Raw genomic sequence first — 57,671 nt, forward strand, 5'->3', positions numbered from 1 at the left:
CCCATCCAGTTCGATGGCATTAATGACCTTTTGTCGCAAATCGAGGCTGTAGGGTTTGGCCATGGCACGCAGGTGGAGATGTCTCTACCTCTAGATTATGTCCTAATCAGACTGGCTATAGCTATACTCGACCATAATCACCCTGGTCGAGGTGAATTTGTTTGTGCGTCACCGCTTGGCCTAACAATAACCCCCCACGATCAGCCGATGCTCTGCCAATCATGGGGGGTATGGAGTTTAAATTAAAGTAGAAGCGCGTTTAGGTCAGGCTCTACAGAAAGTGGTCGATCGCCACCGCCGACACGGCGGCAAACGCGGTGATTGCCAGGCCCACCAGCGGGTTTTGCCCCTGGGCAACCGCAAAGGTCGTAATTACGCCAGCCCCTAGAGCCGCGATCGCAACGGAGCCAATCCAGTCTTTTTGTAGGTTATGCATGGGTTCTTAAAAGTGGGTTATGACGCAGGAGAAGGCGGCAGTAGCTCCTATCGAAACTAACTACCCAACCCTAGGGCTGCTTTTAGAACCTCAACGCTATCACCCTGTCTAAGGTCCCATGAGCGCGCACCGGGGAACTGATACCAAGCTTAAGGCTTGGTTAGATTAGTTAACATTGCCCCCAGCAAAGGTGACAACCCTAGGGCAAAAACAGCTTTGGTTGAGGGCTTAAGGCTATTCGGTGCGGCGGGTGTTGCCCGCTTTGACCCAGCCTTCCTGGCCGTTAGACACCACCCGCACCTTAACCCAAGACTGGTCGGCGGGTTCTTCGAGCACAACTACCGCTTCGTTCACATCCACGCCCCCCACCTGGGGAAATTCTACACCGGGGCCTTCGCGCATCACCAGGCCGATGGGCTGCACCACGGTGGCGTTGTAGGCACCGGGTTCGAGGGCGGGATCGAGGGGCGCTTCCGCCACTGGGGCGGGCTCAGGCGGGGGCTCAACGGCGGGTTCAGCAGCCGTTTCTGGGGCCGCTTCGGGCTCTGGTGCGGGCATTTCGTCGCCGTAGAGCGGTTTGGGCGGCAGCACCGACAGGCGACCCATAAAGTAGCGGGCAGTAGCCACCCCCGCCATCGATAGGAGGATGAGGGCGATCGCAACCCCCAAAATCAACTTTGACAGGCCAAGGAAAAATCCTTTCATGGACGGTAGCGGGCCGTTGTAGGTCTACAGTTTGCCAATGGTACAGCACCTCTCGCCAATCGGCATCGGGGAGCTAATCGGCATCGGGTAAGGTCGGGCGAAACCGCGAGTCGAGGCCGCTGCGGGAGGCCATTCGCGCTTTGCCCGCCGCCGCCCAGGCTTGCAGCGCCTCGATCTGCTCCTGGGCGGTGCGGGCCAGGGGCACCATCTCGCTGGCGGCGGTGAGAATATCGTCGGTGGTAAAGTCGCGGTTTTGGCTAAAACCCAGGTGCATGGCCTCAACGATCGCCTGCTCGATCTCAGCCCCCGAGAAGTCTGGGGTCTCGTAGGCCAGCCGGGCGGTGTCGAAGGTTTTGAGGGTGTGGGGCCGCAGTCGCGAGAGGTGTACTTCAAAAATCGCCTGGCGATCGCCCTGGCTGGGCAATCCCACAAAGAAAATTTCGTCGAAGCGTCCCCGGCGCAGCATCTCCGGCGGCAGGGCCTGAATGTTGTTGGCGGTGGCCACCACAAACACGGGGGATGTTTTCTCCGCCATCCAGGTGATGAACGTGCCGAAGACCCGGCTGGCGGTGCCCGAGTCGCCCCGGCCATCCATACCCGCAAAGGCTTTGTCGATCTCGTCAATCCACAGCACGCAGGGAGAAATCGCCTCCGCCAGCTGGATCATCTGACGGGTGCGGGCCTCCGACTCGCCCACTAGCCCGCCAAACAGCCGCCCGACATCCAGCCGCAGCAGGGGCAGGTGCCAGTGGTGGGCGATCGCCTTGGCGGTCAGCGACTTGCCCGTCCCCTGAATGCCCAGCAGCAGCAGCCCGCGCGGATGGGGTAAACCGTACTGGCGCGCTTTTTCTGAGAAGGCGGCCCCCCGCTTGAGCAGCCAGTCTTTGAGGTTGTCGAGGCCGCCAATGTCAGAAATTTGCTCCTTGGCGGGGTAGTAGTCGAGAATTTGGGTCTGGCGAATGCTCTGGCGCTTTTCGTCGAGAATCAGGTCGAGGTCGTTGGGGTCAAAGGCCCCGTGGGCGGCGATCGCCCGAGCCAGCACCCGCCGAATTCGCTCCAGCGACAGCCCCTGGCAGGTGCGCACCACCTCCTCCAGCATGGCAGTTGGCAGGTCGGTGCCGGTCGATCCTAAAAGCTGCCGCACCTCCTGACGAATAGCGGCGGCATCGGGCAGGGTAAACTCCAGCACTGTCACGGTCTCGCTCAGCTCGTCGGGCAGGGTGAGCTGGGCCGAGAGAATCACCAGGGTCTTGGGCTGGGCCTTGAGCCGACGGGCCAGGTTGCGCAGCTTGCGGGAGATGGCCACGTCATCCAAGAACCGGTGAAAGTCGCGCAGCACAAAGATGGCTGGAGCGGTAGCGGGCAGCTTTTCCACCAGTTCAAGGGCTTGCAGCGGGTTGCGCTTGCCAAACCCGGCGTCGTTAAGGTTGCCCTGGTAGCCATCGACAAAATCCCAGGTGTAGAGGGCCCGGTTGCCCTGGGCGGCGGCGCAGGCAGCAATGTCGGCCTCGGCCCGCTCTTCCTCGGCGGTGGCGATGTAGATAATTGGGTAGCGGGCGCGAATTAGCAGGCCCAGTTCGTCGGTAAAACCCATGTCAAAACGCCTAAGACGGCAACAGCAACTTCACCAAAAATGCCGCTGCATTGATAATCAGGGCCACCGTCGCCGAAATTAGCAGGGCAAAGGCCAATTGCACTACCCAGCGCATACCCTGCTCGTAGGTGTCCAAACGCCCGTTAAAACGCCCGATGTCGTCCGTCAGTTTATCTATAGCCTTGGCGTTTTGGTGAATGGCACTGGCGTTTTGTTGCACTGTTTGGGTAGTTTTATCGACCAGCGCCTCAATGCGGTCTAGTCGGTCATTGCTGGTAGTCATAGGGGTGACAGCTCTAGAGATCTATCATGGCCGATAACGCCAGGGCCACAGGGCTAAGCATCTGGTGGTTCCAACTGCTGTTGCAGCTGGGTCAGGGCTGCCCAGCGGTGGTCTGTTGGTTGAGCGGCGATCGCCCCCTGTCCTCGCAGCTCGATGCCGGAGCAGTCTTCATCACAGATCTGCGGCATAGGCAACGCCAGGCAGATCTGCTCGTAAAGCCAGGTTTCGGGGTAAAAGTAGCCGTTGGGAGGCAGGGTCTCGAACAGATCTTCCACCGACACCTCCCGTTCTAGGGGTAGGGTGGCGGGGTCGGGCTCATGCTCCAGCCAGATTAGCTCCTGGGCCGACAGCGATACGCGGTGATTGTAGGCCTGTAGGCAGCGATCGCAGGTCAGCGTCACAATCGTATCGGCCCTGGCCTTGACCTCCAGGTAGGTGCCCTGGTGGGTGACAGTCAACTCGCCCCGCACCGGCGTTAGGGTATCTAGATCCGCCAGGTGCGAGTTTAGATCAACGGTGAGCGTCTGCTCGGGCCGCTGTAGCAGTTGAGGTATATACACTTTTTCCACTGGTCATACCTCCCACGGCTAGGGTTGAGCTGGTCATTTGCAGTGCTTTGGCCTGGTTTAGCCCTCGCGCTCTGGAGCCTGGCCGGTCAAACACACCACCAGGCGGCGATCGGGCTCGCGGCCCCGGCTAAAGGTGGCCAGCCCTTCATAGGCCGACATAAAATGGTGCATTTGCCGCCGCTCAGCAGACGACAACCCCTGCATCTCAAACTCTTCGCCGTTGGCCAACACCCGCTCAGCAGCATCTGCCGCCATCGCCTTTAGCTCTTCCAGACGCTTCGCCCGATAGCCCGCCAGCTCGATGGTAAAGGCCTGCTGCTGCTCCTGGATTTTGCCCAAATTTAGGGTGGTATTGGCCAGGTACTGAATCGAGTCGAGTACCGCACCGCCGTCGCCAATCAGCGCCTGCACCTGCTCGGGCGACAGGGGTGCCTCGGCAATAGTCAGCCAGCAGCTTTCCCCCGACTCGTCTTCGACCGCGTGGGCGGTGACGGTGGCAGTGAGTCCCTGCATGGTGAGCAGGGTGGTTAACCAGTTGACGCCAGCGGTGGCAGCATCGGTGGCCATGGACTACGCCTTTTTCTTCTTGCTACGTCCGGGTTCAAAGGGCAGGGTTTGACGATCTTCCTCGACCTTAGTTTCGGCATCGACGATTTTTTGCAGATTCTCGGGCAGGGGCTCCCGCGAGAGAATAAACGTTTGCAGGGTTTGGAAGATGTTGGCAATCAGCATGTACATCAGCACCCCGGCGGGCAGGGGAAAGAACAGGAACATGCCGGAGAAGATGATCGGCGTGAACTTGTTAACGGCGGCCTGCTGAGAGTTGTCGCTACTGGTAGAGCCCTGGCCCGAGAGCACCTGGTTGAGGTACAGGCTGGCCCCAAAACCCAGAATCATAATCAAAATATCCCAGTGGATGGCACCGTCTTCGCCGGTTACACCAATGCGGCCCAGGGCTTTAATGAACAAAAACCCTTTGTTGGCGGCCAGGCCCGGAGCCTGCACCCGCACCGTAGCCTCACCGGGGGCCAAGGCGGTGATGTGGCCTGCGGCATCGACGGAAACAACATCCTCGCCCTTAGTGATCTCCCACTTGGGCTGGAAGCTATCGATATCTTCGTTGTACTCAGAGACCAGAGCTTCAATGGATTCACCCTCGGCGGTTTGCAGGCGCACATCGGTTTTTTCGCCCACCACAAGCTTGTTGCCGCCGGGCATCACCGCCGAGATGGGGAAGTGAGACCCGTCAGATACGTAGATGGCCTTGGGGGGCGTGGTAAACACCTGGGGCTGAATCTGCTCAATCTTTTCCTGGGGAAAGACCTGAACATTGACGTCGTAGTTGATGTCAGAGAACGGCGACCCCCGCAGGGTGGCAAACAGAGCAAAGAGAATGGGCATTTGCAACAGCACCGGGAAGCAGCCCGCCAAGGGGTTGCCAAACTCTTTGTACACCCCGCTCATCTCTTCTTGGAGTTTGGTGGGGTTGTCTTTGTAGCGCTCTTGGATCTCTTTGACGCGCTTTTGCATGAGCGGCTGGGCCACTTTCATGCGCCGCATGTTGCGAATGGAGCCCGCATTGAGGGGGTAGAGGGCAAAGCGAATTACCAGGGTGAGGGCCACAATGGCCAACCCGTAGCTGGGCACGATTCCGTAGAAAAAATCTAGGATCGGCAACATGATGTTGTTGGTCAGAAATCCAATTCCAAAATCCATGGGCACCTGAACCCTGCTACAGGGGATACGACGTTAACTGCTCAGTTACCTAATCTACCCCATCGTTGGGGAGGCAAGCCGCCCCAACGGGTTGGGATTGCCGTAGTTAGCTCTTGCCGATGGTGCCGCTGACGGCCTGAGCCGCCGGAGTGATGCGCTCGTTGATGTAGTCGTACAACTCTCGAAACCGGGGCATGGAGCGCAATTCTAGACGGCTACCGTCTTTGAGGGTGACGACCATATCGCCCCAAAGGCCAAGCCCGCGAGGCACCGTGACAATTTTACTAATTTCGTTGTAAATCAGGTCGGTGCGATCGCGCCCCATCCAGCCGCCGGTTACCGAAATGCGCCGACTGGTGATGCGGTAGCGCAGCCACAGGGCACGGGTAATGGCTCCAACCGTGAGGGGAAGGCAGATGATCGTGAAGCCCAGCAGAATATTGATGATTAAATCGCCAATGTGGGGGCCGCCCTCATAAAACACATCCTCACGAATGCCCATGGAGTACCTCTAATTTGGTAAACAACTGCTCTAATTCTCGCAAAAATTCGCCATATTCGCACTCAGCTGCCTCGGGCTTCAGGCTGATGACGATCCACTGAGCTGGACGAAGGCGGGGCAGCAGGGTACGGAGGGCAGCGCGCACGCGGCGCTTGAGGCGATTGCGCACCACGGCTCGCTTGTGCACCTTGAGGCTCACGACAATACCGATGCGCGGGCCAATGGACGAGGCAGAGTCGCTGGCGACTACGGGTTTGGCGCTGGTCGCCGGGGGTAGCGACCACACCCGCACCAGCAGGTGGGCAGAGGCCGCTTTTCTGCCCTGCCGATAGACCTTGGAAAACTCTCGCGATCGCCGCAGCCGATGGTGTTTGGGTAGCACGCCCCGATCCTCACACACGCAGCAATAGCCCTGGAGCTTGAGGTAGCCCCAGGGCTATGCAATGATCTATTGGACAGTGATAAACAGTGAATGGGTTACCCCAGCCAGCGCTAGACTGCGAGCTTAGCCCGGCCCTTGCGGCGGCGAGCTTTAATCACCTCTTGGCCGGTGTGGGAGCGCATACGAGCGCGAAACCCGGAGGTTCGCTTCTGTTTTCGGTTGGTGCCCTCTAGGGTACGCTTGCTCATGGCTTAGCCTCTTTGCCTGTTTCTGCTAAAAATTCACGGTCTCATATAATAGCACCCGTTGGCCCCTAGCGGCTTTGGTTGCTGTCAGAGGCAACTTCTAAGGGCCAGGTGCCGGTGTACTGGTTGACCACATCGCCCTGGTACATCATTCTCAGGTTGAAGTAGTGGTAGCCGTAGCGACGGGGGTTGCGCACGTTGGAGAGCACCACCACCAGGTCGGTGTTGGCCTCAATTGGTTGCTCAGGGATGATTTCAATGCGGTTTTCGTCCTGAATCCAGTCGATGGCTTTGACCGGAATCACTTCGCCACCGCGCCAGTCGCCCTTGCGCAATTCGATGGCGTTGGGGTCAAACCGACCGCCAACTTCGGTAAAGGTATCGGGATAGTCAATTTCTAGGGAAATTACATCGCGCGGCAGCTTGGTGCGCATGATGTTGAGGTAGTAGCGGGAGTTGGTGCTGAAGGGATAGTTGAAGTCGATCATGTATCTGAGGCGATACTCAGCCTCAACGCCGCCAAAGATAGTCAGACCGGACTGGGCCTGGCTGGGCTGGGGCAGCGCGGTGCTGAGACCTACCGCTGCGGCCACGGCGGCTAGCCCCAGGGCGGCCAGCTTGAGGGATTGCTTAAGGGATGTCATGGTGTACCTCCAATGAAAACTGTCTGGCCGGGTAGCTTGGGGCAACCAATCTGGGCCATCCATCACAATAACCCCAGCGACCTCAATCTGCACTCCGATCTGTGCCAGTGGTGTAACCGGGCTGCCGGATGCTAGGCGCGCCCTTCTAAGCCAGCGCTTCAGCCTGATCCCAATCCTACCATTTAGCCTTTGACCCTTGGGATTGCCGCTGCGGCTACTCGTCATCGTCGATGATGGCGTTGCGATCGAGCAGCAGCAGGTTGCGCAGCTGGTCGGTGTCGAACTCGGTGAGCCAGCCCTCGCCCGCGCTGACCACCTGCTCGGACAGGGCTTTTTTACTCTCGATCATCTCGTGGATGCGCTCTTCGAGGGTGCCGGTGGTGACAAATTTGTGCACCTGCACGTTGCGGGTCTGGCCAATGCGAAAGGCGCGGTCGGTGGCCTGGTTTTCGATCGCCGGGTTCCACCAGCGATCGTAGTGGAAGACGTGGTTGGCGCGGGTGAGGTTGAGGCCCACTCCGCCCGCCTTCAGCGAGAGAATGAACAGGCGCGGCGCAGCAGGGTCGTTCTGGAAGCGATCGACCATGGCCTCCCGCTGCTTTTGGCTGGTGCTGCCGTAGAGAAACAGCGCCTCTTGGCCCAGGTGCGATTGCAGGTGCTTTTGCAGCAGCTTGCCCCACTCGGCAAACTGGGTAAAGATCAGGGCGCGATCGCCCTCGGCGATCACCTCTTCGAGCATTTCGTCGAGCCGTTGGAGCTTGCCCGATCGCCCCTTCAGCCCCAGGCTGGGCTCCTGCAAAAACTGGGCCGGATGGTTGCAAATCTGCTTCAGCCGGGTCAGCAGAGCCAGAATCTGACCCTTGCGCTGCACCCCGGTGGCGTCGTCGAGGGTTTCTAGAGCCGCATCCACGGTCTGCTGATAGAGGTTGGCCTGCTCCGCCGACAGGCCGCAAAATACGGTCATCTCCTGCTTCTCGGGCAGGTCTTGAATGATGGTGCGATCGGTCTTGAGGCGACGCAAAATAAACGGCTGCACCAATCCCTTCAGCGCCCTGAGGGAGGCCACATCGCCGTAGCGCTCGATCGGGGTGGCAAAGCGCCGCTGAAAGAAATTCTTTGGCCCCAGGTAGCCGGGGTTGAGAAAGTCCATGATCGACCACAGTTCGCCCAGGCGGTTTTCCACCGGAGTGCCGGTGAGAGCGACGCGAAACTGAGCTTCGATCTGGCGGGCGGCCTTCGACTGCTTGGCGTCGGAGTTTTTAATATTCTGGGCTTCGTCGAGCACTAGACATTGCCAGTTGACCGATTGCAGGGGCTTGAGATCTCGGTAAATCAGCGCATAGCTGGTGATCACCAGGTGCTTGTCCTGCACGGCTTTGGCAAAGCTGGCCCCCTTGGGACGGCGATCGCCGTGGTGCACTAGCGTCTTCAGCCGGGGGGCAAATCGCTTGACCTCCTTTTCCCAGTTGCCCAACACCGAGGTGGGGCACACCAGCAGCACCGGGGTCTCCAGCCAGTCGTTGTCTTGCAAATAGAGCAAAAAGGCAATTAGCTGAATGGTTTTGCCCAGGCCCATGTCGTCGGCCAGGCAGGCTCCCAAGCCCCACTGTTCCAGAAAAGCTAGCCATGATACGCCCCGCGCCTGGTAGGGCCGCAGCGTCCCTTTAAAACCGCTGGAGGCATCCATTTCTGCGAGGGTTTGGTTGCCGGTGGTGAGGGTTTCGATCAGGGTTTGCAGCGCCCCGGTGGCCTCAAAGCTGACCACGGGCAGCCGGTCGATCAGCTGGGTGTCGCCGGTGCTAATTCGCAGGGCGTCTTCCACCGACAGAGGCGTGGCGGTTTTCTGCCCCGCCAAGAACTGCCGCGCTGCCTTCACATCCTGGGGCTTTAGCTCGACCCAGCGGCCGTTGATTTCGACCAGCGGAGAACCCTGGTTGATTAACTGCTCAAACTCAGCGGCGGAGAGGGTTTCGCCTGCGATCGACAGCTCCCAGCGAAAGTTGAGCAGGCTCTTGAGGCCCAACCGCTGCCGCTGCTTCTGGGGTGGTACCTCCGCCTGCACCTTGAGGCCCAGTCGCCCAGCCCCGTCTTCTGCCGTCTGGGCCAGACCAGAAGGAAGTTGTACCTCAACACCGTTATCTTGCAGCTGCCATGCCGAGGCCTTAATGAACTGGTACGCCTGGATTGGGTCTAGGTCACAGTGGGTAGGGTGCTGCTGACGCAGACTCTCGCGAATGGGATCGTAAAGCCGGGCGGCGCGGCCCAAGGCACCCAAGAGGGTTTCTTGGGGCGATTTAAGGGTAGCCCCCTGGTGGTGCAGCTCGTCTACAGGATGCTGCCAGATCAGGTCTGCCCCCAGTTGCCAGTCGGGGTTGGCGGCTGACTGAAGCTGGTACAGAAGTTGCCAGGGCTGGTCGAGTTGGGGGGGTGGCTGTAGCACCAGCCGCAGGCGAAACTGGGTGGCGGGGTCAGCCGCCAGGGTTTGCAGGGGCGTAGTCCAGGTAGTAAGAGCCTCTTGCAGACGGGCGGCGGCGGCGGCGCTAGCCTCCAGAGTGCCTACCGGCTGGCTCAGAGCCTGAAGCCAGGGCTGAAGCGGTAGCTCTTTGCCGAGACTGGCCAGAGCATTGGCAGGTTGTGCCTGGGCGGCCTGGCGCACCTGGTAATCGACTAGGGCGGCCAAAAAGGTGAACAGCTGAGGCTGGGGATCGAGGAGAGGAACCCCGCAGCCCAGCGGGGGCTCGCCCTTAGCAATCGGCGGCAGATGGGTGCGGCAGATCAGGGGCATGGCCCGCGAAAAATTGCGCAGACGCTCTTGGTCGGGGGCACTGTCGAGTAGGGGATGCCAATCCGCCGCGAGGGTTTGGCTGGTGAGCTCTAGGCCCGGCAAAAACTTGCCCCGAGCCAGCAGGTTGAGCCCCCAGCGAGCGATGTGGCCCCAGTAGCGCAAGTCGGCCCCGATCTCGCCAGGGCCCGTGAGGGTTTGCTGCCCCAGGGGCAACGCCAGCAGCATCTGCAAAAAGTCGGCTATGCCCAGGTGCCAACCCTGCACACGCCAGGGATGGAGCACTGTATTGGCTTGATTAGAGTCGTCAGACTGGGCATTGATGCGGGCCGAATGCATGGGTACGAGAGCCGATGGCGTCATCTGCGCAGGCAGCAGCAGGGCCAACTCTCCCCAGACGGGACCGATGGGGCTCGCCGCTGCTTTGGTACCCCGCGAACTGCCTCGTCGACCGCTGCCCTCCGGTGCTTTTTTGGCTCCTTTGCCAGGGCCAGCCGCTTCGATCAACGCCGCGGGGAATAGCTGACCACCCGTGGCGGCACGGCCAACCAGCTGCTTTTGCATCGCAGTGAACACCTGGGCTAAACCTGTCTGGCCCAGGGCATAGGGGTGGGAGTGCAGGCCGTCCCAGGGGGTGAACCCTTCCGGTGACAAGGGCTGCCAGGCTTCGGCCCAGAGAAAAAACTGCTGTGACTGGGGAACCCAACTGACGTGTAGTATTGCCATTAGCCCTGTATCTACGACTCGCTCAAAAGATCAAAGGGGGTTGGGAGTAGAGTAGACAGAGCCCGATCGCCCTCGGGTTACGGGTAAAACGCCAGTGAGTGCCCGGCGGGTGCGCCTATCCCCGAAGCCCCATTTTCGGCTACTCCTGGTGTGCAGAAAACCTGCTGAATGTGCCTATCTTACCCCCTTGGGATGGCGCTGACCGGGCAGCAGCTTGAACCTTTAGGCATATTCCATGATGACTGGGGTGTGGTCGCTGGGTTTTTCCCAGCGGCGGGGCTCGATGTCAATGGTGCAGCTGAGGGCGCGATCGCCCAACCCCGCCGACAGATAGTGATGGTCGATGCGCCAACCCATATTGCGCTGAAAGGCAGCGGTGCGATAGTCCCACCAGCTGAAATGCCCCCCCTCGTCGTTGAATAGACGAAAGCCATCCTTTAACCCTACGGACAGGACTGTGCGCAAAGCCTCCCGTTCCACAGGCGAGGACATGATGTGCTTCTCCTTGCCCTCGGCGTTGTAAATGTCTTTGTCCTCTAGGGCAATGTTGAAGTCGCCGCAAACGTTGAGGTTGGGGTACTCCGCCAGCAGTGCCGTTAGGTATTCTTTGAGGCATGCCAGCCAGCGCAGCTTGTACTCGTATTTATCGCTACCGACAGAGCTGCCGTTGGGTACATAGAGATTCACTATATAGATGTCGCCCCACAGCCCAGCGATCACTCGCTTTTGATCATCTAGATCGCCAACACGGTCTTCTCCCAGTACTGGAGCAAAGCCATACTGCACGTTGTCTAGGGGCTGCCGACTCAGCAAAGCCACCCCGTTGTAGGATTTTTGCCCGTGGATGTAGGCAGTGTAGCCCAGCTCTGAAAAGGCTGCGGTCGGAAATGTCTCGTTGACCACCTTGGTCTCTTGTAGGCAGAGCACATCCATAGGGTTGGCTTGCAGCCACTGGGTCGCGTGGTCAAGGCGCGATCGCACGGAGTTGACGTTCCAGGTGGCAACTTTCATAGCAGGCGGTAAGGTGAAAAGAGATAGTCACAGTGTTCTAGCTTAAGGGCTTGACCGCCCAAAAGGATCGCGCCCGTGCCTCCAGAATCTCCCCTTCAGGGAAAAGCCTTAGTTAAAGAAGTGTGCCGCCGCATTCGCCTGGCCCGCAGCTACTGGGATGCCCACAACAACGCTGCCTGCCGGGGCGAGCGGGAAAAAGCGCTGGCGCTCTACAACACGCTAACAAAGGAGCAAAAAGATCAGATTCCCCAGACTTTGCGTGTGTGGCTGCGCTACCGCAGCGAAAAGTATTTTGGTGCCCACCAGACCCAGCCGGGGAACAAGCGGCGATCGGCCAAGGGGCGAAAGCGTTAAGAGATGATTTGTTTTTGGTAATATACTGGCAGTCTCAGGGGAACTAGCTCAGTTGGTAGAGCGCTGCGTTCCCAAAGGGTAGCCGGAGGCCAATCGCACAATACGGGGAATTAGCTCAGTTGGTAGAGCGCTGCGATCGCACCGCAGAGGTCAGGAGTTCGAATCTCCTATTCTCCATTCTCTCAAACCCATACAGCTCAAGGGTTGTATCGCCCATCAACAAAGTGATTCAGGGCCTTGCTGAGCTCCTGGGGCTAAACGCTGTTATGCCACTTTTGGCCATTTTGGTTAGAATTTGGATCGAAATTGGATCGAAAGATTCTTCGATCCATTCTCCAGAGGGCTTTCACCATGGCCAATGCTGCTAGAGCGAAGAAGGGCACCGTCTCGGTGACCAGTGACCGAGATCGGTTGCGTCTGGGCTGGCGTTACAAAGGGGAACGCTATTTTCTGTTTATCGGACTCCCTGACACCATCACGAACCGGAGAGTGGCCGAGGCCAAAGCGTCTCAGATCGAACTCGACATGATGTCGGGGCATTTCGATCCAACGCTTCGAGCCTATAAATTGCAGCTTCCTAACCGCAGCCAGCTGACTGTCACCGGCCTATTCAACAAATTCATCCAGTACAAATCCAAGACAGTCGTTTCGGACACGCTGGATAAATATCGTGGACTGTTGAATTATTTGGAGGAATTCTTTAAGACTCGTTCGGTTGCTGAAGTCAGCGTAGCCGAGGCCGAAAAATTCACCAGCTGGTATGACTCTCAAGATTTATCCAAGGTTGTCATTCGAGAGCGCCTGGGCCTTTTGAAGGCTTGCTGGGAGTGGGGGATCGAGCAGGCTTTAGTTGAGTCTAATCCCTGGATAGATATGCCTTTGAGAATTAAGGTTCCGCCAAAACAAATGCCTAAGCCTTTCACTGAGGCAGAAATCAAATCAATCGTTGAGGCGTTTAAAGCTAATCGTTATTATCGCCACTACGTCAATTTTGTGGAGTTTCGCTTTGGCAGTGGTTGCCGTACCGGAGAGATTGTGGGCCTACGCTGGAAACATATCTCTGAGGATTGCTCAACCATTTGGATTGGTGAGGCTTTAGTCAAAGGCAAGCAAAAAGCTACAAAAACGAACCGGTCTCGGTATATTACTCTGACATCTAAGTTGCAGACAATGCTTCAAGGCATGAGGCAAGCTGATAGTGATCCCAATGATTTGGTTTTTAAGGGGCCGAAAGGCGCTCCTATTGATGCAAAAAACTTTGCCCAACGAGGCTGGCAGAAAATTTTAACCAAGTTAGGTATTGATTATCAAAGACCTTACAATACCCGACATGCCCTAACTTTTCAAACACCCTCTCAGAGAGAGCAGGCACTGTAGAGCATAGTTGCACTGCTCCCAAGGAGCTAACCCCATGTCTTCTTCTCACCCTCGGCAAGCCTCTGACCTTTCCGCCCAGGTGCTCGAAACGGCGCTGGGCAACTACATTCTGCTAGAGGTCTATCGCGATGCTGAGCTGCGATCGCCAAACACCGACCCTCAGGGGCGATCGCCAAACACCGACCCTGAGGAGCGATCGCCCCACCCCAGCCCAGATCACTCTGCCCCTCGCCCCGGCCTGTGGTCTACCGCTGCGGTGATCGTACTCGGCGGGCTGCTGACGCTGCTGGCAATCAAGACTACTCCAAGGGCGATCGCATCCCTCTCCACCCATGCCCAAACCACCGTGGCCGAAATGGGCATTCCCACTAGCTGGCGGTTTTAACTACCTGCGCTCAAAGTGGGCGATCAGCGGCTGGGGCGCGCCCAGGCGTTTAACCAGCGCCTCGCGGGCCTCAGGATGAGAACCGCCCCCGTGGGCCTCCACAAACAGGCCAATCGCCTCAGCCATCAGCTCGCGCAGGGCGGCATCGGGTTGGGTGGCCGGGAAATCGACAAACGCCCGGCCTGTGGTGGCATCGAACGGGTCTACAAAGGAAAAGTGGTTGGCCCCCTCTAATAGGAGCAAATAGCTGTCGTCTCTGCCGCCCTGGATCGCTTCGCGGAAGGTGCGCTCAACCGGGGTAGTGGCCCGCTCCCAGGTGACACCATAGCGATCGCAGCTGTTGGCAATCACCCCGTCCTGGGTGCCGCCCATCAGCAGCAGGGGCAGCTGGTCGGGCAGCGGTAAAATTTTGCCCGCCGGGTAGCCCAGCTGCATCACCGCAGCGGTGTGGGCACCGTAGGCAAAGGCGGCGCAGACTGAGGGAAAGAAGGCAGGGCTGACGCTTTCAATCGCCACCCGCCCCCCGGCGGAGTGTCCACCCAAAATGACCCGGTTTAAATCCAGCAAGCCCGCTAGAACACCAGCGTTGTTTAACTGTTCTAGCTCATTGAGCAACGCTGGCAGCGCCGATGCGGTTGGGCCTTGGCCATAGCGCTCGGGCATCAGCATGGCGAGATCGACCCCTGGGGTGAGGGCCACCATGCCGGGCAGGTTTTCGGCTACCCACGAAAACGTCACCGCTACCAGACCCCGCTCCGCCAGGGCGATCGCCAGCCACTGGTAGAGTTCTGGGCCACAATTGATGCCGTTAAACAGAATCACCACTGGGAAAGGGGCTTGCTCTGCATTGGCGGACACAATGCCCAGGTTCTGCTCGCGATCGCCCCCAATCAGCTGGGCCGGGTAGAACACCTTCAGGTGCAGGGTATTGTGGGGGGGAGGTGTGCCATCGACAACGGCAGCGCGAAATAGTGCTCGTACAGTCATGGGATGAAACCTCTCACGTCGGTCATGGGGCTGGAGTTTCTGGGGCAGCCTTCAAGATCGCCAAAAGTCATCGACCCGCAAATGCTTTAGCTGCGCTTTGATTTCCTGGAAGTAGTCGCTTTCGGTAATTTGGGCCACCTGCTTTTGCAGCTTTGCCTGGTCGATCTCGATGGTCAGTTCCCTCAACTGCTGCTTTAACTGGGTTTCGCGCTGTTGCACATGGGTGGCCATGAGTTGAAACATGCGGGCCAGCTGGCCCAGTTCGTCGTCGCGCTGGGCCACGTCATCTAGGCGCTTGGGGTCAAAGGTGCCTGCATCGACGGCGGTGGCAGCGGCGGTGACCTTGTCTACCTGCTCGATGTAGGCCTGCATTTCTAGGTTTTGGTGGCGCAGGGTGGCTTCGGCTCGTTTGCGATCGCCAATCTCCGCCCAAATCTGCCCGTACATCTGCTCAAAGGCGGCGATCACCTCCCCCAGCTCGTCCTGTCGCTGGTAGCGCAGCGAAGCAAATTTTGGTGCGTTGTCATCGCGAGCCACCGCATCCCCCGCTAGGGCCAGGTCGCGGCGCAGGGTCAAAATTGGGGTAATCAACTGCCGACTGAGCAACACCATCATCGCCAGGGTAATGAAGGCGGCGATCAGCAGCACCAGCCCGCTAATTCTGAGCATATAGAACACTAGCGCCCGCTGGGTCCCGTCGGCATCGTGGCGCAGCACGATCCAGTGGTTCTCAGTCAAATCGGGCAACATGCCTTCGCCGATGCCGGTCGTCGTCCAGGCAATGTCGTAGCGGCGGCCCGCTGCCGTGGCGAACAGCTGGCTTCGGTCTTGGCGGGCGTTGGCCGTGGTCAACTCGGGCGATTCCCCAAAGGTTTCGACCAGATTGCCCTCACGGTCGTATACCGCGCCGCCCAAAATGCCCTGGAGCATGGGGTCGCTCTGCAACTGCTGGAGGTGCTCGGCCAGTTCTTCGCCATCGGCGGCGGGGTAGGTGGTGACAATCCAGCGCACCTTGCCAGTGGAGACCTCTTCGATTTGGTCGAGCAGTTCGACCCGGCGGCGCTGCACCGAGGGCACCAGCAAAATCGCCTCGATCGCCACCAGGCTGACGAACATGCCCGCAATAATACGCTGCGACAGGGGCGATCGAAATAGGCGGAGGGTGTCTTTGAGGGGCTGCATGGGTGGGAGTAGGGGTGGATGGGTGGATGGGTGGATGAGGTGATGAGGGGATGGGGGGATTCAAAACTATTGGTCTTATACCAAATCCGAGTCACATAACCCCGATTCCCAAAAGGCCAAACCGTAGGGGCAAACGGTTGTTTGCCCTGCTGAATCGGGGGTAGCCAAGCCGGATTTGGTATTACCAGCTATCGGTGCCTTCACTGCCGTTGATCCAAGCCGCGAGATCGCGGGGCGGGGCGGCCACATTAAAAGGGTGAAGGCCAAATTCTTGGGAGAGGGTCTGGCATACTCGAATGCCGCGCAGGCTGTTGCCCTTGGCGTCGAGGGGGGGCGAAAAGGTGCCGATGCCCAGCTTGCCGGGGGAAACGGCGGTAATGCCGCCGCCGACCCCGCTTTTGGCAGGCATGCCCACCCGGTAGGCCCAGTCGCCCGACGAGTCGTACATGCCGCAGGTGAGCATGACGCTGACCACATCCTGCACGTAGCGCTGGTCGAGGGCGCGATCGCCCGTCACCGGGTTGACGCCGCCGTTGGCCAGCGTCGCCGCCATCAGGCTCAGATCGCGGGCGGTGACCAAAATTGAGCACTGCTGAAAGTAGAGGTCGAGGGTTTCGTCGATGCGATTGCTCACCATGCCAAAGTTGAGCATCAGGTAGGCGATCGCCCGGTTGCGGTTGCCGGTGGCTTTCTCTGAGAGAAACACCGGCACGTCGATGTCGTGGCTGCGGCCCGTGTAGCGGTGAAACATGGCGAGCAGGCGCTTGAGGCGCTCGGTGCCATCTTTGCCTTTGATCAGGTCGGCGGTGGCGATCGCCCCGGCATTCACCATCGGGTTGTAGGGGCGATTGGTGGCCTCATCCAGCACGATGGCGTTAAAGGCTTCCCCCGTCGGCTCGACCCCCACTTTGCTGTTCACATAGTCGCGGCCGTGGTCTTCCAGGGCCAGCCCGTAGACAAACGCCTTAGAGATCGACTGAATGGTGAAGGGCTGGTCGCAGTCGCCCACCTCAAACACCTGCCCGTCAACGGTGGCGACGGCAATGCCAAACCAGCTAGGGTCAGCCAGGGCCAGCTCTGGAATATAGTCGGCCACGGCTCCATCGGTCAAAGACAAATACTGGCGGTGCAGATCGCTCAGGTAGTTGCGAAAGGGCGAGGTCGCCGCCGTAATCGAATCTGCAAAGGCCTTGAGTTCACCGGTATTGGTCATGATGATTTACTCCATAATCTGGCGGGCCACTGCCTGAAATTCCTGCGTCACCGGATGCTCTGGGTAGCGCAGGCAAAACACTCCTTCGCTGGCCAGTTTGACAATGTCCTCCGAGAGGGGAAACAGCCCCGCCACGGGCACGCTGTAGGTCTCTTCGACCTTGTGCCGCAACACCCCAGGTTCCAGGCAGGAAAGGGCTTTATTAATCACAATTTGCACATGGCGCACGTTGAGCTGGCGGGCCACGTCAAGGGTGACGGCGGTGCCCTGGTAGTCTTGCTTGTCGGGCCGCACAATTAGCAGCAAACAGTGGGAAATAGCGATGGTCAAAAAGGTTTCTTTCGACAACCCCGGATGAGTATCGATGAATAAATAATCTAGCTCCAGGGTTTTCACCAGCTGCCGAAAGCCGTCGTTGAGCAGCCGCACATCGTAGCCATCTTTGAGAATGCGGGCGATGTCGTCGGCCTTGCAGCTAGAGGGCACCAAAAACAGCTGTCCATCGCCGCCAAGGCTTAGAGTTTTGCCAATGTCGTAGGCGCTGTCGGCCAGATCGGCCTCGCCCCACAGGTAGCTGTTTAAGGTTTTAGTCATTATCTCTGGCTCTAGGCCAAAGATATTGTGGATGCCCGGAGACGGCATATCGGTGTCGACGACCCCCACCCGGTAGCCCTGCTGGGCCACGGTGGTGGCCAGATTTGCGGTCAAATTAGACTTGCCGGTGCCGCCCCGATAGGAGTGGATTGCAATCACTTTTGGCATGGCTGATCGTCCACAGACGCAGTTACAGAGATATGGCCAAACAAAATGGCCAAACTGGCGGCAGCAAAACATCCGAATAGGTGCCTTCGCTGCATGTCTACGGTGCAACCTGCTCCACAGCCCCGTCAAGATCAGTTCTGGATCAGTTTTAGATCAGTTTTAGATCAGCAATTTCCAGCCATGTACTGATCTAAAACTGATCTTTCGCCGCTGGAGCAATTGGGCCACACTTCAAAAGTACGCAACGTACACCTGTTTCTTCAACGCCTATTCTTCAACACATAAGGAGATCACCATGAACCAGCAAACCCAGACCCAACCAGCGACAAACCAACAGCCCCAGCCCCCGGTAAAGTATCCCGAACTCAGCGATGCTGAGCTAGAGGTAATCTGCGGCGGCGGCAACCTCATCGGAAGAAAGCGGTAGTCAAGGGGGCCTGAGCTCCACCCTGACAGTGGTAGGAAAAGTCAGGCCCGCTGGGGCGTTTAGCAACGGCCCAGCGGACCTGACGCTTAATAGTGTCAGACCGATGAGAACGATGAACTATTCCCCGCTAAGGTCTTCTGCAACAGCGGCTCAGTCGGCCCAGATCATCGACCTGTCTGCAAACCAGGCTTCAGTCTACGAAGCCCTGACCTACCCTCACTTTGCGCCTTTGCTGCACAGCCTGGCGGAGAATGCCAATGTGGTTGCGGTTGGGGCAGAGGTGGAGGGGGTGCCGGTGGGGCTGGCGATCGCCTGCCTGAATCGCCCTGACGACGCTATGCCTAGGCAGGGGCAGGTGCTATCGCTGTTTGTGACCCCTGACCATCGCAATCGGGGGCTGGGCCGTTTGTTGCTCACCCATCTAGAGACCGAACTGGGCGATCGCGGCTGCCAGCAGCTAGAGATTCGTTACCTGAGTAGCCCTCAGTCGCCAGCGTTAGAGCGAATTTTGGTGCAGCAGCAGTGGTTTGCCCCCCAGGCTACGGCTCTGGTGTGCTACGCCTCCACCGATCGCGTCAGGCAGGCCCCACCGCCGCATTTGGTCGATTATTTGGGGCGCTGGCTTGATCGCCTCCCCGCCCATTACCAGTTCTTTCTGTGGACTGAGCTAACGCCAGCGGAACGCACCGACCTAGAGCAGCGGATGCAGGGCGATGGGCTGATGCAACGCTTCAATCCCTTTCTGGACGCTGACCGGCTAGAGCCGTTGAACAGCCTGGGATTGCACTGCGACAATCGCATCATCGGGTGGGTGATCACCTACCGCATCGCCGCTGACACCATTCGCTACACCCAGATGTATGTAGACCCGGCTTCTCAGCCCCTCAGCCGCAGCACCCTACTGCTGGCCAAGGCCATTCAGCTCCAGGTCGAGCAGTTGCCCCACACTAAGGGCACCTTTCGCGTCGATATCGACAACACCCCGATGGTGAGGTTTGTTCACCGCCGCCTCAAGCCCTACTTGGATGAAGTTCGCACAGCCTACTGTGCCATCAAGATCTTGCAATAAATAGTTCTGCCCTAGAGTTTTTTCCCATGACCTACGCCTGGTTATTGCAGCACAGCGGCGAAGACTGCGCCGCCGCCAGTTTGGCCATTGTCGCCCAGCACTACGGGCGATCGCTGCCGATCAATAACCTGCGCGGTTTGGTGGGCACCGGGGCCGGGGGCACCACCCTGCTGGGGCTAAAGCAGGGGGCCGAGACTCTGGGGTTTGCAACCCAGGCGATTCAGGCTGACCCCGAGATTTTGCAGAGCCTCGACGCCCTGCCTGCCATTCTCTACTGGAAGGGCTACCACTTTGTGGTGTTTTACGGTCAGCGGGGCGATCGCTATGTGCTCTCTGACCCCGCCGTGGGGGTGCGCTACATCAGCCGGGAAGAGCTACTGGCGGGCTGGCAGGGCTGTTTCATGCTGCTGCTGACGCCCGACCCAGCCCGGTTTGCTGCCCAGAGTTCAGACCCAGAGCCGATCAACCCCTTTGAGCGGCTGCTTCATCGGCTTTGGCAGCAGCGCAGTATTCTCAAGGGGCTGCTGCCGCTGAATCTGCTGGTGGGGGTGCTGGCGTTGGCAACGCCGCTGCTGCTGCAATTTTTGATCGATCGCGTGCTTACCCCCGGCCATGTTCACTGGCTGCCCCCCGTGGCCCTGGGGGTGATGGCGATCGCCCTGCTCAATAGCGGCCTAACCTGGGCGCAGTCAAATCTGGTGGCGGCCTTTGCCGAGCGGCTTCAACAGAGCCTAAAGCTTGACTTTGGCCAGCAGGTCTTGCATCTGCCGTTGACTTACCACGAGGCCCGCCGCAGCGGCACGGCGATTCACCGCCTGGCAGATATTCAGCAGATTAACCAGGTGATTTCGCAGCTGGTGATTGAGCTGCCGATCAAAGGGTTTATTGGTCTGGTAGCCCTGGGGCTGATAGTTATCTACAGCTGGCCCTTGGGTCTGCTGACCCTGGCTCTGGCCCTCGCCATGATGGCGGTGACCCTGGCGTTTCAGCCCACTCTGCGTCAGGCGACCCACCGCGCCTGTGTGACCGCTGGCGACAATGCGGGCCTGCTGTCGGAGGCATTTAACGGAGCGCTGACCCTCAAGATGATGGCGGCGGCTCCCCAGGTTTACCCTGAGCTACAGCAGCGATCGCATCAGGAGTCGCAGCACAACCTGCGGGCGGCCCGCATTCGCATTGCCAACACCACAATTACGGAGGCGATCGCGGGCCTTGGCACCGTGGTGCTGCTGTGGCTGGGCAGCAGTCTGGTGTTTCGGGGGCAAATCACCATCGGCACCCTGGTGGCCATCTATGGCTTGAAAGAGGGGGTGTTGCAGTGGGCCACCGCCACCGTCAAACTGATCGGCGACTGGAGCCAAATTAAAGCGATTACCCGCCTGCTGGCTGAGCTGTTTGAATATACCCCCGAGAGCCAGGGGGATGCTGCTAAACCCTGGATTCCGCTGGCCCCCGCCGCCGATATTCACCTTAAAAATGTCTCGTTTCACTATCCGGGGCGGCGCACCCTGATTGCTCACCTCTCGGCGCACATTCCTGGCGGGCAGGTGGTGGCGCTGATTGGCCCATCGGGCTGCGGCAAAAGCACCCTGGCCAAGCTGCTCACCGGGCTATATCCCCTGCAAGCTGGCGAGATCTGGCTGGGCGAGCATCCCCTGGCTGACTTGCCGCTGCACTGTCTGCGCCAGCAGGTGGCCCTAGTGCCCCAGGAGGCGTTCTTTCTGCACCGCTCTATTGTGGAAAACTTTCGCCTCGCCGCCCCCAACGCCACAGTGCCAGACATCGTGGCCGTCTGTGAGATCGCCGGAGCCGATGAGTTCATTCGGCAGATGCCCCAGGGCTACGACACGGTGCTAGGGGCCGTGGGGGCAAATATCTCGGGAGGGCAAAAGCAGCGGCTGGCGATCGCCCGCGCCCTGCTCAACCACCCGCCCGTGCTGATTTTAGATGAGTCGACCGCCAACCTCGACCCGCTGACCGAAACTGATGTGCTAGAGCGGGTGCTGGCCCACCGCCGAGGGCAGACCACGATTTTAATCAGCCATCGCCCCCAGGTGATTCGCTACGCCGACTATATTGTCATGCTCGACCAGGGCCAACTGCAATTTAGCGGCCCGCCCCAGGCGTTTTACCCCGCCCATGATGCGCCCCTGGCCCAGGCGTTTTTGCATCAAACGGTGCTCAGTTAACCCTTCTGTTTCCGGCCAAGCCCATCTTAAGGAGGCTGCCATGTTATCGACTTCCTCAGTGAATACCCCAGCCAGACTGTCGCTGCCGCCAGGACAAGATTTGGTGGTGATCAGCACTGAGCTAGCAGGCTATCGGTTTTTGGCGCAGAATGTGCCCCCTCAGGCGGAGGTATTGCTGCTGAGCCGAGGGCGAGATGGCGTGACGGCGATCGCCCAACAACTGGCCACCCTGCCTCCGACTTGCCGCCTGCATCTGGTGACACCGGGCGGAGCGGAGGGCCTACACCTAGGCAGTGTTGCCCTCCACTACGACAACTTGCCCAGCTATGCCAGGGCGCTGTGTCTGTGGCGATCGCACTTGACCCCCCGCGCAGAAATCTTGATCTACAACGGTGAAATGGCTCGCACTGAGGCGGGCAAGTTGCTGATCGATGTGCTGCACCACCTGACCGGGGCGGCGATCGCCGCCTGCACCACCCCACCCAATGCCGCCTTTCCCGAGGGCCGCTGGGAGCTAGATTGTGCGACCTCATCACTATCGCCTTCGCTGGCGCTGCCCCTAGAGCTAGTCAACCTTAGCTTTGGGCACCGTCACCCCCCTGATCTACGGCGGGTAGCTCCCCCCTGATCGATATTGCAGACTATCTGATCTACCCGCCACCTGCATTAGCACCTCACATAAATCACTTAGAAATATGGCAGATAAAACTTTTTTGATCTGCCATTTTCGCTTGCAAATTCAAATTTAAACAGCTTTGGTTGCCGCATCCTAAATTCAGGAAAATAGCTGTATATCCTCAAATGCTTGACAACTAAGGATTGCAGATATATTGGCATATAAAAAATATTTTTACTTTGTTTTATTTCAGGTATTTCTCAGTGACTTCTCAGGTTTTCAGAGCATTCTTTTCCGTAATTGACTTTGCGATTTCTGTAGCCTAACTTGAAGGATTCGTTAAAGAGAAAATTTAATATAAGTGCTTATATTGCCGCTATTAAATTTTTCGAATCTGCAAGATCGACTCTTTAGAAAATTTTGTATATCCAGGAAGATTGCTCCTATGTCCGACCCTTTTATCGGCGAAATCCGCATGTTTGCTGGCAACTTTGCCCCCCGTGGCTGGGCGTTCTGCAATGGCCAACTGATGCCCATCAGTCAAAACACGGCGCTGTTTTCGCTGCTGGGTACCACCTACGGCGGCGATGGCCGAGTCACCTTTGCCCTGCCCGATCTGCGGGGGCGTGTGCCCCTCCACGCCGGGCAGGGAGCTGGTCTGAGCGACTATCCCCTGGGCAGCCGGGGAGGTGTGGAGCAGGTGGCCCTCACCACCGAGCAACTGCCCGCCCACAGCCACGCCCTGCTGGCCAGCGACGCCGACAGCGACCAGCGCACCCCCGCCAATCACATTTTGGCTATGCCCGAAGAAACCCCGATCTACAGCGCCAGCAACCCCACCGCAGCGATGGCCAACGGTGCGATCGCCCCCACCGGCAGCAGCCAACCTCACGAAAACCGCCCACCCTACCTCGCCATGAACTACATCATCGCCCTGTTCGGCATCTTTCCATCGAGGCAGTAACCCACCCCTACCCGTCCCGCCCTTGGGCAGACACGTTGGTCTGCCCCTACCCGTCCACTCATCCAATCCTCTACTCCCCATGAACCCCCAACTCTTCTGGACTCTCCCCGGCCTGATCGACATCCTGGCCCGCGCCAATGCCGACGGGACCGAGTTAGAAACCCTGCTCAACAACACTCAGCTCAACAACCCCAACGGCATTGCCCTAGATTTGCAAAATGGCCATGTCTACATCGTGGATTCCGGGGCGGGCGATCGCATTCTACGCACCAACCTCGACGGCTCTGATCTGCAAGTGATTGTGGCCAACGCGGGCGACAACCCCGCCGACATTGCACTGGATCTAGTCAACGGCCAGATCTACTGGACAATCCCCGGCACCACTGACCAAGTGCGACGGGCCAATCTGGATGGCTCGAATGTCGAAACCGTGCTGGATTCGGTATCGCTGAACAATCCCAACGGTATCGCGCTGGATGTAGTCAGTGGTCATATCTACATTGCCGATGGTGGGGCAGGCGATCGCATCCTTCGCGCCAACCTCGATGGCTCAAATGTGCAGGCGATCGTGGCCGATGCGGGCGACAACCCCGCTGACCTGGTGCTGGATTTGGTCAACAGTCAGATCTACTGGACCATCCCCGGCGCAACAGACGAGGTGCGGCGCGCGAACCTGGATGGCTCCAACATTGAAACCATTCTCGACGCCAGCATTCTCGAAAACCCCAACGGCCTTGCTTTAGATGTGGACGCTGGACAACTCTACATCGCTGACGGCGGCGCGGGGGATGTGATTCTGCGGGCCAATCTGGACGGCAGCAATCCAGAAGCGCTGCCCATCGACGCTGGGGATAACCCGACCGGGCTAGCGATCGCGATCGCAGACCCAGTCCAGCCCCCCGCCCCCATCCAGGTCAGCGTCTTTGCCGAACCCGACACGCCTCTGTCTGAGGCTGAGCAAACCCCTGGTGCATTTATCTTTCGCCTCAGCGCTCCGGCCCCGGCGGGCGGCCTGGTGATTGGCTTTCAGGCCGCCGACACCGACCCTGACCCCGACTCGCGGGATGTCACCATCGGCGGCCCCGGCACCACCAACATTGACGGCTTCACCATTCGGCCCGTCCCTGGCTTGACCTCCACCGTCACCGTCAGCGAGGGAGCCACCGAGGCTCGACTGGTCGTTACTCCATTTCTCGATGGCCTGATCGAAGGCTCCGAAACCATTTCGCTCATCCTACTACCCGGAACCGGCTACACCGTGGACAGCGAAAGGGTGACAACAGAGTTAACCATTCTGGATGGCGATCGCCCCGCCCCGCTAGACGGCAGCGGCGGACAAAATCTGTTCACCGCTGAGCTGAATACTACCCTCACCGTGAAGATTTTTGGCGGTGTGGGTCTGGGCGCAGTGCCAGCGGCGGGTCTGGTGGATGAAATCGACACCCTGCGCTTTGTGGGCGAGGGGCTGACGGCAGAAAACCTGCTGTTGACCCAGGCGGGCAGCGACCTGCGGATCAGCTTTGAGGGCGTTCCCGGCACGGGGGCGATTCTGCGCGATTTTGCCCTAGAGGATTTGGACAACCTGCCCGGCGGCGAGGGCAATATCCTGTTCGACGGCGACACCAAGATTGTGGACAGTTTTGACGTGTTCGACGCCGATTCTACCCGCAGCCGCATCTTTAACCGCGACACCGTCACCTTCCTCAACGACCTCGACAACGTAGTCCGGGGCTTTGACGGCTCCGATGACGTAATTAACGGCCAGGGCGGCGACGACATCATTCTCGGTCTCAGCGGCGATGATGTGCTGCGCGGCGGCGAGGGCGACGACATTCTTGACGGCGGCCTGGGTAGCGATGGGAAGACGGGCGGCCCTGGTGCCGATACCTTCCGCTTTGGGGCTGACCTGATCGCCAGTAGCGGCGGCGATGGGGATGTGATTACCGACTTTGAGGTGAGCGATCGCATCGACTTCAGCGGCTTTTTGGGCGCGGGCGGCGGGTTCTCGCTGGCGGTGCTGAGCGATCGCCTGATCGCTAACCTCAGCACCGGCGACACCGTGACCGTGCTGGGCGATCTAACGGCAGCCTCGGCGCAGTTGGTGCCGCTGGCGACGGCGGTGGCGATCGCCTAACTCCCGTAGGGTGGGCACTGCCCACCTTCAACCTATTTCTCTTCCACCTAACTCAGGCAACCTTGCCCGCATGGAATCGGGCAAGGAGATCGGATTACAGCCAAGGCCAATGGTGGGCATTGCCCACCCTACCCATTGTTTTGGAGGTTTTTGATGAAACGCCAGCCATTTTTTCTAGCAAAACAATCCCAGGTCAACATTTTGCGCGGTGAGCCTCCCCTGAGGCATACCGCCCCATTGGTGCCGCTGCTGCCGCGCCAACCCAACAATCCATTGGCCGAGTTGAGCGGCGAAATCTGAGCTTTACTCATCCACCCATCCACCCCCTTACCCATTCACCCATCCACATCTAAACAAAGGAGACATTCCCATGCAAATTGACCGCAACAACCTTCAACACCTGACTTCTGTGCAGCACCAGGGACTCGTGTTCTTGTTCGGCATTGATACCAATCGCGACATCTACTACGCCGTGCGGCGCACCCCGGCGGCACCGACTGAGCCGGTGGAAACCCCTGAAACAACTGACACCGAAGTAACCGACACCGAAACGGCGGAGCCTACGGCCCCCGTTGCCACTTCCCAGTGGGGTGAGTGGGTGCGGCTGCCCCTGCCGGTGGATCAACCCGATGAGTCGGTGATTCAGCGGGAGCGGGAAGAAGGTGTGGATCAGTGGGTGCGATCGCAGTACAGCACCGCCACCCGCACCGCCCTGGCTCCCATTCAGGTGCTCTCCGATGGCGAGCATTTGTTTGTCTTCCGTCAGTCCACCGATAACACGTTATTGGTAGACCGCTTTTTGCTCGACGGCGGCACCGAGCGGCTGGTGCCCAAGCTAGAGGTGCGTTTTAAGCGCAGCCGCCAGCGCTTTACCCCAGCCCAGCCCCAGGGCTTAGGCGGCAGCCAGTCCTTCGACACGCCCGACTTCCGCGACTTTGCGGGCAACTTTTTCTTTGAGCCCACCCAAGAACTTCGCCTGGCGCAGAACCTCACCCAGGGCTGGTTTTCGGTGGTGCTGACCAACACCAGCGAGCATGAGGTCAGCCGCTGGCACCTCTTTGTCCACAACGGTGAGACCGGGCGGATTGAGCTGTTTTCTGTGAGGCGATCGCGCGATCGCCTGTTTGACCTGGCCGACGCCACCGTCGAAGAAGGCAGCCTGGAAGACCCCCAGCCCCGCCAGATTCCCGGACTGATCAAGCGCACGCTGATCCTGCGGGATGACGCCGGGGAGGAGTTGACCGCCACCGAGGCCCCTACCGCCACACGCTTTTGCCTGCAAAGCGAGATGACCACCCAGGATGGCGACACCTCGTTTATTAAAGCGGGGGTGCGGGTGATGCTGGCGGTGCCGGTGCGGATGCTGGGGGCTACCGATCCCCAAACCACCCTGGCATCGCTGATTTTTGGCGTCCGCACCGATGGCACCCTGGCCCAGATCGACGACCTGCCCCAGGAGACCCTGCTGCTGGAGAACAACCGCGATATTCTGCTGCCTGCCGACGTGCTGCAACAGGTGCGCGGTGTGAGCGGCGACCAAACCTCTGACCCCGACGACAGCCGCCCCAGCTTCACCTTTGACGGGGTGGATGACTACATTGATGTGGGTTCAGACCGTTCCCTTGAGCTGGCCCGTAACTTTGCGATCGAAGCCTGGGTGCATCCCGTCGCCGAAAAAGAACAGTGGATCGTTGCCAAGCAGGGCAGCTACGCCCTGGGCCTGGTGGAGGGCACCCCGGTGTTTGTCACCAACGACGGTGAGCGGCACCAGATGGAGAACGTCTCTATTCCGCTCAACACCTGGACTCACCTGGCGGCGGTGCTCGATCGCCGCAACACTCTATATATTTATGTCAACGGCGAACTGGCCGACACCTACGAGGGCGCAACCCCGGCCCGCCCCAGCGGCTTCAGCGCCAAGATCGGCGTGCAAGATCCCAGTTCTGAGTCGGGCTTCTGGGAGGGCTGGTTAGCCGAAGTGCGAGTTTGGAATGTGGCGCTGAGCGAGCTGGAGATTCAGCAGCGGATGGGCGATCGCCTGCTCGGTCGCGAACTGGGCCTGGTGGGCTACTGGCCGCTGATGGCCCTGGCCAATGGCGAAACCGTGGACTTTTCTCCGGAGTCGAATACCGGGCGGGTGTTTGGGGCCTTCCCCACCGGACGGCGGATTGGGCGGCGGGTGGGTCGCCGCAACGCCGAGGCCTACCGCTACGGCGAGGTGTTTAGCGTGGTGCAGGGGGCGACCTATCTGAAGACCTTTGAGTACCGCACCGACGCACCGATTTTGCCCTTTGATGAATCTGAAGAAGCCTTTGAGGTTGTGTTTGAGGGGCTGACGGGTGGACGGAATGGTGAAGCCACCGACCCCATCATTGTTCCGGCCCAAATTCGGCCATTGGATGCTGCTAACGACGACGGCTGGCGGGTAGCCCAGGCTCGGTTCACCATTCCCGAGGGCATGACCCATCTGCGCCTGTTTCACATCACCGCTCCCGGTGGGGTGTGGGGCACTCTGGAACTGCGCCGCCACCGAGTAGAACAACTGGCCAGCACTGTCACCCAGGCCGAGTTTGTCGATGAGGTGATGCTGCCTGCCCTGGTCGGTGGGTTTGACCAGGCCGAGCAGGCCCTCGACGAGCTGCGCCCTTTGGAGCAGGAAGAGGCAGGGCTGATCCGCGAAATCTCGGAGCTAGAATCGCTGATTGCTGAAGAAGACCCCGCTGGCATGTTGACCCAGCAGGTGGCAGCCCAGCGCCAGACCGTAGCCCGGCTGACCACCGAGCAGCGGGCGGCCTCCCGTCGCCTGGGGGAGGAGGAACTCAACCCGTTCAACTTCTATGCCGAGATTAATCCCGGCGATCGCGCCGGGGTGCGGTTGCAGTACGACGCCATTCGCCGCGCCAATAGCCCCGACCTCTCTCTGCGGCCCAGCGACTTCAGCACCGCCCAGCGTTGGCAAATCCGGCCCTTGAATGTCACGGCTACGGGGCGTACGCTGGTCAGAATTCATCCCCAAAACAGCTTGTCGTTGGTGCTGACCGCCGACAACAGCGGCAGCGGCACCTACACCGGCCTCTCAGTGCAGCCGCTGCGACAGCCCCCCGCTCTGATCTATCAAAACTGGTCGCTGGAATTTTTGCAGCAGGGCAACCCGGCTCGGGTGCAGTTTCGCCAGCGCCAGCCCGATACCGCGAATCCGGTCTTAGACACCTATTTGCTGGTGGTGCGTGCCAACGGTAGCCTGACCGCCGAACCCGTCGATAGCTTTGCCCGCAACGGCAGCGTGGGCGACTGGCTGCTGATCAACACCGGCATTTTGCACGATGAGGGACGAGCTGCGATCGCCGCCGCCCGCGACACCTTCAACGCCCTGGATGCCCAGCTCATCGCTGCCCAGGCCGACCTCGCCCGTCTGGAAGCCCGCCTAGCCAACGTGGATAGCCTCGAACCCCAGCTCGCCGCCGCCCGTCTGCGCCTCAATGAGGTGCAAGACCGCATTCGTACCCTGCGCCAGACCTACCTGGATCAGGTAGCCGCCCTCAGCAACCAAGCTCAGGTGCTACCGATTATCCCCACCACCAGCGGCGGCACCGTCCAGGCAGGACTGCTTGACTTTGCTGCCCCAGCCGGAGCCGTCACTAGCTACGAAAGCGTCGAAGGGGCGGTGCATCTAAATTTCTTCGATAGCCGGAACCGCCTTCGCACCACGGTTTACGATGCGGTGGCCGAAGTCTGGCGGCCCAACATTCCCGGCACCTGTCTCGCCTTTGAGGCCGACGCCGACGCTTCCGGTCGCCTCGAAATCAGCAACTTTGGGGAAGATGCTCTGAGCCGCTTTACCCTCTCCGGCTGGGTACGCACCCAAACTACCGCCGCCGCCGCCTGGCTTGACTACCGCCATGAGGACAGTCGTTTACGGGTGTTCAATCCCCAAAATCTCCAGGTCACCATCAACGACCAGACCACTCCTCCCACGGCGATCAATCTGGCCGATGGCGCGTGGCACTGGCTAAGCGTCACCTGGCGCGGGCAAGACGGCCAATTGCAGATTTATGTGGATGGGGCGATCGCCTACGCGGGCGAACTTGCCCCCAACGCTCGGATTCTCGCGGGCGGCACCCTCACCGTTGGGGCCGATGGGGATGGCACTACGCCCTGGATCGGCTTCTTAGAGAGCTTGCAGATCTGGGACGAGGCTCTGGGCGCGGACGAACTTCAGGCTAACCAGCACCTGCCCCTGACCGGCAACGAGCCAGGGCTGCTGGGCTACTGGCCCCTGGAGGATCTGGGGCAGGAGCAAATCCGCGATCGCTCGCCGAATAACCACCACGGCACCCTGGTTGGCGCGGTGCAGCTGGCCCCCTCCACCGCCCCCATCGGGATGATTGCCGCCGAGGCGGCTACGGTGGTCGCCAATGAATACCCCACCCAGGAGGTGAATGAACTCGGCGAAGCCGTGGGGCTGATGCGGCGCTTCTACGCCTTGATTCAGCCGGAGGCGATCGCCCTGCTGCAAGACCAGCGCATCGAAAGCCTGGAGGTTCGCTGGGTCGGCAATGCCCAGTTTGACCCCACCCTGCTGGGCTACATCGAAGGGGCACCCCCCGTGCCCAGCGAAAACCTCACCGAGGCAGAGAGCTACGACGGCACCGCTGCCGTACAGCTCAACGCCACCGAAAACGTCAGCTACAGCTGGACCCGCAGCCAGGAAGCCGGGCTGGGCATCGATGTCAACGCCATCCTCGGTACCGCCGCCGAGGCATCGTTTGGGGTGGCGGTAACCACCTCTCTCTCTGGGGGCTTTGGCTTTACCGGTAACCTCTCTAGCACCTACAGCCTGCTCGACGAAGGCACCGTCACCCTCGATATTGCCACGGCCTTACAGGATCGGCTCTCCCTGCGGGGCAGCCCCGAAACCACCGCGCGCTTCGCCCGCCTGGGTCGGCGCTATGTGCCCAAAAACGTGGGCTATGCCCTGGTCGTGTCGTCCCTGGCGGATGTGTTTGTGCTGCGGTTGCGCCGCAGTCGGCGCATGGTGTCGTACCAGGTGGCCCCGGTGCCCGATCTACCGCCCCAGGTCAACACCGTCACCTTTTTGATCAACCCCGCCTACCAGCAAAACGGCACCCTCGATGGCCAGGTAGGCACCGAGGCGGCGGATGACCGCTTCTACGCCGCAGTCCCCAGCCTGCGCGCCCAGTACGGCTCCCAGTTCCCGGCCAGCTACTTCCGCATTCGCGAAGCGGCTGAGCTAGAGGCCCAAATTCGCCGTCAAGACCGGGAGCGGGAGGCCATCTTTGTCAACTACAACAGCCGCGCCATTGAAGGCGGGGCCGCCAACCGCTCCACCGAAAACGCCACCGAAAACAACATCGAGCAGGTGGCGGCCAATGTGGGGTCGGCGATCGCCTCGACGGTAGAGTCGGTGCGTTCTGGCGGCAGTGCCGACGGCTGGCAGCAGCGGCTAGAGCAGCTCTTGATTGACGCCCGCAAGCGCAACATCGTCAACACCTATGTGTGGGATGGCGACGGTGGCCTGCGCTCTGAAACCCAGGAGTTTGCCGACACCATCGAGCAAACCATTGGCGGCAGTTTCTCGCTCGATGGGGGGCTGGGCATTACCGGGTTTGTGCAGGGGCTCGGCGTTTGGGTAAATTTGACAGCCCTGGCCACGGCTCACATTACCCAGCTGTCTACCAAAACCGAGAGCCGCAGCCGGGGCTTTAGCCTGGAGGTGGAGCTAGGGGGCGAAAGCCGGGGCATCACCACCCTCAACGATACCCCGGTGCTGCCGGGCGAAAAGGTCGATCGCTATCGGTTCTCCAGCTTTTATCTGGAGCCGGATACGGGGCACTTTGGCGACTTCTTTCACCAGGTGGTAGACCCCGAGTGGCTGATGAGCAACGACGAAGAGGCCCGCGCTCTGCGCCAGATCAACATGGTGCGGCCCAACCCGGTGTGGCGGGTGCGGCACCTGGTGACGTTTGTGGAGCGCCCGGCTCTGCAAGGGTTTGGGGCAGCTCAGGCAGCGACGGTGGCAAGCCCTCCGGCGGCGGTGGCCCCCGCCGCCACCAACGGCAACGGTCGCCGAGCGGTCGCGGCCAGCGCTGAACGGTAGGTCATACCAACGGCAAATCGGGCTGCGCTCTTTCCCCCAGGGTTGGGGAGAGCGCAGCCCGATCTGTCTCTGCTGTGGCGTTACGCTTTTGGGCTAGGCGGCGCGGCGGCGGGGGCGCTTGTGCTCAGACTTTTTCTTGTAGCCGACGGCCTGGGCTTCGTCGCTGTCAGAGCCGAAGTGACCCCGCACGGCCTCTTTCATGGCCATGACGGCGTTGTGAAACTCCCACTCGGCCTGGCGGGCTTTGTCGGCGGCGGCTTTGGCCTTGGTCAACAGTTCGGTTTCTTTCTGCTGCATATCCTGCATGGTTTGCCGGGCGGCTTGCAGAAATTCGAGGGTGGCCTCGGGGCGGGCGGTGGGGTAGCTCGGGACGGTTCCTGCGCCCTCAAACGACTCGATATCTTGCAAAATGTAGCGGACTTGCAGGCGGCGGCTGGTATCGACAATGGCCATAGAGGCACCTCTATAAAAGAACAAAATTAACGATTTTGGCGAGTCTGCAACGATGGGGGATTGGTTTTGGTGATTATCAGCATCAGAGGCGAATGGGCGACTCTGGGCTAAGCAGGGCATTGCGTTGCTGTGGTTAGAGTTGCCCACCGAGGTTGCGATCGCGACTACCGGTTTGGTGTGTTGGCAAATATGCGTCAAATGGCTTAGGGCTGTGATGATGTAGGCACGCAAGCAACCAACGGAGTTGATGCAAAGGACTGTTACAGCGGGACAGGGCTACACTGCGGGGTCAGTAAGCTTCACTGCAAGGTCAGTAAACTTCACTGCGAGGTCAGTAAGCTTCACTGCGAGGTCAGTAAGCTTCACTGCGAGGTCAGTAAGCTTCACTGCGAGGTCAGTAAGCTTCATTGCGAGGTCAGTAAGCTTCACTGTGCCCTTGAGTTGTTATGCGCAACCCGCAGTGAGAAACCCTGATTCAAAAACAGGGTTCTGGTAGGGGCATTGCATGCAATGCCCCTACAAACCGGGTGCAATCAAAGAAAATGGCGATCGCCGCCCCCGACGGCAATGGGTAGGCCATCGGGGGCGGGCGGGGGCGTTACTCAATCAGCACGGTTTTGGTGGCGATCGCCATCCAGACGGTTCCCGCTGAGGGGCTTGCCCCCAGCATGTCGCTGGTGGGCGGTACGGGGATGGGGTCGCTCCAGTCGTTGGGGTCGGTGTAGCCGAGGGCGTGGAGAATTTTGATGGTGCGATATATGCCTGCAAGGCTGCCGTAGAGCATGTGACGCACCCGCTCTGGTCGAATTTGGGGGGTGCTGGGTGAAGACGGCGGAAGAGTGGATGCGCCGCTGGCATCTGGTTCGAGATATTCAAACATGGGTTCTGTCTCCGTATGTGGTTGAGGAAGACAGAACGCGAAAACCCTAGCCACCCACGCTTGAATTGCAAACTGAGGGGGCTAGGGTACCATATGCCTAGCCTCGCAATCTGCGGGTCAGACTTGCGGGGTTAGCTGTCTGTTGGTGTTACCAGCACCTTCAGACAGCGCCAAGATTTTCGAGTTCTGCGTAACCACCGCTCTGCCGAACGGCTTAATGTAAGAGAATAATGGTACAAAAGCTCCCCGTCAAGCATGGAGGATGGCAGGATGCTCTGGCGAATATTTAGACAGTCTAGCTCTGCCTATCTACCCTTGAGAAGGCTATCATGCAGATTATCCGCTGCCTATCTACCTTCTAGGGGAGGGTAGGCTGCAAATAATCTGACTGTCTACCCTGTAGAGGAAATTAGGCAGATAAGAGCGATCTACTAAATTGTCATAAGCAACGGGAACTACGATGAATCGGTACGGTCGTAATAGCTTCATGGCTTTTTCTGAGCTAGACGGATCCGCTGTCCTCGAAAGCCAAAAGAACCAAGCGCTGCAAGCTATTAAAGGCCAGACTGACGATTACATTCTCAATGTTAATAAGTCTGATTACATTGAGCACTTGGTATCTGAATATTCGATTCCGCCATTAGAAATTCATTCGGATAAGCTCTCTGTTTTAGTCGAAGAACGAATGATTCCGGCAGAATTACATCCCAGTTCATTCTGGGTAGATAGCGGCCAGTCTTACCCTAAAGATGTGTACATCTTCCATCTCCCATTTTCAGGAGATGTCCAACTTTTAAAGGTTCGCGCGAGCACATATAGTATGTCTGCTCCGCGTATAAGCGTTACCGGCCAAGAGATCCAATTTGAGATTATCAACTTCAATAAAGATGCAGAATCAATCAAGCGCGAGGCTGAGCATGTAGTTAGCCAACTGACCTCTCAAAATCAGCGCCTCACAAATGATTTGGTGAAATTTAATGGCTCGATTGCGCCTCAACTGAACCAAGCGTTCGACGCTCGAAAAGAGCAGTTGCTTAACAAGCACGGAATGATCGCTGCACTAGGTATTCCTGTTCGAAAGGCTACAGGAATACCTTCAACCTTTTCTGTACCCGCAAAACGGACTCCCGCTATACCAAGAAAACCAAAGCCAGAGGTTACTGCCCAAGGCTTCAAACCAGAGCCAACGCTCGACGAGGCTATCTATCACCACATCCTCAAGATCATTCACGATGTTGGAAAGCAATTTGAACGCCTTCCCAGCACATATGCGGGGAAGGAAGAGGAACATCTTCGCGATCATATAATTCTAATCTTAGAACCAAATTTTGAGGGCAGCGCAACTGGTGAAACTTTCAACAAGCGGGGGAAAACAGACATTCTGCTCCGCCACGAAGGTTCAAATGTTTTTGTAGCCGAATTAAAATATTGGCATGGAAAGAAGGCGTATCTAGAGACCATCACACAATTACTTTCTTACTTAACATGGAGAGATTCAAAGGCCGCAGTGGTTATGTTCGTGTCGAATAAGGACTTTACTTCCGTTTTAAGAACCATTCGTGAAGCAACCTCGGAGCACTCCAACCATCTTGGCTTTGTTCACGAAGTAGAGGAAGGTTGGTATCAATATCGATTCCACATAAACGAAGATAAGAATCGTGAAGTACAACTTGCCATTCAAGCATTTCATCTACCTTCGTGAGGTTGCTTATGTGCGATCACTCGCAGATCTTTTGTAGTGCGATCGCAGATTTGCTGTAGGTTGGCTTGAGGCAAGAAACCCAACATCCGCATGGGTTTACGCTATCGCTAACCCGTCCTGCATTTGAATTAGCCCAAGTCAGTATAGTCCAAGCACCCAAGTCACCGTTCTACACTTGTACGAAAGCTAAACGGACAGGGCAAACGCATACTGATTTGGAGCCAACGAAGGAATAAGGGTTTCAACGATCAGCAGCCTGTAAGATACCGATATTTTCGCAATAAGGCACCTAAAAGCTGGCCTTGCTGCAAAAATATTCGAGTATGCGTTCGCCCTAGCTAAACGGAGCGATCGCTTGACAATAGTTTTCTTGCCAAAATATCTAACCCTAAGCGCACAAATTCCTTCACCTATTCATGCGCGATCGCCGCGCCCAAACTCCAGCGGCCACCTGCTTCTTTACCGTTGTCACCTGCGATCGGCAATCTCATCGTAGAGCGATAGCTACCATAACCGTTGAATTCCATAAACGTCAAATTTGTCATCAATACTGATAACGGGCATCTCTTCGCCAATAGATTGAGCTATCAACAACCGATCAAATGGGTCACGATGGTGGGGCGGCAAATCGCTCAGAGCGTAAATATGGGTTAGCTCAATTGGCAATAGGCTCAAACCATTACGGCTAACTTCATCCTCTACTAGCTCAGGTAATGATGTTTTTAGCTTCAGCTTACCAAGAGACAGCTTAATTTGCATTTCCCAAATGCTAGCAAAACTGAGCACAGGTTTATTTTCAGGATTAACCAAAAAATCGTGAGCTAGTGCAGAAAGCCGCTTCGGTTCCCCAGTCCACCAAATGAAAACGTGAGTATCTATCAAAGCCCTACTCATCGTCGCCTAGCCAGAAGCTATCAGGTAAAGAATCGTTAAAATCTTCACTCATCCATACCTGCCCCTTATGCAAACCCGGCATGCGAGGTGCGCGGGAAGAGTCAGTAGCTAAAGTAGCGCTACCTTTTACTAATCGAATAAAACTTAGCACTCGCAAAAGCAATGGCTCTGGTACAGACGCCAGCTCGCGCACAATAGTCTCGAAGGTGGTCATCTGCATACCCTGCCAATGCTATAAGGCTATTTTGGCACAACTAACAAAAGTGCGATCGCAGATCTCCTGTAGTTGAGGCACGTAGCTTGCTTCCCGCAGGGTAACCCAACGTTCGCATGGGTTACGCTATCGCTAACCCATCCTACATTTGAATTAGCTCAAGCCAGCATGGCCCAAGCACCCAAGTCACCGTTCTACACTTGTATGAAAGCTAAACAGAGCGATCGCTCGACAATAGTTTCCTTACCAAAATATCTACCCTAAACGCACAAATTCCTTCACTTATTCATGCGCGATCGCCGCGCCCAAATCCCAGAGGGCACCTATTTCTTCACCGTTGTCATCTGCGATCGGCAACACCTACTCTATCGCAATGAATTAAGTGCGATCGCAGATCTCTTGTAGGCTGGGTTGACGAAGGAAACCCAACTCCCTTGCCGTAAAGACTATACTGTAAGGCAACCTCAGCCATAGCAGTTCTAGCAAAAGCCCTATGTTAAGCCTGAGCTACCCCCACATCGAAAAAATCGAGCACCAGCCCGCAAGATTGCAGCGCATCCCCCGCATTCGCGTCGCCCAAATTGTGATGGATTACCTCGCCTACGGTTGGTCAGCCGAAGAACTCTGCCACCAGCACCCATACCTAACCCCAGCCGAAGCCCACGCCACCATGGGCTACTACTTCGACCACCAAGACGAAATCGACCAAGAAATTTCTCAGGAATGGCAAGACACCCAAGCCAGCATGGCCCAAGCACCAAAATCACCGTTCTACATCCGCATGAAAGCTAGAGGGCTACTGTAAGTGACACCATTGGCCAATTTGTTAAAGACTTAGAGATAATTGCCAAAGCTTCAGAACCCGATGATTGGAAAAATTTAGTGGAATATATTCCTTACAAGTAGCCAAACTGTAGGTTAAGTGAAGCGCCAGCGTAACCCGACTTCTCTGATAGTTTTCTTGCCCAACAACCTACCCTAAGCACACAAATTCCTTCAGCGATTCATGCGCGATCGCATTAACCCAAACCCCAAAGAAATTCCTATGCCGTACGTAAACATTCAAATTACACAAGGTGCTACTAGAGACCAAAAAGCTCAGCTAGTCAAAGAAGTGACCGCCTCACTTGTGCGTATTTTGGGAAAAAAGCCAGAGCATACCCATATCGTTATTCAAGAAATTGCCGATGAAAACTGGGGTTTCTCGGGCCTGCTAACCGATGACTGGAAGCAACAGCAAGCACCCCAATCACCCACTGAAACCTACTAATTGCCAAGCCCCATAGATTGAGTGAAGCGCCAGCGTAGGGAATACAGCCGTGGTGCTACTGGGTAGAAATCAAAAACCCGATGAACGCTCAAGGGTTTGAGCGTTCATCGGGGAAATGTCTCTCTTAACCAGACTGGAGGAGCAGCGATCGCTGCTCCTCCAACCGCTAAAACCGCACCATGCTGCCGGTAATGCTCTGGAACTCAAACTCACCCACAGCTTCACGATAGGTGCGACGGGTGTCGCGCAGCATGCTGATCGCCAGCCGCTCACCCAGCAGGTTGCCGCCAGTTTCAATGCCCGTGCCGGGGCGATCGCAGCCCGCATTTGGCCCCGAGGTAGTGCCATCGGTGCGCCAGTGCATCCCCGCCCCATCGCGAAACAGCGTCACGTTGGCAATCAGCTTATTCAGCTCACCGTGGATGGTGAGCTTTTCGTCCTTGCGGTGGTAGTCGGCCAGCTTAGAGCCACCATCCACCGGCACCTTGGGGTTGGGGAACGGGCCATCGGCAAAGTAGGCCTTAGCCACCGTCGCCGCCGCCGCCACAAAGGCCGAGTGGCCACCGGGGTAAGCCGGGTGAGTGGGCGACCCTTCGGGGAAGCCCATGGGCAGCAGCCAGTTGCCCTCGCCATTGCCCCGGCTTTGGGCGACATTTTGCTGGCGGTTGTGCTCAAAGATGCGATCGAGCACCTGGGTGTGCCGCCACACATCGGCTCCCTCACCAAAGAAGTCGTTAAACTTCTCATTGTCGCAGGGGTTCTCACCATGGCCACCCAGAACGCCACGGCGGAAGAGTTCTAGCCGCTGGGCATAGACCTCGGGCCGCAGGCGACGGTGCACACACCACTTCTGGAACCAGGCGTGCTTCAGGGCATAGACCCCCGCCAGCCCGGCCTGAATGCTAATGTCTGGCCCGCCCAGGCTGCCAAAGCCGTCGGCAGTAGTGATCGCTTTGTATCGACCTTCTGTATCTTTGCCGTAGGGAACCGCATCCGACAGAGTCGCCTTTTGGCCCAGCAGCATGAGAGTGGCCCACAGCCCCGCCTGGTGTGGCAAGTCAATATGTACCCACTGCCCAGCATCTCGCAGGGTGGTGATATAGCGGGTACCATCCACAATATCGGTGCCGCTGGGGTCGATATCGCCATTGTTCACCCGCTGCCAGGTGTCGAAGTCGGTCATGTAGTCGAGGCCGGGGCGCGGGTAGCGCTGCTGCTGACGAATTGGCTGGTTGCCAAAGTTAAAGTCTTGCAGCAAAAACTGCGACACATGCGGGCCGACATTGCAGCCAGTATAGGGGCCGCGAAACAGCGTTTGCGGGGTGCAAACAAAGCCAAACTGATCGTCAAAGCCCAGGGCATTGAGATCGTCGCAAGCCGCTTGAATCAAGCCACTGTTGGCATACTGGTCAAAGGGCACATCGCGGCAGAGGGCCATCCAGTACCGCTCGACCATATCGATGGCGGTGCTGCGGCTGGCAAAGGTGGGGGCCGCCGCCATGCGCGCCCCGTTAGAGTCGTTGCCAATCAGCTCAGACGAAAACGCATTCAGCGGGTTGACCAGCCTGCGCACGCTACCGCCCAGCTGCACTCGCTCAAGGGCTTCTTGGGTACCGGCTTGCAGGGCATCGAGCAGCGATTGAAACGAACTGGGGTCAACCAGGCCGTTAACATTGTGGGCCAAACCCTTAGAGAACGAGGCAAAGCCCGGAAACCCAATGTGCTTAAAGCGATCTTCGTCACCGTTAATGGCGGGTGGCGTGACGCTAAAGTCATTAGTGGCATCGTCACGGATTTGGTCGCGCCGAGCTGCCGCCTCGGTGCGGCGAGCTTCGTAGTCGCGCTGTTGAGCATTGTTGAACTGGCAATCAACCATGGGGATGTTCCTTAGTGAATGGGCTAGTGAATCGCCAACCTCAGACTGGAGGGCGGTAACCTCTGCATCGGCCCCAGCCAGCGCCAGGATCGTTGGCCCTTCGGGGGCAAATAGCCGCTGCAAAAATTTGACCATTGTCCTGGAATCCATAGGGCAGGATGGGGGTTGAGTTAGAACCGGTGAGCGACCCGCTAAAGCATCGCTGGAGCAGCTAAGCGCCCCCTCCATTGCTAAGAACGTTGGTGGCGTTGGGTTTCAGCCGTTGCGATAGACCTAAGATAAGCGTGGCTAAGCAGCAAACCACAGTACCCCCACGGGTACTCTTTGCCGCTGTGAACCACGACCCATCAAATTGAAATCTAATTTGGAGCGCTGGGTGGCTGCGGCTGGGTCAGGGCTTGGCGGGCCATACTTTCCCAGTAGTCGTGTTCGGGCTGGCTGGCCGTTTGTAGGCAGCGATTCCAGGCCGATTGTGCAGTGGAAACTGTGGAGTCGCCGCTGTAAGCCGGGGAATTGGGCAGAGCAGCTTGCTGGTCGAGCACCTGGCCCAGCAGGCAGTAGGCATCGGGGCGAGGGGTCTCTAGCGACTGGCCCAATTCAATCGCCTCGCGCAGCGCCGCCTCGGCCTCGGGCAGTCGATCTTGGGCGAGCCGCACCTGTCCTAGATTTTTGTGGAGGGCGTACTCTAGCTCTGGCCCTTTTTGCTTTAAGTCGGGGGCGCTCAGGGCCTGCCGCAGCAGGGGTGCAGCGCTGTCGGTATCGCCCTGCTGTAGGTAGAGCTGGGCCAGGTTGTTGTAGGCGGGCAGATAGCCGCCCTGCATGGCTTTGAGGTATTCGGTGCGGGCTTGGTCGTACTGCTGATATTCTTCGTACATCACTCCCAGGTTGAACTGGGCCTCGGGATAGTCGGGCTTGAGACTGAGAGCCTGCTGAAAGTCGTTTTGGGCACCGGCCCAGTCACCTGCGTCAAACTGCTCTTCGCCCTGCTGGTTATAGGCAGCGGCAATGCGGGGCAGCCCCAGGGAGTGAAACAGAAACAACCCCAGAGCCAGGGTAAAAGCCAAGACAAATTTGATTCTGGCCCAGTTGGTGTGGGCTGGGGTGCGGCTGGCTAAAATGCGTTCTAGGGCCTGCTGGCCTACGTTAGTGAGGGCACCCCCGCTAGCAAACAGGGTGAGAATGACCGGCGCGATCGCCCCCAATGAACTCCATACCCCTGGCGCATCCGTGGTGAAGCGGCTGGCAATATCCTGAGCCAGGGCCAGACTAATGGTCAACATGGCGATGGTGAGGCCGCCCCACAGCCAGGCCAGAGCATCTTTGGGAACTTCGGGCGCTGGCGGATACCACCACCAGTGGTGCTCGGGGGGGTGAACGCTTTTGCGCCAGCTAGCTAGATCGGGTAGGGCGTAGAGGCGATCGCTCTGGCGGCCCAGCTCAGCATCGGCGTTAGCGAGATCAATCCAGAACTGGGGCGGTAGGGTTTGAGTCTCGGGCATTTCGCCCAGCTGATCGATCAGGTACTGGGTGCGATCGCGGCTGTGCAACGTAGCCAACACCGCTTCCTCCGGCCAAACATCGGCCTCCTTCACCAGGGTGCTAACCCACTGGCGATAGTCGTTGACGGCGCTTTCTAGGGGCTGAACCGGTTCCATAGGGCAACAGGGCCGGGAAAGTTGCGGTCAATAAGCGGAATTTTGAACTTGTGGCGATTGGTTAGGGAGCGTAGCCAAAACAGGGTATCACCCTGAAATCTTAGCGGAAGGCTGACACTCTAGCGCATTGGCGACGGCTGCCGTCATCCATAGAGCCCGACTCTGTCCCATCGAGTCCATCGAGACAGATCAAAAAGACGGCGATCGCGCTTCTAATGGCTAGCCAGAAACTCCACCAGCGCCTGAGAAAACTGCTCCGGGGCATCCTGCTGTATCCAGTGAGAAGCTCCCTCAATCGGCTGAAATCGCGCGCCCGGTATTTCGCTGGCCAGTTGTCTGCCGTCTTCCGCCTTTTGCCAGGGGTCATCCATCCCCCAGAGCACCAGCGTGGGGGCAGCAATATCGCCGTGGCGATCGACTAGGGCCATGGTCTGATTGGCATTCAGGGCCGAGGCATTGCGCAGCAGGCTCAGCTTCCCCTCTTCGCTAGCCCAGGGTGCAATCATACCCGCCCGAAATTCAGAGGTCAGGCGGTCAGGGTTCGACAGCCCCGCCGCCAAACTTTCCTCTAGCGCCGCCACCAGATCGCTAACCGGGCGCGGTTTCCACCGCAGGGGATGGCCAAAGTCGAGCATGTCATCATCAAAGCGGTCGTAGCAGACGGAGTTGGTGATCACCAGACGATTCACCACGGCGGGGTGCTCAATGGCCAAAATCAACGCTACCGCACCGCCAGTATCGTGGCCCACCACATCTACCTGCTGGAGGTTTAAGGCCGCCAGCAAAGCCGTAATCATCCGCGCCTGGTCTTGAAAGGAGCGGTCAAAGCGATCGCGCCGGTCTGACCAGCCGTGGCCCAAAAAATCGGGAGCCAACACCCGATAGCCCACCTGCACCAGGGGCGGAATCACTGCATGATATAGATATCCCCAGGTGGGAATGCCGTGCATGAGCAGCACGGTACCCAACCGAGCTTCACCTCGGTCGATATAGCGAATCGTCACTGGAATATGGGCGGCGGTGCCAGCGGGTAACACTAGCTCTTGCTGGTCAGCCTTAAAGTCTTGCCAAGTCCTCCAACCGGCTCCATTAAGCTGCATGTTTTGCACCACTAATAGGCGATATCCACCGCTGAGCCATCTGGTCTGCGGTTACAAAAAGCTTACTCTCCTATTTCTACCTGTAGCGATCGCCCATGGCTAAAACCTGGCTTGGTCTGAGCCTGTTGTTGGCTGGCGATTGTTACGATGCTTCGAGTTTGACGGCCAGGGCTACTAAATCATCCTGATCATGGGGGCCTTCACGGGGAACGACATGCCAAGAGGCGATCGCCGCTCGCTCCCCTGGCAACGACGTCTCCAACCCTGCCGTTTTCAACTCTTGAAGGATGGCTTCGACAGGGCCAATGTAGCGAGTGGCAATACCCTGCTCATTCACCAGGCAATGGGAGGCGGGGTCAAACGCTTGCCTCATGGGTGAGGCCTCCATCACCTCGCCACACATACTCTGGAGGAGAAAGCCCCCACCCGGTTGAAGAACCCGGTAAATGCTAGCCAGCGTGCGGGATCGGTCTGGCCCAATGATGCAGTGCAGGCAACGGCCATCGATGACCAGATGAAAGAAGCCGTTAGGATAGGGGCTCAGCTCCACAACGCTACCCACAGTGAATTCAACCTGAACCGCTTGAGAGCGGGCCTTTTCCTCAGCCCAGGCGATCGCGCTGGGGGCAATATCAATCCCATAGGCCGCATACCCCAGGCTTGCAAGCCAGATAGCAATATCGCCCGTGCCACAGCCCAGATCCAGAATGCGGCTACCGGGGGCGAGGGCAAGGCGAGCGATCGCCTGCAAAATTCGAGGTTGTACCACCTGGGTCTGATCGCTCTCTGAGGTCCAGCCAAAGGCTCCTTCTGCCCTGAGCCGTTGGTAGACGCTATCGTGGGCCATGTAGTTGGTTTTTAGCGGGCTCATAACGCAATTCAGTAGAGGGGCGATCGCCTCCTTATCCCCAACAATATCCCCTCAATCTGGAATTCTAGAGGTCGCTGTTGAGGATTTAAACATCCCCTAACGGCCCCCGCCATGCATACCCACACCGCATCTACCCTTCGTCTAGCCTATCCTGTGGTTCAGCCCAAACGAGACTTGGGCATTCAACGACCTGGTTATACTGGCCAAGTCCCTAACCACCCCAAAATTGGCCCCAATAGCAGCTCCTGGCTACCTTGGGAAATCACGGGCGTTGCTGAATTAAGGGTATGAATCTGCAAAAAATTAAACGAGGTTCCAGTACCCACAGAGATCGGTTCATACCTGGAATCAGCAACGCCATAACAGGACTACTGCGGTAGTTGTACCTGATAACATGGTGCTTTTGTCCAACCGCTACACGGTTATGCCAAGAGAGCCCTAAGTCAGCTGCGAGATCGGCTCGCTAAGTCCCCACAGCGTGAAGTGAAAGGTTGTGCCGATTCCCAACTGAGAGGTAGCCCATAGCTGGCCGCCGTGATTTCTTACAATTTTTTTGCAGGTAGCTAAGCCAATACCTGTCCCTGAGTAGCTCTCAGCAGACTGGGTACGTTGAAACATGTTAAAAACTTTCTCAAGATGCTGGGCATCAATGCCAATGCCGTTATCGTGAATTTCAAGCAACCAAAAGTCTCCTTGTTGTAGGGAGGAAATCTTAAGCTGTGGAATTACTCCAGGTTTAACAAACTTTATGGCATTGTCAATCAAGTTTTGAAACAGCTGAACTAGCTGAGTCTCATAGCCCATAACGGTAGGCAAAGGGTCAAAGTCAAAGATAGTCTGGTTATGTTTAATACTGTCATCCAGGTTCTCTAGAACCTGTTTAAGCAAAATATTTAGATCAACGGCCTGCATCTCTTGAGCATGCAGGCCAATTTTAGAATAAGATAATAGGTCTTGAATCAGTCGCTGCATGCGATCGCCTGATCCATGAATTCGATTTAGGTAATCAACGCCTACTTGATCTAATTGGTCTTGATATTTGAAGAGCATCACCTTGGCAAATCCGGTAATGCTCTGAAGAGGTTGTTGTAAATCATGGGATACTACATAGGCAAATTGCTCCAGTTCCTGATTGGAACGAGCTAATTCTTGATTATGTTCCAGCAACTGCTGTTTTAACCGCTGGATGCATAGCTGATGCTCAATACGAGCAAGCACTTCCATTTCTTGAAAGGGCTTGGTCACATAGTCAACGCCCCCTACGGCAAAGGCCTTAACTTTATCTAGGGCATCGTCTAATGCACTGATAAAAATAACCGGAACGTCGCAGGTTTTAGGATCAGATTTTAGCTGTTGGCATACGGCATAGCCATCCATGCCCGGCATTCTAATATCAAGCAAAATTAGATCAGGGGGGTCTGACTGCACCGATGCGATCGCCCGCTGCCCGTTTAGAGCTTTGCGCACTTCATAGCCCTGATTAGTCAGCATGGCAGACAAAACCCTCAGATTGTCTGGGGTATCATCCACCAGCAAAATATCCTCTCTCAGATTAACCCTTGAATATTTGCCCATACCAATGTGACGAGATTTCTATAGAAAAAAAGAATGGAAAATCAGGAGTTTCTTCATTAGGCCGGATACTCCAAGGTAAAGTCAAACCACTATCGCTAAAGGCAAATTAAGGTTTCGGTCGGGTGATCTGAATGATCTTATCAAAGTTGAAATCCTCCAGCCAGTGGGTAACTGTTTTAACCAGAGGAGTATGGGTTGTAGGCAGCTGGGCCAGAAGCTCTAGGATAGGGCGATCGGCCCCTTTCACGGCCAGCCCGTGCAGATGCTGAACCCACTCCGGGGGCATGGCTGTTAGTATTTCCCCCAAGGCCTGGGGTGACAGCAGCTCTGTGTCTAGTAGCTCTGCGTCCCCAAGCCGATCGACTGATTTAGCCGACTGGTCAGACGATTGATAGAGATAGGTGATAGACAAATGCTCAGCCAGTTTTTCCAGCAGCAGGCTGGCTTGAATGGGCTTGCGCAAAAAGTCGTCACAGCCGATGGCGATCGCGTTGGCCTTGGTTTCTTCAAAGGGGCTCGCCGTGAGGGCGAGAATTTTAGTGCGGTTTGAGGTCTGCCGATCCAAGGCGGCGGGAGCCTGGGCGGTCAGATGAGCAAGGCTGGGGCGGGATCTTCCCTGGGCTTTGGCCTGGTCGTATTCAAGCGCGCGGATGGTTTGAGTGGCTTTCACGCCATCCACAACAGGCATTCGCAGATCCATCAAAATTAGATGGGGCTGCCACTGTTGCCACAGAGCAATGCCCGCCTTGCCATCCTTGGCGCAGCAGAGGTCAAACCCCAAAGGCGTCAGCAACTCCAGCAGCAGCTGGCTATTTTCCGGCTGGTCTTCAACGATCAAGATGCGGTAGGTGGGCTGATTGGGAACTAGGCCGACAACCCGCCCTCGCACGGCATCCGAGGCGGGAGGCGGAGTCTCGGCGAGGGCGACCTGAATGTTAAATTTAAATCGGCTGCCCTGCCCTGGGGTGCTCTGCACGGTGATATCTCCCCCCATCAGGCGAACAAATCGGCGGCTGATCGCCAGCCCAAGGCCGGTGCCAGCTTCACTGTGGTCTCTGGCATTGACTTGGGTAAAGGGTTGAAACAGTTGCTCCAGGGCCTCAGCGGCAATGCCGATGCCGGTGTCTTCGACCTCAAACGACAGGGTGACGGGGCGGGAGTGAAGCGGGTGAACCCGCACAGTGACGCTGCCGGTCTCGGTAAATTTGATCGCATTGCCGACTAAATTCAGCAAAATCTGCCGCAGTTTGCCCTCATCGGCGGCGATGTGCTGGGGTAAGTCATCGGCGGTTTGAATGATCAGTTGCAGCCCCTTGGCCTGAGCCTTCGCCCGCACCATAGCGTCCAGGTCTTGCAACAAGTAATGCAGGTCAAATCGCGTTTCGTGCAGCTGAATTCTGCCCGCCTCAATTTTCGACATTTCTAAAACATCGTTGATTAGCCCCAACAGGTGCTGCCCGCTGCGGTTGATAATTTTGAGATGGTTACGGTGCTCAAGGTGGAGCGACTGATCGTGGCCCATGACCTGGGCAAACCCAAGAATGACGTTCAGCGGCGTGCGCAATTCGTGGCTCATGTGGGCCAGAAAGTCGCCCTTGGCCCGACTGGCTGCGGCGCTGCGTTGGGCTTCGCGCAGGGCAGCGGTTTTGGCCCGCTGTAGGGCAGCTTCAGCCTGTTTGTGCTCGGTGATCTCCTCTAGCAATAGCAAAATGCCAGGGGCGGGCGGGGGAGCGGTGGGAAGGTTGAGTGGCACAGAGATAGGTAGGGGCTGTAGGCTGAGGTCAAACCAGCGGTTGTGCCAATGCAGACCACTGTATCGGCTAGTGTTCCCGGTTTTGAGCTGATCTAGACTGGTTTGCCACTGGTCGGTGCTCAGCCAGTGGGGCACCACCGCCGCATGAATGGGACTGCCTACCTCGATAGCAAAGCGCTGCTTGGCTACGGGGTTGCAAAACCAGACCAGGCCGTCGGCATCGGCGGCGAGCAGACCGACGGGCAAGGTGCGGGCGATCGCAATTTGCATGGCCTGGGAACGCCCCAGCTGCTGAGCTAGATCCGCCAGTTGGGCCACCTGTAGGATCGCCCCCCGAGGCCGAGGCAGCGGTGGAGCCGGGTTCCAGGCCACCCCGGTGGTGTGCGTGTGGCTGAGCAAGTCTTGGTGGTACTCCTGCCATAGCTCGGTCACCTGACGCCGCAGCAGATGGTCTTCCCGTAGGCGATCGCTGAGGGCGGCCAGGGCGGCGGTGGCGATCAAGAGGCCGATGGGAGCCACCGTAGGTAGCCAATACTGGGCATGGAATAGCAGCAGGCTGAGCAATCCCCAGCTGCTGCACAGTCCAGCGATGGCGGCGACCTGTTGTGGCGTGTTCCACCGGGCCATCAGCCAGCTGAGGGCCGGGGCACCCAGCAGCAGCAGCAGCCAGAGGTAGGGGCTACCCAGGGGCCGCAGGGCGTTGTTGTGCAGCAGGTTGTGCATGGCCGTGGCCTGCAGGTAGACGCCGCTGGCGGGCGGGTTGCGATCAAAGGGGGTGACGAGGGGATCGAGCCCCGCCGCCGTAGCCCCAACGATCACAATCTTATTTTGTAGGGCCGTAGCGGGAATGCGGCCCCGTAGCACATCCACAAAGGAGTAGGTTTTGAACTCAGCGGCCGGCCCTGGCCAGTTCAGCCACAGGGGTTGCTCAAAATTGGGGTGAGGCACCGGCCCCGCCACTAGGCTGTAAGCCTGGAGAGCTGCTACGGCCAGAGCGGGTTGGCCCCGCAGCAGGAGGGTAATGTGGCGCACTAGCCCATCGGTCTCTTCGCGCCGCATGATATGACCTGTGCCGATCGCCGCCTGCTCAAGCTCTGGCACCGGCAGCAGAGGAAGATTGTCGGCATCCCAGGCCTGGGCCAGCACCGTCACCCCCTGACGCTGTAGTGCCAGAGCCAACTCAGCATCGTCGTCGCTGGGCTCTGACCAGAGTACTGCTATAGCCACAACGCTGGCCCCCTGGCGGGTCACCTGGTCGAGGAGCTGGCTGTAGTAACGGCGCGGCCAGGGAAACAGCCCCAGCTCTCGGAGGCTGGCATCGTCGATGGCCACGACGACCAAGCGCTCGTCTGGCGGTTGTGGCCCCCGGAGATCAAAGAGACTGCGGTAGGCCATCTGTTCTAGGGGCTGAAAGGCTTGCCCCTGCAACAGCAGGGCGATGATCACCGCTGCGATCGCCCCTGGAAGCAGCCGCCATAGAGATTGAGCTAGGCGCTTATCCATGGTCTGCGGTCCTAGTCAACGCCTGGAGCGGTGGCTGTTCAAAGCGAGCGGCAAGAGCATCATCCATGAGCTGACCTCACCAGCTCCGGTCTAAAATACGCTGGGTAATCGCCACAATCGGATCAAACTGAAAGTTTTTGTTCCAGTCAGATAGCACCTGTGCTAGGGGCTGATACCCCTCAGGAATCTGTTGAATCAGTGCTGCAATTTGCTGATCAAACCCCTGCATAGCCGCCCGGTGAAGACGGATCGCCCAGTCCAGAGGCAGTCCCTGATCTAAGGCTTCGGCCATTAAGGCTTCAGCTTTCTCCGGGGACATGGTCGAGACCCGAGGCGGCCCCCCCTCTAGGAGCTCCAGCTCGGGTGAGTCAGCCGATAGCGACCCATTCAAGGCCACCGCTGCCCCCTGAACCGGCAGGGAAAATCTGACCTTGGTACCCTGCCCCGGAGTGCTTGAAAGGTTGATTTGCCCCCCCAGGGCCTGGATGTATTGGTGGCTGATATAAAGGCCTAGCCCCAGACCCTGCTTGGGTTGGAGCCCTGTCTCAGATTGGGTAAAGGCCTGAAAAAGCTGGTTGACTTCGGAGTGGGGAATGCCGCAGCCAGTGTCGCCCACCTCAAAGAAGAGCACATGGGCAGTTTGCTGATCGCGGCGTTCGGGTCGGGCAGCGGGGGAGGCGTTCTGCCAATGACTAGCTTCTAGGCTGACTCGCAGGTTAACCTGGCCTGCGCTAGTAAATTGAATTGCGTTTTTGAGGAGCTGAATGAGAACTTGACGCAGCTTGCCATCGTCGGAGTAAATGTATTTGGGCACCTGAGGAGCGACCATTAAATTAAACTGTAGACCCTGTTTCTCAGCTTGGGGTCGCCAGTCAGATACCATTTCTGCCAGCAGGGCGTGCAGATTAAAATTCTGCTGGTTGAGGGCAATGTGGGCCGCCTCGTCCCGAGTCACCGCTAGCACTTGATTGATCATTTTGAGGAGATGTCGAGCACTGGTATGAATACCCGTCACGTAGTCCTGGTGATCCTTCGTCAGGGATAAATTGTTGATCATTAAGCTTGAAAAACCCAGGATGCTGTTTAGGGGAGTTCTGAGCTCGTGACTCATACGGGCAATGAAATTACTCTTAGCTCGGTTAGCAATTTCTGCAATTTCTTTGGCATCTTGGAGGGCGGCGGTTGTGCGTCTGTGGGCTTCAATTTCTTGCTGAAGCTGCTGATTTTGCTGGGTTAGCTGATCTTGTAGGCGCTGAATGGTCAGCTGATGGGCAATGCGGGCTAAGATTTCTCCAGTTTGAAATGGTTTGGTAACATAGTCAGCACCGCCCATTTCAAAGGCCCTGACTTTGTCTAGCACATCATCGAGAGCGCTCAGAAAAATGATGGGAATATCCGCTGTTTCGAGATTAGACTTTAGCCGCTGGCAGACTTCATAGCCGTCTAACGCGGGCATACGAATATCGAGCAAAATCAGATCGGGAGGACAGGATTTGACGCTGACCAAAGCCATTTCACCATTGGTGACGCAGCGCACTTTGTATCCCAGCGTAGATAGGCTGGCCGACAAAACCCGTAGGTTGTCCGGTGAATCGTCTACGACTAAAATGTTACCTTTGTAAGTATCCGCTGAGGGTGAGTTCATCTAAGTCGGGGTTAAGTTGAAGCCGTGGGCATTGAAGTATAGGCTGGCTACCGGGCTACAGATTTTGATACGGCAATCCTAAGCTGGTGAGTGAAGGGGTAGGCTGTTGACCTATACAGGTGAACCATTTGGCCCTCATGGCAACAGCAGGCGATAACTACCACAATCTACCACCCACTTCGCAGTGTAGGTAAAGAATGTGACATCGCTGTGGAAGCATCGCGATTGATCGGCCTGGACATCTTTGTCCTCAGACCGACTGAGTGCTATTCGTGGTCCCAGTGGAGGACCAGGGCAATTTGGTCGCCCAGCAGGCCAGGGTCGAAGGGTTTGTTGATAATCGCCTGGGCTCCTAGCTCAGCGTATCGCTGCTCTGAGACAATGCCCCCAGTCGCCGTCAGCATAATGACCGGGATGAACTGCGTTGCGGGGGTGCTTTTTAGGTGCTCAAGCGTCATCAGCCCATCTACGCCCGGCATAAGGACATCCAGCAAAATGGCGTCGGGCTGGGCTTCAGCCGCGATCGCCACCCCTTCGTCTCCAGAACCGGCGGTCAGCACCTGCCACTGCTTCAAAGTTTGCAGACTTACCTTAGCAATTTCACGAATATCATCTTCATCGTCGATAACGAGGATTTGTTTCATACTCACACCATAGCGGCTATGGTGCCAACAACTATCTTTAAGTAGCAATTATGGGTAACCTTGCCCATCTAATCATCGTGAGCTTGCAATTGTACACATGAAGATACATAGGCAAGGCATATCCAACCTCAGAGTCACCCCTTTGAACGGGCTCAGACTGGGTGGCTAGTGCTGTGTCCACGGGAATGTCACATTGACTTTCTATAGTGCTAATCAAGTTGGTTCACAGAACTATCGTTACCAGCCTGCGGCCCACGGGCTATGTTCTTCACCGATTGTTTGCCCCCGTGATTCACCCTCTCGTTATTCAAGAAGACTTGGTCTCCCGCTTTCGCTACTGGAATGAGCGTGTCCAAGAAGGTATGCATTTCAATCATGAGCTTTACACCTACTTTCGGTCTTTTTCAGTGGCTCACCGATTAAATGCCTATGCTACGGCCTATGAGCAGATTGAGCAGGGAAATGCTGTTTGCATTACGGTTTCTGAAACCTGTTATATAGTCTGGCTTTGCCTGCGCGCCCGTGCATTCGTCAAAAGCGTTAGTGAAAACCTGAACTTTTCTTCGACCGATCGGGCGAGCAGGGAAAAAGGAAGTCTACCTGGCCAGTCAGAGGCTCTCGATAACCGAGATATCGATACCGTACAACCCCCGTTCCCAAAAGACCAACCTGTAGAGGCAAATAGCATTTGACCTGCCAAATAGAGGACTCATTCCTCAAATCAGCAACGTCAAGTCAGCAACGTCGAGATGCCTAATTCGGCGGCTAGCTCTAGCCTGGGCTAGGGGTTGGTTTGCGCCAGGTTTGCAGAAGACGATGGCGTTCGATGCGGTTGAAGATGCGCGTAATCACCTCAGGTTCGGTAAAAGGCTTGGCCACGTAGTCGTCGGCTCCAGAATTATAGAGTTGAAGCACGACTTCTGGTTGCCGTTGGGCGGTGAGGAACAGAATTGGCAGGCCATTCCAGGTGTCGTGATTGCGGATGAGCTTGCAGAGGTCAAGGCCGTTCAAATTAGGCATATCCACGTCTAGGATGAGCAGGTCTGGCACTTCCTGTTCTAAAACGCTCCACACCTGGAGCGGGTCGCTCAGCGTTAGGGGCTCAATTCCCCAGCGGGAGAGCATGGTTTGCAAGGTGGCTAGGATAGCAACATCGTCATCGACGGCGAGTACTTTCAGCGGTGTTGGAGACGTGGCGGTCGGCGGAAGAGAAGGGGCAGCGGGGGGGGCTGGCGCAGTAGCTGGCCATGGCCCTAGTAGCAACTCCGTCGGTAGCTGGGGGGGGTGCTGCAATTCCTGCTGGAGGGTTGCTACCAGGGCCGCGAGCTGATCGACCGCCGCCGGGGCAGCGGTTTTTAAGACCTGCTCGATCGCCTGGGCGAGGCGAGAGCCTTCCGCAAAGCCAAACATGCCCAGGGAGCCAGATAACTTGTGGGCGTCGGCCAGAGCGCTCTGGCGTAGAGCCTCGGGCAGCGGCCCCGATCGCAGGGTGGCCACCGCTTGCTCCAGGCTGATCAACCGCTGGAGCGTGGGCGGCTTAAATTTGTCCCATAGGGCGATCGCGGCTGCTCGGGTTTCATCCCTCAGGGCGGCCTTTTGAGGGTCGGGGGAAGCAGCCGGGGGGGGCTGGAGCCGATAGCCCATGCCGTACACCGTATCGATGACGGTGTCGGCCCCGACCGATTTGAGCTTGCGCCGCAGCCGTTTGATGTGAGTTCTAACCGTTTCTTCGCCGGGGGTAGCGTCAAAGTTCCACAGGTGCTCAAGAATACTGGTGCTGCTAAAAATCCGCTGGGGATGCCGCAGAAACAGTTCTAGTAGGCTGTATTCCTTGGAGGATAGAGACAGCAAGTGCCCCTGGTAGGTCACCTCACAGGTACTGGGGTCGATGCAGAGTTCCCCCGATCGCAGTACGGGATTATTCAGCGTACCGGGGCGACGCAGCAAGGCCCGGATGCGGGCGGCTAGCTCGCTAAGGGTGCAGGGTTTCACCAGGTAATCGTCGGCACCAGCATCGAGACCCACAACTTTGGCTGAACTGTCGCCCTGGGAAGTGAGCAGCAAAATGGGATTGACATACTGGGACTGGCGCAGTTTTTGACAGAGCCGAATGCCGTCGATCTTGGGCAAGTTGATGTCTAACACGATCAGATCGTAGTTGGCGGCCTGGGCGTAGTCCCAGCCGGCCTCGCCATCTAGGGCTACGTCTACGGCGTAGTGCTGCGACCCTAAAAAATCGCCAAGCTGCTGGGTTAAAAGCTCGTCATCATCTACTAGTAGAATACGCATGCCCTATCTCCTAGCTCTCTGATGCCCTTTGAGGCGATCGCTACCTCAAATCGTATAGCTGTAGCCCGTTTGGTTGAGACATTTCGCAGTCATGGCGAGGGCCAGATGTTAAGGGTTGGTGCCGGGTGTCAGGCAGAGCACAAGACTATATCAGGATATGACTTCAGACTTGGGTTAGCTGCATCAGAACCTCAAACTTATAGTCTCGTAGTAACTGGGTAAGGCCGTCTATCAGGGCTGCATGCTCCGGGGGAATTTGCTGAATGAGCTGTGCGACTTCGGTGCTGTCGCACAGCACTGAGGCCCGGTGCAGGGCGCTGACCCAAGCGGGGGACATTACCTGGAGGTCGCTAGCCTTCAGGCGGCCGCTCAATGACTTTGGCAGGAGCGCTTGGCCTCCCTGATCAGCATAGCGGTATTGCAGGCCCAGGTGGTCAGCCATTTTAGTGAGCAACAGATTGAGCTGAACGGGCTTGCTGACAAAGTCTTCACAGCCTGCAGCTAGGGCTTGGTCGCGCTGCTCACGGGAGGATTGGGCCGTCAGAGCAATGATCACTGGCCCAAATCCATCGCCACGTTCCTGAGCTTCGGCGCGAATACGACGGGTGGCCTCGTAACCATCGATTCCTGGCATCCGCAAATCCATCCAGATTAGGTGGGGGTGCCACTGTTGCCAGCGGGCGATCGCATCGGCCCCGTTGATAGCTTCCTGCACGGCTAGCCCGAGCTGAGAGAACACGGCCACTAAAAAGTAGCGGTTTTCGGGCTGGTCATCGACGACCAAAATGCGGTAGGTGGGCTGCCCTGGCGCGAGGCCAATCACTGAGCCTAGATTATCAGCGACGGCCACGTCTGCCGCGTCTGCCAACTGGAGGGGCAGGGTAAACCGGAAGCTACTCCCCTGCCCAGGAGTGCTATCGACGGTGAGGTCTCCCTTCATCAGATGGACTAGACTGCGGCTAATGGCCAACCCCAGACCCGTGCCTTCAAGGGAAACTTTGCCAGCCTTAGCCTGGATGAAGGCATCAAAAATCGCGGTGAGTTCGTCTGGAGCGATACCGGTGCCGGTATCTTCAACGGTAAAGGCCAGGTGGGCCTGGGGTAAATTGGCCTTCGACTCTGGGGCTGTCTCTATAGCTGACTTTGGGCCAGAGAGCAGGTCAACCCGCAGGATGATACCTCCAACCTGGGTAAATTTAACGGCGTTGCCCAGCAAATTGATCAACACCTGGCGCAGCTTGTTGGCGTCGGTCACGATGTACTGGGGCAGGTCGGCGGCCAGGGCCAGATTAAAGGCCAGATCTTTCTCTTCTGCCCGCTCCTGGAACATGGCTTGCAGGTCGTAGAGCAAACTGAGGAGATCGATGCTTTCGGGCTCTAGGGTAATGCGGTTGGCTTCGATTTTAGACAGGTCGAGAATGTCGTTGATTAAATGCAGCAGATGGTCGCCGCTGCGCTGCATGATGCGGATATATTCCCGCTGCTGAGCCTGGAGGGAGGGGTCGGCATTGAGGATTTGAGCAAAGCCGAGAATGACATTGAGGGGGGTGCGGAGTTCGTGGCTCATGTTGGCCAGAAACTCGCCTTTGAGGCGGGTGGCGCGGCTGAGATCTTGGTTGGCGATCGCCAGTTCTTGATTGCGATCGCTCAACTGCTGCTGGGCGCACTGGCGATCGCCTAGCTCTTGTTGCAGCTGATCAAAGATGGTGATCTGCTGAATGGCGATTGCCAGTTGGTTGGCGATCTGCTGCAACAGCTGCGCCTCGGTATCTTGCCAAACCCGCTGCGTCTGACAGGCGTGCATCACCAGCACGCCCCAGAGTTTGTGGTGGCTGTCCGGAGCAACCCAGCGATCGCCACTGGCGGTATGCGCCTCTTGCAGGATGGGGGCCACCACCTTGGACTGGATCTGTCCGGCCTGGGAATAGTCCACCAGGCAGTCAGTCCAGACGTCCTCCATTACATCTGGCACCACACGGGGCTGTCCTTGCCAGTAGAGGTTCAGAATATCCTGCGACCAGGCCTCATCCTCCCAGTGCATGGCCTTGAGAGCAGGAAAAGGCTCTTTGACGACCTCTTCCACAATTTGACTGCGGCCATCGCCAAATACCCGAAACACAATCACCCGATCGCACTGAAAAATCGCCTGCACCTGGCGCGTGACAATACTTAAAATTTCTTCGAGGTCAAGGGATTCGCGGATCTGCCGCAGGATAACGCCTAGGGCGGTTTGCTGGTAAAGCTGCTGGGCGATCTGGGCCTCGGCCCGCTGCCGCACCCGCAGTTCTGACTGGAGCTGTCGGTAAAGCAGCGCCTGCTGTAGGGCGATCGCCAGCTGGCTGGCCAGTTGATTCCCCAGATCAATATCTGACTGGGGCCACTGGCGCGGGCGACTGCACTGGTGGATACACAAGAGCCCCCAAAGCTTGTTGCCACAGAGCAGGGGTAGCACTAGGCTAGCCCGCACCTGAAACCGGGCCAAAATATCGGTATGGCAGTTAGCTATACCGGCGCTGTAGATGTCATCGACAACGAAGTAATGCCCCTGGGCATAGAGGTTGGCGTAGTTGGCTCCAAAGCAGTGATCGTGAACTCTGGTAGCCAGCACCGAGGGCAAGCCATCGGCGCTAGATTCGGCGACAAATTCGCCATCGTCATAGCCCGAGTCGGCATAAAACTTGAAGATACCCACCCGATCGGCGTTGAGACAGGCGCGAATTTCTTGGCAGGCGGTGTTAAAAATAGTGGGCAGATCGAGGGACTGGCGAATGCGCTGGCTAATTTCTCGCAGCAGGGTTTCTCGCGCCGCCTGCTGGCGAACGATGTGCTCGGCCCGCTTGCGATCGCGGATATCAACCACCACTGCCAGGTTGCCCACTATCTGACCCGCCTCATCCCGCAATGTGGAGATGCTAATTTTGGTCCAAATCCAGTCGCCGTTTTTGTGGCGATCGCGCTTTTCGTAGTTCAAATTGTCGATCTCGCCGCGCAAAATGCGATCGATCTGGGGTCGGTGCTGAGCCAGATCCTCAGGATGAATGACATCGGCGAAGGTGAGCGCCAGCAACTCGTCTTTGGCATAGCCTAATAGATTGCAATAGTACTGATTGGCCTCGACAAAGTACCCCGAGGCATCGACTTGATTAATGCCCGCGGCGGCCTGCTCGAATATAGCCCTAAAGCGGGCTTCACTGGCTTGCAGGGCCAGTTCGCTTTGCTTGCGATCGGTGATGTCCATGACAACACCGAACATACGGACAATCTGTTCCCCTTTATATTCCAGTTCAAGGCGGCTGTTGACGTAGCGAATTTCCCCATTGGGTCGCAAGATACGAAAGTCAACGTTTTGGGGAATACCCTGATTGGCCTCGGCAATCCGCTCTAAAAAGAAGGATCTATCCTCAGGATAAATCTGCTCAAAATGCTCACTAAAGGTCGGTTCATCCTGCTCTGGTGCCATGCCAAAGATACGAAAAACCTCGTCTGACCAGGTAATTTCTTGGGTGTCTAAATCAAAAGACCAATGTCCTAAATGACTGACTTCTTGAGCTTTTTCCAATTTTTCTCTGAGGTCAGCCAGGGCAATTTCAGCATGTTTGCGATCGGTAATGTCGCGATTGATGCCAATGAACCTAACCGGATTACCGTGCTCATCCCACTCAATAATTTTTCCCTGGGCTGAATTCCATTTGTAGGTATCATCTTGGCAGCGGAGACGATGCACATTCTCATAAATTTCCGTCTCCCCTCGGAGGTGTTTGGCAATGTCTGCCTCTAGCTGCGCTTGATCCTCCGGGTGAACTCGGCCTTCCCACTCGGTGACAGCATTGGCGACCGTTTCATCGGCACCGTAGCCCACCAGCGCCTTCCAATGCTGTTGCGAAAAGATGACCTCGTTGGTTTGCATGTTCCAGTCCCAGGTGCCGGTACCACTGCTGTCTAGGGCTAGCTCAAGCCGCATCTGACTGGCTTGCAGGGCCAGTTCGCTTTGCTTGCGTTTGGTAATGTCTAAACAGGTACCCGATAGTCGGATGATTTGCCCAGCCCCATCGCGGCCAATTTTGCCACGGCCTTCGTGGTAGCGGATACTGCCATCGGGCAGCAAAGCTCGATAGTCAATTTTGTAGGAGGTTCCCTGGGTAATGGCTTGGTCAACGGCCTGCACCAACCGCGAGCGATCGTCGGGGTGGATCATCTGTAAATAATCGTCGTAGGTCGGCTCACCTGCTGCCGGATCTAGACCAAACATACGAAATAATTCCGGTGACCAGGTGATTGTTTGACCAATCAGGTCAAAAGCCCAGTTGCCAATGTGGGCAATTTGCTGGGCCTCTAGCAGGGCCGCCTGTAGTTTGGCAATCTCTATCTCGGCTTCCTTCTTGGCCGTTTTTTCTAGCACAACGCCGTGCCAGGCCACATCGCCATTGGGCCGCCGTTCTGGACGAGAATTGGCCTTGAGCCACTTGGTCTTGCCCGAGGGCGTTATAATCCGCCACTCACAGGTAAAAGTAGCCATATCCCGCAGGCTGGCGACATAGGTCGCTAAATACCGCTCCCGATCCTCAGGGTGTATTTGCTCAGAAACGAGCGCCCCGTTTTGCATCAGGGTAGTCAAGGGTATTTCGTGGATTTCTGCTGCTGCCGGGCTGATGTAGTCAAAGCGCACAATGCCCGCCGCGTTCTCTACCACCGTATAAATTACCGCAGGCGACGCGGCGGCAAGCTGCTGAAATCGGGCTTCGCTGGCCGCCAGGGTGATTTCAGCCCGCCGCCGTTCTTCAATATCACGGCACACGCAAAGGTGAACCGACTGCCCATTCCACTGAACGGCACTGGCGCAAATTTCCACGGCAAAGGTGGATTCGTCTCTCCGTCGATGCCGCCGCTCGAAGCGATTTAGGCACAGCTCGGAAGTCTCCTGCTTGTCCTCAGTGGGCTCTAGGGCAACATCAAAGTCAGCTACATTAAGGCCAATGGCCTCCTTTAGGGAGTAGCCCAGCATGGTGGCAAAGCTGCGGTTGGCCTCTAGAACTTGGCCGGTTGCATCTAACACCACAATGCCATCTCCAGAAGCATCGAAGAGGGCGCGACGATAGCCTACCTCTTGGCTGAGGGTCGCTTCGGCTTGCTTCAGGGCTGTAATATCGATCAACAGGCCATCCCACACCAGCCCTTCTATAGTGAACTGGGGGCGCGAACGGCCCTGGAGCCAGCGCGGTTGCCCCGTTACTGTGGTGAACCGTCCTTCCCAAGCCCAGTCGGCACCCTGTTCTACTGCACTGGCCACCGAGGCTTGCAGCGAGGGCAAATCGTCGGGATGAATTAAGTCCCAGAGGAGATTGGCATCCTGCTGCACCTGTTCTGGCTTTACCCCGAATAATTCATAGCAGCCTGCGCTGACGTAGGTAAAAGCACCGCCTTCGCCGCTGGGCAAGTAGCGGTAGACCATCCCCGGCACATTCACCCCCAGCGATTGATATCGAGCCTCGCTCTCTTGCAGAGCCAGTGCCGTCCGTTTGCGATCGTCAATGTAGGTGGCAATGCCTAAACAGGCGATCGCGGCCCCGGCCTCGGCCACAAAGGGGGATAAGTTAGCGGAGTACCAATAGTGGCGACCATCTTGGTGCCGGACTCGAAACTCTAAGCCCCGGCAGCTTTTGCCATGCAGGCAGGCCTGTACCTGCTCAACAACGTGGGCCAGATCGTCGGGATGGGTGACGTCGGCAAAGGGGCGATGCAATAACTCGTCCAGGCTATGCCCGGTCACCGTGGTCACCATGGGGCTCAGAAAGCTCAAGGTGCCGTCGGAGACAATCACAAACACCAGGCCGTTGATGGTGTCAATCAATCGACGCAGCTTGCGATCGCTAGCCTCAAGGGCTAGCTGATTAGCCTTTTGCTGGGTAACATCTTGAATACAGCCGTACCATCGGGTAGTGCCGTCTAGTTCTCGCTGGGGGGTAGCGTGACTTTGA

47 protein-coding genes and 1 tRNA gene (1 of these 48 running past the window's edge) are annotated in these 57,671 nt (G+C 57.6%); 16 read left to right on the forward strand and 32 right to left on the reverse strand.

The window, feature by feature from the left end:
• Nucleotides 1-271: 271 nt before the first annotated feature.
• The 13 genes from VB780_RS06395 to xth form a co-directional block, all read right to left on the reverse strand.
• The gene (locus VB780_RS06395; RefSeq protein WP_323350311.1) at nt 272-436 is read right to left on the reverse strand and encodes a hypothetical protein; all 165 of its coding nucleotides are present in this window, start codon (nt 434-436) and stop codon (nt 272-274) included.
• Between the two features lie 234 nt (nt 437-670).
• Nucleotides 671-1,141 carry an SH3 domain-containing protein gene (locus tag VB780_RS06400; RefSeq protein ID WP_323350312.1) on the reverse strand — a complete coding sequence of 157 codons (471 nt, stop codon included), beginning with the start codon at nt 1,139-1,141 and terminating at the stop codon, nt 671-673.
• A 73-nt stretch (nt 1,142-1,214) separates the two neighbouring features.
• Complete coding sequence (locus VB780_RS06405; RefSeq protein WP_323350313.1) at nt 1,215-2,735, reverse strand: AAA family ATPase; 1,521 nt, start codon at nt 2,733-2,735, stop codon at nt 1,215-1,217.
• A 10-nt stretch (nt 2,736-2,745) separates the two neighbouring features.
• Nucleotides 2,746-3,018: a hypothetical protein gene (locus tag VB780_RS06410; protein WP_323350314.1), complete on the reverse strand. Its 273-nt coding sequence runs from the start codon at nt 3,016-3,018 to the stop codon at nt 2,746-2,748.
• 53 nt (nt 3,019-3,071) lie between these two features.
• Nucleotides 3,072-3,587: a YceD family protein gene (locus VB780_RS06415; RefSeq protein WP_323350315.1), complete on the reverse strand. Its 516-nt coding sequence runs from the start codon at nt 3,585-3,587 to the stop codon at nt 3,072-3,074.
• A 57-nt stretch (nt 3,588-3,644) separates the two neighbouring features.
• On the reverse strand, nt 3,645-4,154 hold the full coding sequence (locus VB780_RS06420) for a protein jag (RefSeq protein WP_323350316.1): 510 nt from the start codon (nt 4,152-4,154) through the stop codon (nt 3,645-3,647).
• Nucleotides 4,155-4,157: 3 nt separating this feature from the next.
• Nucleotides 4,158-5,303, reverse strand: a complete 1,146-nt coding sequence (gene yidC, locus VB780_RS06425) for a membrane protein insertase YidC (protein ID WP_323350317.1) — start codon at nt 5,301-5,303, stop codon at nt 4,158-4,160.
• A 106-nt stretch (nt 5,304-5,409) separates the two neighbouring features.
• Entirely contained in the window at nt 5,410-5,805 is a 396-nt protein-coding gene (locus VB780_RS06430; RefSeq protein WP_323350318.1) for a PH domain-containing protein, read from the reverse strand.
• Entirely contained in the window at nt 5,792-6,187 is a 396-nt protein-coding gene (gene rnpA / locus VB780_RS06435; RefSeq protein ID WP_323350319.1) for a ribonuclease P protein component, read from the reverse strand. Before rnpA ends, VB780_RS06430 begins: the two co-directional genes overlap by 14 nt.
• Before the next feature lie 110 nt (nt 6,188-6,297).
• Nucleotides 6,298-6,435, reverse strand: a complete 138-nt coding sequence (gene rpmH / locus VB780_RS06440) for a 50S ribosomal protein L34 (RefSeq protein WP_190523372.1) — start codon at nt 6,433-6,435, stop codon at nt 6,298-6,300.
• 65 nt (nt 6,436-6,500) lie between these two features.
• Entirely contained in the window at nt 6,501-7,076 is a 576-nt protein-coding gene (locus VB780_RS06445) for a DUF2808 domain-containing protein (protein WP_323350320.1), read from the reverse strand.
• A 214-nt stretch (nt 7,077-7,290) separates the two neighbouring features.
• Nucleotides 7,291-10,584 carry a DEAD/DEAH box helicase gene (locus tag VB780_RS06450; protein ID WP_323350321.1) on the reverse strand — a complete coding sequence of 1,098 codons (3,294 nt, stop codon included), beginning with the start codon at nt 10,582-10,584 and terminating at the stop codon, nt 7,291-7,293.
• A 222-nt stretch (nt 10,585-10,806) separates the two neighbouring features.
• Nucleotides 10,807-11,595: an exodeoxyribonuclease III gene (xth, locus tag VB780_RS06455; RefSeq protein ID WP_323350322.1), complete on the reverse strand. Its 789-nt coding sequence runs from the start codon at nt 11,593-11,595 to the stop codon at nt 10,807-10,809.
• 75 nt (nt 11,596-11,670) lie between these two features.
• On the opposite strand from xth, the gene VB780_RS06460 reads away from it, so the two are divergent.
• From VB780_RS06460 to VB780_RS06475, 4 genes are all read left to right on the forward strand, one after another.
• Nucleotides 11,671-11,949 (forward strand): Precorrin-3B methylase, encoded by a 279-nt coding sequence (locus VB780_RS06460; protein ID WP_323350323.1) that lies wholly within the window; start codon nt 11,671-11,673, stop codon nt 11,947-11,949.
• A gap of 104 nt (nt 11,950-12,053) precedes the next feature.
• Nucleotides 12,054-12,126, forward strand: a tRNA-Ala gene (locus VB780_RS06465).
• A 174-nt stretch (nt 12,127-12,300) separates the two neighbouring features.
• The gene (locus VB780_RS06470; RefSeq protein ID WP_323350324.1) at nt 12,301-13,326 is read left to right on the forward strand and encodes a tyrosine-type recombinase/integrase; all 1,026 of its coding nucleotides are present in this window, start codon (nt 12,301-12,303) and stop codon (nt 13,324-13,326) included.
• 34 nt (nt 13,327-13,360) lie between these two features.
• Entirely contained in the window at nt 13,361-13,711 is a 351-nt protein-coding gene (locus VB780_RS06475; protein WP_323350325.1) for a hypothetical protein, read from the forward strand.
• Here the strand turns inward: VB780_RS06475 and VB780_RS06480 are convergent, their stop codons facing one another.
• The 4 genes from VB780_RS06480 to VB780_RS06495 form a co-directional block, all read right to left on the reverse strand.
• Entirely contained in the window at nt 13,712-14,698 is a 987-nt protein-coding gene (locus VB780_RS06480; RefSeq protein WP_323350326.1) for a hypothetical protein, read from the reverse strand.
• Nucleotides 14,699-14,749: 51 nt separating this feature from the next.
• A complete protein-coding gene (locus VB780_RS06485; RefSeq protein WP_323350327.1) occupies nt 14,750-15,880 on the reverse strand; it encodes a HAMP domain-containing protein in 1,131 nt (376 codons plus the stop codon).
• A 181-nt stretch (nt 15,881-16,061) separates the two neighbouring features.
• On the reverse strand, nt 16,062-17,093 hold the full coding sequence (gene glsA, locus VB780_RS06490) for a glutaminase A (protein WP_323350328.1): 1,032 nt from the start codon (nt 17,091-17,093) through the stop codon (nt 16,062-16,064).
• A gap of 6 nt (nt 17,094-17,099) precedes the next feature.
• Nucleotides 17,100-17,855, reverse strand: coding sequence for a MinD/ParA family protein (locus VB780_RS06495; RefSeq protein WP_323350329.1), 756 nt, complete (start codon nt 17,853-17,855; stop codon nt 17,100-17,102).
• Nucleotides 17,856-18,150: 295 nt separating this feature from the next.
• Between VB780_RS06495 and VB780_RS06500 the strand changes: the two genes are divergently transcribed.
• From VB780_RS06500 to VB780_RS06535, 8 genes are all read left to right on the forward strand, one after another.
• Nucleotides 18,151-18,282, forward strand: coding sequence for a hypothetical protein (locus tag VB780_RS06500; protein WP_323350330.1), 132 nt, complete (start codon nt 18,151-18,153; stop codon nt 18,280-18,282).
• 112 nt (nt 18,283-18,394) lie between these two features.
• The gene (locus VB780_RS06505; RefSeq protein WP_323350331.1) at nt 18,395-19,351 is read left to right on the forward strand and encodes a GNAT family N-acetyltransferase; all 957 of its coding nucleotides are present in this window, start codon (nt 18,395-18,397) and stop codon (nt 19,349-19,351) included.
• 26 nt (nt 19,352-19,377) lie between these two features.
• The gene (locus VB780_RS06510) at nt 19,378-21,540 is read left to right on the forward strand and encodes a peptidase domain-containing ABC transporter (RefSeq protein ID WP_323350332.1); all 2,163 of its coding nucleotides are present in this window, start codon (nt 19,378-19,380) and stop codon (nt 21,538-21,540) included.
• Between the two features lie 40 nt (nt 21,541-21,580).
• On the forward strand, nt 21,581-22,168 hold the full coding sequence (locus VB780_RS06515) for a DUF4347 domain-containing protein (RefSeq protein ID WP_323350333.1): 588 nt from the start codon (nt 21,581-21,583) through the stop codon (nt 22,166-22,168).
• A 433-nt stretch (nt 22,169-22,601) separates the two neighbouring features.
• Nucleotides 22,602-23,120, forward strand: coding sequence for a phage tail protein (locus VB780_RS06520; RefSeq protein WP_323350334.1), 519 nt, complete (start codon nt 22,602-22,604; stop codon nt 23,118-23,120).
• Between the two features lie 79 nt (nt 23,121-23,199).
• Complete coding sequence (locus VB780_RS06525; RefSeq protein WP_323350335.1) at nt 23,200-25,254, forward strand: DUF5050 domain-containing protein; 2,055 nt, start codon at nt 23,200-23,202, stop codon at nt 25,252-25,254.
• A gap of 153 nt (nt 25,255-25,407) precedes the next feature.
• The gene (locus VB780_RS06530; RefSeq protein ID WP_323350336.1) at nt 25,408-25,554 is read left to right on the forward strand and encodes a hypothetical protein; all 147 of its coding nucleotides are present in this window, start codon (nt 25,408-25,410) and stop codon (nt 25,552-25,554) included.
• 70 nt (nt 25,555-25,624) lie between these two features.
• Nucleotides 25,625-31,372 carry a LamG domain-containing protein gene (locus tag VB780_RS06535; RefSeq protein ID WP_323350337.1) on the forward strand — a complete coding sequence of 1,916 codons (5,748 nt, stop codon included), beginning with the start codon at nt 25,625-25,627 and terminating at the stop codon, nt 31,370-31,372.
• A gap of 93 nt (nt 31,373-31,465) precedes the next feature.
• Here the strand turns inward: VB780_RS06535 and VB780_RS06540 are convergent, their stop codons facing one another.
• The 3 genes from VB780_RS06540 to VB780_RS06550 all read right to left on the reverse strand — a co-directional run bounded on the left by VB780_RS06540 (nt 31,466) and on the right by VB780_RS06550 (nt 32,705).
• A complete protein-coding gene (locus tag VB780_RS06540) occupies nt 31,466-31,825 on the reverse strand; it encodes a hypothetical protein (protein ID WP_323350338.1) in 360 nt (119 codons plus the stop codon).
• 276 nt (nt 31,826-32,101) lie between these two features.
• The gene (locus VB780_RS06545) at nt 32,102-32,254 is read right to left on the reverse strand and encodes a hypothetical protein (protein WP_323350339.1); all 153 of its coding nucleotides are present in this window, start codon (nt 32,252-32,254) and stop codon (nt 32,102-32,104) included.
• Nucleotides 32,255-32,423: 169 nt separating this feature from the next.
• On the reverse strand, nt 32,424-32,705 hold the full coding sequence (locus VB780_RS06550; RefSeq protein ID WP_323350340.1) for a hypothetical protein: 282 nt from the start codon (nt 32,703-32,705) through the stop codon (nt 32,424-32,426).
• Between the two features lie 487 nt (nt 32,706-33,192).
• Here VB780_RS06550 and VB780_RS06555 point away from each other — a divergent pair, with 487 nt between their 5' ends.
• Nucleotides 33,193-34,407: a hypothetical protein gene (locus VB780_RS06555; protein ID WP_323350341.1), complete on the forward strand. Its 1,215-nt coding sequence runs from the start codon at nt 33,193-33,195 to the stop codon at nt 34,405-34,407.
• A 504-nt stretch (nt 34,408-34,911) separates the two neighbouring features.
• Here VB780_RS06555 and VB780_RS06560 read toward each other — a convergent pair.
• Both VB780_RS06560 and VB780_RS06565 read right to left on the reverse strand, forming a co-directional pair.
• On the reverse strand, nt 34,912-35,301 hold the full coding sequence (locus VB780_RS06560; RefSeq protein ID WP_323350342.1) for a type II toxin-antitoxin system VapC family toxin: 390 nt from the start codon (nt 35,299-35,301) through the stop codon (nt 34,912-34,914).
• On the reverse strand, nt 35,294-35,515 hold the full coding sequence (locus tag VB780_RS06565) for a hypothetical protein (protein WP_323350343.1): 222 nt from the start codon (nt 35,513-35,515) through the stop codon (nt 35,294-35,296). The genes VB780_RS06560 and VB780_RS06565 overlap by 8 nt, the downstream gene beginning before the upstream one ends.
• Before the next feature lie 493 nt (nt 35,516-36,008).
• Here VB780_RS06565 and VB780_RS06570 point away from each other — a divergent pair, with 493 nt between their 5' ends.
• Both VB780_RS06570 and VB780_RS06575 read left to right on the forward strand, forming a co-directional pair.
• On the forward strand, nt 36,009-36,320 hold the full coding sequence (locus VB780_RS06570) for a DUF433 domain-containing protein (RefSeq protein ID WP_323350344.1): 312 nt from the start codon (nt 36,009-36,011) through the stop codon (nt 36,318-36,320).
• A 201-nt stretch (nt 36,321-36,521) separates the two neighbouring features.
• Entirely contained in the window at nt 36,522-36,785 is a 264-nt protein-coding gene (locus tag VB780_RS06575; RefSeq protein WP_323350345.1) for a 4-oxalocrotonate tautomerase family protein, read from the forward strand.
• A gap of 166 nt (nt 36,786-36,951) precedes the next feature.
• On the opposite strand, the gene VB780_RS06580 is transcribed toward VB780_RS06575, so the two are convergent.
• The 8 genes from VB780_RS06580 to VB780_RS06615 form a co-directional block, all read right to left on the reverse strand.
• Nucleotides 36,952-38,811 (reverse strand): hypothetical protein, encoded by a 1,860-nt coding sequence (locus VB780_RS06580; RefSeq protein ID WP_323350346.1) that lies wholly within the window; start codon nt 38,809-38,811, stop codon nt 36,952-36,954.
• Between the two features lie 209 nt (nt 38,812-39,020).
• Nucleotides 39,021-40,316, reverse strand: a complete 1,296-nt coding sequence (locus VB780_RS06585; RefSeq protein ID WP_323350347.1) for a tetratricopeptide repeat protein — start codon at nt 40,314-40,316, stop codon at nt 39,021-39,023.
• Nucleotides 40,317-40,528: 212 nt separating this feature from the next.
• A complete protein-coding gene (locus VB780_RS06590; RefSeq protein WP_323350348.1) occupies nt 40,529-41,416 on the reverse strand; it encodes an alpha/beta fold hydrolase in 888 nt (295 codons plus the stop codon).
• 142 nt (nt 41,417-41,558) lie between these two features.
• Nucleotides 41,559-42,287 carry a class I SAM-dependent methyltransferase gene (locus tag VB780_RS06595; protein ID WP_323350349.1) on the reverse strand — a complete coding sequence of 243 codons (729 nt, stop codon included), beginning with the start codon at nt 42,285-42,287 and terminating at the stop codon, nt 41,559-41,561.
• 438 nt (nt 42,288-42,725) lie between these two features.
• A complete protein-coding gene (locus VB780_RS06600; protein ID WP_323350350.1) occupies nt 42,726-43,862 on the reverse strand; it encodes a response regulator in 1,137 nt (378 codons plus the stop codon).
• Between the two features lie 106 nt (nt 43,863-43,968).
• Nucleotides 43,969-47,118 (reverse strand): CHASE2 domain-containing protein, encoded by a 3,150-nt coding sequence (locus VB780_RS06605; RefSeq protein ID WP_323350351.1) that lies wholly within the window; start codon nt 47,116-47,118, stop codon nt 43,969-43,971.
• 76 nt (nt 47,119-47,194) lie between these two features.
• Nucleotides 47,195-48,763 (reverse strand): hybrid sensor histidine kinase/response regulator, encoded by a 1,569-nt coding sequence (locus VB780_RS06610; protein WP_323350352.1) that lies wholly within the window; start codon nt 48,761-48,763, stop codon nt 47,195-47,197.
• A gap of 266 nt (nt 48,764-49,029) precedes the next feature.
• On the reverse strand, nt 49,030-49,407 hold the full coding sequence (locus VB780_RS06615; protein WP_323350353.1) for a response regulator: 378 nt from the start codon (nt 49,405-49,407) through the stop codon (nt 49,030-49,032).
• A gap of 287 nt (nt 49,408-49,694) precedes the next feature.
• Here VB780_RS06615 and VB780_RS06620 point away from each other — a divergent pair, with 287 nt between their 5' ends.
• Complete coding sequence (locus VB780_RS06620) at nt 49,695-50,099, forward strand: hypothetical protein (RefSeq protein WP_323350354.1); 405 nt, start codon at nt 49,695-49,697, stop codon at nt 50,097-50,099.
• Nucleotides 50,100-50,178: 79 nt separating this feature from the next.
• Here VB780_RS06620 and VB780_RS06625 read toward each other — a convergent pair whose 3' ends face one another.
• Both VB780_RS06625 and VB780_RS06630 read right to left on the reverse strand, forming a co-directional pair.
• Nucleotides 50,179-51,696, reverse strand: coding sequence for a response regulator (locus tag VB780_RS06625; protein WP_323350355.1), 1,518 nt, complete (start codon nt 51,694-51,696; stop codon nt 50,179-50,181).
• Nucleotides 51,697-51,859: 163 nt separating this feature from the next.
• On the reverse strand, nt 51,860-57,671 hold the 3' portion of the coding sequence (locus VB780_RS06630) for a PAS domain-containing protein (RefSeq protein ID WP_323350356.1). 311 nt of this gene lie beyond the right edge of the window; the window shows 5,812 of its 6,123 coding nt (coding positions 312-6,123); its start codon lies off the right edge, out of view; the stop codon is at nt 51,860-51,862.

The sequence above is a fragment of the Leptolyngbya sp. CCNP1308 genome (assembly GCF_034932455.1).
In the GTDB taxonomy this organism is placed as follows: domain Bacteria; phylum Cyanobacteriota; class Cyanobacteriia; order Phormidesmidales; family Phormidesmidaceae; genus Nodosilinea.

Excerpts from the sequence above, each read along its gene's own strand:
- VB780_RS06450 (WP_323350321.1), bottom strand. The coding sequence starts at position 10,584 with ATGGCAATACTACACGTCAGTTGGGTTCCCCAGTCACAGCAGTTTTTT.
- VB780_RS06560 (WP_323350342.1), bottom strand. The coding sequence starts at position 35,301 with ATGAGTAGGGCTTTGATAGATACTCACGTTTTCATTTGGTGGACTGGG.
- VB780_RS06525 (WP_323350335.1), top strand. The coding sequence starts at position 23,200 with ATGAACCCCCAACTCTTCTGGACTCTCCCCGGCCTGATCGACATCCTG.
- VB780_RS06535 (WP_323350337.1), top strand. The coding sequence starts at position 25,625 with ATGCAAATTGACCGCAACAACCTTCAACACCTGACTTCTGTGCAGCAC.
- VB780_RS06500 (WP_323350330.1), top strand. The coding sequence starts at position 18,151 with ATGAACCAGCAAACCCAGACCCAACCAGCGACAAACCAACAGCCCCAG.
- VB780_RS06595 (WP_323350349.1), bottom strand. The coding sequence starts at position 42,287 with ATGAGCCCGCTAAAAACCAACTACATGGCCCACGATAGCGTCTACCAA.
- VB780_RS06505 (WP_323350331.1), top strand. The coding sequence starts at position 18,395 with ATGAACTATTCCCCGCTAAGGTCTTCTGCAACAGCGGCTCAGTCGGCC.
- VB780_RS06530 (WP_323350336.1), top strand. The coding sequence starts at position 25,408 with ATGAAACGCCAGCCATTTTTTCTAGCAAAACAATCCCAGGTCAACATT.
- VB780_RS06485 (WP_323350327.1), bottom strand. The coding sequence starts at position 15,880 with ATGCAGCCCCTCAAAGACACCCTCCGCCTATTTCGATCGCCCCTGTCG.
- VB780_RS06410 (WP_323350314.1), bottom strand. The coding sequence starts at position 3,018 with ATGACTACCAGCAATGACCGACTAGACCGCATTGAGGCGCTGGTCGAT.
- VB780_RS06475 (WP_323350325.1), top strand. The coding sequence starts at position 13,361 with ATGTCTTCTTCTCACCCTCGGCAAGCCTCTGACCTTTCCGCCCAGGTG.
- VB780_RS06580 (WP_323350346.1), bottom strand. The coding sequence starts at position 38,811 with ATGGATTCCAGGACAATGGTCAAATTTTTGCAGCGGCTATTTGCCCCC.
- VB780_RS06565 (WP_323350343.1), bottom strand. The coding sequence starts at position 35,515 with ATGACCACCTTCGAGACTATTGTGCGCGAGCTGGCGTCTGTACCAGAG.
- VB780_RS06395 (WP_323350311.1), bottom strand. The coding sequence starts at position 436 with ATGCATAACCTACAAAAAGACTGGATTGGCTCCGTTGCGATCGCGGCT.
- VB780_RS06615 (WP_323350353.1), bottom strand. The coding sequence starts at position 49,407 with ATGAAACAAATCCTCGTTATCGACGATGAAGATGATATTCGTGAAATT.
- yidC (WP_323350317.1), bottom strand. The coding sequence starts at position 5,303 with ATGGATTTTGGAATTGGATTTCTGACCAACAACATCATGTTGCCGATC.
- VB780_RS06600 (WP_323350350.1), bottom strand. The coding sequence starts at position 43,862 with ATGGGCAAATATTCAAGGGTTAATCTGAGAGAGGATATTTTGCTGGTG.
- VB780_RS06610 (WP_323350352.1), bottom strand. The coding sequence starts at position 48,763 with ATGAACTCACCCTCAGCGGATACTTACAAAGGTAACATTTTAGTCGTA.
- VB780_RS06470 (WP_323350324.1), top strand. The coding sequence starts at position 12,301 with ATGGCCAATGCTGCTAGAGCGAAGAAGGGCACCGTCTCGGTGACCAGT.
- VB780_RS06540 (WP_323350338.1), bottom strand. The coding sequence starts at position 31,825 with ATGGCCATTGTCGATACCAGCCGCCGCCTGCAAGTCCGCTACATTTTG.
- VB780_RS06550 (WP_323350340.1), bottom strand. The coding sequence starts at position 32,705 with ATGTTTGAATATCTCGAACCAGATGCCAGCGGCGCATCCACTCTTCCG.
- VB780_RS06510 (WP_323350332.1), top strand. The coding sequence starts at position 19,378 with ATGACCTACGCCTGGTTATTGCAGCACAGCGGCGAAGACTGCGCCGCC.
- glsA (WP_323350328.1), bottom strand. The coding sequence starts at position 17,093 with ATGACCAATACCGGTGAACTCAAGGCCTTTGCAGATTCGATTACGGCG.
- VB780_RS06495 (WP_323350329.1), bottom strand. The coding sequence starts at position 17,855 with ATGCCAAAAGTGATTGCAATCCACTCCTATCGGGGCGGCACCGGCAAG.
- VB780_RS06515 (WP_323350333.1), top strand. The coding sequence starts at position 21,581 with ATGTTATCGACTTCCTCAGTGAATACCCCAGCCAGACTGTCGCTGCCG.
- VB780_RS06555 (WP_323350341.1), top strand. The coding sequence starts at position 33,193 with ATGGCTTTTTCTGAGCTAGACGGATCCGCTGTCCTCGAAAGCCAAAAG.
- rpmH (WP_190523372.1), bottom strand. The coding sequence starts at position 6,435 with ATGAGCAAGCGTACCCTAGAGGGCACCAACCGAAAACAGAAGCGAACC.
- VB780_RS06400 (WP_323350312.1), bottom strand. The coding sequence starts at position 1,141 with ATGAAAGGATTTTTCCTTGGCCTGTCAAAGTTGATTTTGGGGGTTGCG.
- VB780_RS06480 (WP_323350326.1), bottom strand. The coding sequence starts at position 14,698 with ATGACTGTACGAGCACTATTTCGCGCTGCCGTTGTCGATGGCACACCT.
- VB780_RS06420 (WP_323350316.1), bottom strand. The coding sequence starts at position 4,154 with ATGGCCACCGATGCTGCCACCGCTGGCGTCAACTGGTTAACCACCCTG.
- VB780_RS06520 (WP_323350334.1), top strand. The coding sequence starts at position 22,602 with ATGTCCGACCCTTTTATCGGCGAAATCCGCATGTTTGCTGGCAACTTT.
- xth (WP_323350322.1), bottom strand. The coding sequence starts at position 11,595 with ATGAAAGTTGCCACCTGGAACGTCAACTCCGTGCGATCGCGCCTTGAC.
- VB780_RS06605 (WP_323350351.1), bottom strand. The coding sequence starts at position 47,118 with ATGGATAAGCGCCTAGCTCAATCTCTATGGCGGCTGCTTCCAGGGGCG.
- VB780_RS06430 (WP_323350318.1), bottom strand. The coding sequence starts at position 5,805 with ATGGGCATTCGTGAGGATGTGTTTTATGAGGGCGGCCCCCACATTGGC.
- VB780_RS06405 (WP_323350313.1), bottom strand. The coding sequence starts at position 2,735 with ATGGGTTTTACCGACGAACTGGGCCTGCTAATTCGCGCCCGCTACCCA.
- VB780_RS06585 (WP_323350347.1), bottom strand. The coding sequence starts at position 40,316 with ATGGAACCGGTTCAGCCCCTAGAAAGCGCCGTCAACGACTATCGCCAG.
- VB780_RS06570 (WP_323350344.1), top strand. The coding sequence starts at position 36,009 with ATGTTAAGCCTGAGCTACCCCCACATCGAAAAAATCGAGCACCAGCCC.
- VB780_RS06590 (WP_323350348.1), bottom strand. The coding sequence starts at position 41,416 with ATGCAGCTTAATGGAGCCGGTTGGAGGACTTGGCAAGACTTTAAGGCT.
- VB780_RS06445 (WP_323350320.1), bottom strand. The coding sequence starts at position 7,076 with ATGACATCCCTTAAGCAATCCCTCAAGCTGGCCGCCCTGGGGCTAGCC.
- VB780_RS06625 (WP_323350355.1), bottom strand. The coding sequence starts at position 51,696 with ATGCGTATTCTACTAGTAGATGATGACGAGCTTTTAACCCAGCAGCTT.
- VB780_RS06575 (WP_323350345.1), top strand. The coding sequence starts at position 36,522 with ATGCGCGATCGCATTAACCCAAACCCCAAAGAAATTCCTATGCCGTAC.